Origin of the sequence: Flavobacterium sp. FlaQc-28 (assembly GCF_044007415.1) — a bacterium.
In the GTDB taxonomy this organism is placed as follows: Bacteria; Bacteroidota; Bacteroidia; order Flavobacteriales; family Flavobacteriaceae; genus Flavobacterium.
The window spans coordinates 115,344-173,014 of record NZ_JBIPCM010000005.1 but is presented as its reverse complement, the minus strand read 5'-3'; the positions used below and the strand labels follow the sequence as shown (position 1 = coordinate 173,014).

General features: G+C 32.0%; 56 protein-coding genes (1 of these 56 only partly in view). 21 read left to right on the top strand and 35 right to left on the bottom strand.

The window, feature by feature from the left end:
• The 5 genes from hisH to hisG all read right to left on the bottom strand — a co-directional run.
• Positions 1–98, bottom strand: the 5' end (the start) of a protein-coding gene (gene hisH, locus ACHRVL_RS14455) for an imidazole glycerol phosphate synthase subunit HisH (protein WP_395413924.1). 484 nt of this gene lie to the left of the window's left edge; the window shows 98 of its 582 coding nt (coding positions 1–98); it begins with the start codon at positions 96–98; the stop codon falls past the left edge of the window.
• Positions 99–167: 69 nt separating this feature from the next.
• Complete coding sequence (gene hisB / locus ACHRVL_RS14450) at positions 168–1,304, bottom strand: bifunctional histidinol-phosphatase/imidazoleglycerol-phosphate dehydratase HisB (protein WP_395413921.1); 1,137 nt, start codon at positions 1,302–1,304, stop codon at positions 168–170.
• Between the two features lie 168 nt (positions 1,305–1,472).
• Complete coding sequence (gene hisC / locus ACHRVL_RS14445) at positions 1,473–2,522, bottom strand: histidinol-phosphate transaminase (protein ID WP_395413918.1); 1,050 nt, start codon at positions 2,520–2,522, stop codon at positions 1,473–1,475.
• Positions 2,523–2,606: 84 nt separating this feature from the next.
• Complete coding sequence (hisD, locus tag ACHRVL_RS14440; protein WP_395413915.1) at positions 2,607–3,890, bottom strand: histidinol dehydrogenase; 1,284 nt, start codon at positions 3,888–3,890, stop codon at positions 2,607–2,609.
• Positions 3,891–4,008: 118 nt separating this feature from the next.
• Positions 4,009–4,866 carry an ATP phosphoribosyltransferase gene (gene hisG, locus ACHRVL_RS14435; RefSeq protein WP_089056003.1) on the bottom strand — a complete coding sequence of 286 codons (858 nt, stop codon included), beginning with the start codon at positions 4,864–4,866 and terminating at the stop codon, positions 4,009–4,011.
• An 88-nt stretch (positions 4,867–4,954) separates the two neighbouring features.
• On the opposite strand from hisG, the gene ACHRVL_RS14430 reads away from it, so the two are divergent.
• Entirely contained in the window at positions 4,955–5,080 is a 126-nt protein-coding gene (locus ACHRVL_RS14430) for a hypothetical protein (protein ID WP_256371701.1), read from the top strand.
• Between the two features lie 99 nt (positions 5,081–5,179).
• Here ACHRVL_RS14430 and ACHRVL_RS14425 read toward each other — a convergent pair whose 3' ends face one another.
• Positions 5,180–6,577 (bottom strand): sensor histidine kinase, encoded by a 1,398-nt coding sequence (locus tag ACHRVL_RS14425; protein ID WP_395413913.1) that lies wholly within the window; start codon positions 6,575–6,577, stop codon positions 5,180–5,182.
• Positions 6,578–7,243, bottom strand: coding sequence for a response regulator transcription factor (locus ACHRVL_RS14420; protein WP_395413911.1), 666 nt, complete (start codon positions 7,241–7,243; stop codon positions 6,578–6,580).
• Between the two features lie 192 nt (positions 7,244–7,435).
• Here ACHRVL_RS14420 and ACHRVL_RS14415 point away from each other — a divergent pair, with 192 nt between their 5' ends.
• Entirely contained in the window at positions 7,436–9,526 is a 2,091-nt protein-coding gene (locus ACHRVL_RS14415) for an LTA synthase family protein (RefSeq protein WP_395413909.1), read from the top strand.
• Positions 9,527–9,638: 112 nt separating this feature from the next.
• Here ACHRVL_RS14415 and ACHRVL_RS14410 read toward each other — a convergent pair whose 3' ends face one another.
• Positions 9,639–10,637, bottom strand: a complete 999-nt coding sequence (locus ACHRVL_RS14410; RefSeq protein ID WP_395413907.1) for a zinc dependent phospholipase C family protein — start codon at positions 10,635–10,637, stop codon at positions 9,639–9,641.
• Positions 10,638–10,779: 142 nt separating this feature from the next.
• Here ACHRVL_RS14410 and ACHRVL_RS14405 point away from each other — a divergent pair, with 142 nt between their 5' ends.
• Positions 10,780–11,763: a hypothetical protein gene (locus ACHRVL_RS14405; RefSeq protein ID WP_395413905.1), complete on the top strand. Its 984-nt coding sequence runs from the start codon at positions 10,780–10,782 to the stop codon at positions 11,761–11,763.
• Positions 11,764–11,768: 5 nt separating this feature from the next.
• On the opposite strand, the gene ACHRVL_RS14400 is transcribed toward ACHRVL_RS14405, so the two are convergent.
• The 21 genes from ACHRVL_RS14400 to ACHRVL_RS14300 all read right to left on the bottom strand — a co-directional run bounded on the left by ACHRVL_RS14400 (position 11,769) and on the right by ACHRVL_RS14300 (position 36,757).
• A complete protein-coding gene (locus ACHRVL_RS14400; RefSeq protein ID WP_395413903.1) occupies positions 11,769–12,734 on the bottom strand; it encodes a YeiH family protein in 966 nt (321 codons plus the stop codon).
• Positions 12,735–12,809: 75 nt separating this feature from the next.
• Positions 12,810–13,706 (bottom strand): LysR family transcriptional regulator, encoded by an 897-nt coding sequence (locus tag ACHRVL_RS14395; protein ID WP_395413900.1) that lies wholly within the window; start codon positions 13,704–13,706, stop codon positions 12,810–12,812.
• Between the two features lie 28 nt (positions 13,707–13,734).
• Positions 13,735–14,766 carry a hypothetical protein gene (locus ACHRVL_RS14390; RefSeq protein WP_395413897.1) on the bottom strand — a complete coding sequence of 344 codons (1,032 nt, stop codon included), beginning with the start codon at positions 14,764–14,766 and terminating at the stop codon, positions 13,735–13,737.
• 33 nt (positions 14,767–14,799) lie between these two features.
• Positions 14,800–16,827 carry a hypothetical protein gene (locus tag ACHRVL_RS14385; RefSeq protein ID WP_395413894.1) on the bottom strand — a complete coding sequence of 676 codons (2,028 nt, stop codon included), beginning with the start codon at positions 16,825–16,827 and terminating at the stop codon, positions 14,800–14,802.
• A gap of 79 nt (positions 16,828–16,906) precedes the next feature.
• Entirely contained in the window at positions 16,907–17,653 is a 747-nt protein-coding gene (gene fabG / locus ACHRVL_RS14380) for a 3-oxoacyl-[acyl-carrier-protein] reductase (protein ID WP_089055474.1), read from the bottom strand.
• A gap of 153 nt (positions 17,654–17,806) precedes the next feature.
• Entirely contained in the window at positions 17,807–18,013 is a 207-nt protein-coding gene (locus ACHRVL_RS14375) for a hypothetical protein (protein WP_395413892.1), read from the bottom strand.
• A 633-nt stretch (positions 18,014–18,646) separates the two neighbouring features.
• On the bottom strand, positions 18,647–19,999 hold the full coding sequence (locus ACHRVL_RS14370) for a DUF4302 domain-containing protein (RefSeq protein WP_395413890.1): 1,353 nt from the start codon (positions 19,997–19,999) through the stop codon (positions 18,647–18,649).
• A gap of 45 nt (positions 20,000–20,044) precedes the next feature.
• Positions 20,045–20,905, bottom strand: coding sequence for a putative zinc-binding metallopeptidase (locus ACHRVL_RS14365; RefSeq protein WP_395413888.1), 861 nt, complete (start codon positions 20,903–20,905; stop codon positions 20,045–20,047).
• Between the two features lie 19 nt (positions 20,906–20,924).
• Positions 20,925–22,409 (bottom strand): RagB/SusD family nutrient uptake outer membrane protein, encoded by a 1,485-nt coding sequence (locus ACHRVL_RS14360; RefSeq protein WP_395413886.1) that lies wholly within the window; start codon positions 22,407–22,409, stop codon positions 20,925–20,927.
• Between the two features lie 11 nt (positions 22,410–22,420).
• On the bottom strand, positions 22,421–26,137 hold the full coding sequence (locus ACHRVL_RS14355; RefSeq protein WP_395413884.1) for a SusC/RagA family TonB-linked outer membrane protein: 3,717 nt from the start codon (positions 26,135–26,137) through the stop codon (positions 22,421–22,423).
• Between the two features lie 307 nt (positions 26,138–26,444).
• The gene (locus tag ACHRVL_RS14350) at positions 26,445–27,557 is read right to left on the bottom strand and encodes a FecR family protein (protein WP_395413882.1); all 1,113 of its coding nucleotides are present in this window, start codon (positions 27,555–27,557) and stop codon (positions 26,445–26,447) included.
• An 89-nt stretch (positions 27,558–27,646) separates the two neighbouring features.
• Positions 27,647–28,258: an RNA polymerase sigma factor gene (locus tag ACHRVL_RS14345; RefSeq protein ID WP_129023047.1), complete on the bottom strand. Its 612-nt coding sequence runs from the start codon at positions 28,256–28,258 to the stop codon at positions 27,647–27,649.
• A gap of 326 nt (positions 28,259–28,584) precedes the next feature.
• Positions 28,585–29,013 (bottom strand): hypothetical protein, encoded by a 429-nt coding sequence (locus ACHRVL_RS14340; protein ID WP_129053861.1) that lies wholly within the window; start codon positions 29,011–29,013, stop codon positions 28,585–28,587.
• A gap of 144 nt (positions 29,014–29,157) precedes the next feature.
• Positions 29,158–30,030 (bottom strand): succinate--CoA ligase subunit alpha, encoded by an 873-nt coding sequence (gene sucD, locus ACHRVL_RS14335; RefSeq protein WP_089055483.1) that lies wholly within the window; start codon positions 30,028–30,030, stop codon positions 29,158–29,160.
• Positions 30,031–30,116: 86 nt separating this feature from the next.
• A complete protein-coding gene (locus ACHRVL_RS14330; protein ID WP_089055484.1) occupies positions 30,117–30,479 on the bottom strand; it encodes a nuclear transport factor 2 family protein in 363 nt (120 codons plus the stop codon).
• 1 nt (position 30,480) lies between these two features.
• Complete coding sequence (locus ACHRVL_RS14325) at positions 30,481–31,410, bottom strand: UDP-3-O-(3-hydroxymyristoyl)glucosamine N-acyltransferase (RefSeq protein ID WP_395413880.1); 930 nt, start codon at positions 31,408–31,410, stop codon at positions 30,481–30,483.
• Between the two features lie 136 nt (positions 31,411–31,546).
• Positions 31,547–32,113, bottom strand: a complete 567-nt coding sequence (gene efp / locus ACHRVL_RS14320) for an elongation factor P (protein WP_089055486.1) — start codon at positions 32,111–32,113, stop codon at positions 31,547–31,549.
• Between the two features lie 92 nt (positions 32,114–32,205).
• The gene (lpxA, locus tag ACHRVL_RS14315; protein ID WP_089055487.1) at positions 32,206–32,991 is read right to left on the bottom strand and encodes an acyl-ACP--UDP-N-acetylglucosamine O-acyltransferase; all 786 of its coding nucleotides are present in this window, start codon (positions 32,989–32,991) and stop codon (positions 32,206–32,208) included.
• Between the two features lie 72 nt (positions 32,992–33,063).
• Complete coding sequence (locus ACHRVL_RS14310; RefSeq protein ID WP_089055598.1) at positions 33,064–34,452, bottom strand: bifunctional UDP-3-O-[3-hydroxymyristoyl] N-acetylglucosamine deacetylase/3-hydroxyacyl-ACP dehydratase; 1,389 nt, start codon at positions 34,450–34,452, stop codon at positions 33,064–33,066.
• Positions 34,445–35,488, bottom strand: a complete 1,044-nt coding sequence (gene lpxD, locus ACHRVL_RS14305; RefSeq protein ID WP_370433111.1) for a UDP-3-O-(3-hydroxymyristoyl)glucosamine N-acyltransferase — start codon at positions 35,486–35,488, stop codon at positions 34,445–34,447. Before lpxD ends, ACHRVL_RS14310 begins: the two co-directional genes overlap by 8 nt.
• Positions 35,489–35,527: 39 nt before the next feature.
• Positions 35,528–36,757 carry an HD domain-containing protein gene (locus ACHRVL_RS14300; protein WP_089055489.1) on the bottom strand — a complete coding sequence of 410 codons (1,230 nt, stop codon included), beginning with the start codon at positions 36,755–36,757 and terminating at the stop codon, positions 35,528–35,530.
• 219 nt (positions 36,758–36,976) lie between these two features.
• On the opposite strand from ACHRVL_RS14300, the gene ACHRVL_RS14295 reads away from it, so the two are divergent.
• From ACHRVL_RS14295 to ACHRVL_RS14275, 5 genes are all read left to right on the top strand, one after another.
• Positions 36,977–38,530 (top strand): bifunctional response regulator/alkaline phosphatase family protein, encoded by a 1,554-nt coding sequence (locus ACHRVL_RS14295; protein WP_129053863.1) that lies wholly within the window; start codon positions 36,977–36,979, stop codon positions 38,528–38,530.
• A 103-nt stretch (positions 38,531–38,633) separates the two neighbouring features.
• Positions 38,634–39,041 (top strand): tRNA (adenosine(37)-N6)-threonylcarbamoyltransferase complex ATPase subunit type 1 TsaE, encoded by a 408-nt coding sequence (gene tsaE, locus ACHRVL_RS14290; RefSeq protein ID WP_395413878.1) that lies wholly within the window; start codon positions 38,634–38,636, stop codon positions 39,039–39,041.
• A gap of 106 nt (positions 39,042–39,147) precedes the next feature.
• Positions 39,148–39,615, top strand: a complete 468-nt coding sequence (locus ACHRVL_RS14285) for a GNAT family N-acetyltransferase (RefSeq protein WP_395413876.1) — start codon at positions 39,148–39,150, stop codon at positions 39,613–39,615.
• An 84-nt stretch (positions 39,616–39,699) separates the two neighbouring features.
• The gene (locus ACHRVL_RS14280) at positions 39,700–40,899 is read left to right on the top strand and encodes an alanine dehydrogenase (protein WP_395413875.1); all 1,200 of its coding nucleotides are present in this window, start codon (positions 39,700–39,702) and stop codon (positions 40,897–40,899) included.
• 36 nt (positions 40,900–40,935) lie between these two features.
• A complete protein-coding gene (locus tag ACHRVL_RS14275; RefSeq protein WP_395413873.1) occupies positions 40,936–41,322 on the top strand; it encodes a DUF4258 domain-containing protein in 387 nt (128 codons plus the stop codon).
• Positions 41,323–41,342: 20 nt separating this feature from the next.
• Here the strand turns inward: ACHRVL_RS14275 and ACHRVL_RS14270 are convergent, their stop codons facing one another.
• Together ACHRVL_RS14270 and ACHRVL_RS14265 are read right to left on the bottom strand one after the other, a co-directional pair.
• Positions 41,343–42,014 carry a uracil-DNA glycosylase gene (locus ACHRVL_RS14270; protein ID WP_395413871.1) on the bottom strand — a complete coding sequence of 224 codons (672 nt, stop codon included), beginning with the start codon at positions 42,012–42,014 and terminating at the stop codon, positions 41,343–41,345.
• Between the two features lie 9 nt (positions 42,015–42,023).
• On the bottom strand, positions 42,024–42,377 hold the full coding sequence (locus ACHRVL_RS14265; RefSeq protein WP_395413869.1) for a hypothetical protein: 354 nt from the start codon (positions 42,375–42,377) through the stop codon (positions 42,024–42,026).
• Positions 42,378–42,489: 112 nt separating this feature from the next.
• On the opposite strand from ACHRVL_RS14265, the gene ACHRVL_RS14260 reads away from it, so the two are divergent.
• Both ACHRVL_RS14260 and ACHRVL_RS14255 read left to right on the top strand, forming a co-directional pair.
• Positions 42,490–44,655 (top strand): DNA mismatch repair protein MutS, encoded by a 2,166-nt coding sequence (locus tag ACHRVL_RS14260; RefSeq protein ID WP_395413867.1) that lies wholly within the window; start codon positions 42,490–42,492, stop codon positions 44,653–44,655.
• A 106-nt stretch (positions 44,656–44,761) separates the two neighbouring features.
• Positions 44,762–45,205 (top strand): thiol-disulfide oxidoreductase DCC family protein, encoded by a 444-nt coding sequence (locus ACHRVL_RS14255; protein WP_395413865.1) that lies wholly within the window; start codon positions 44,762–44,764, stop codon positions 45,203–45,205.
• 29 nt (positions 45,206–45,234) lie between these two features.
• Here ACHRVL_RS14255 and ACHRVL_RS14250 read toward each other — a convergent pair whose 3' ends face one another.
• Together ACHRVL_RS14250 and ACHRVL_RS14245 are read right to left on the bottom strand one after the other, a co-directional pair.
• Positions 45,235–45,660, bottom strand: coding sequence for a hypothetical protein (locus ACHRVL_RS14250; protein WP_395413863.1), 426 nt, complete (start codon positions 45,658–45,660; stop codon positions 45,235–45,237).
• An 89-nt stretch (positions 45,661–45,749) separates the two neighbouring features.
• A complete protein-coding gene (locus ACHRVL_RS14245) occupies positions 45,750–46,133 on the bottom strand; it encodes an acyl-CoA thioesterase (protein ID WP_395413862.1) in 384 nt (127 codons plus the stop codon).
• A gap of 69 nt (positions 46,134–46,202) precedes the next feature.
• Between ACHRVL_RS14245 and ACHRVL_RS14240 the strand changes: the two genes are divergently transcribed.
• Positions 46,203–46,610 (top strand): glyoxalase, encoded by a 408-nt coding sequence (locus tag ACHRVL_RS14240; RefSeq protein ID WP_395413860.1) that lies wholly within the window; start codon positions 46,203–46,205, stop codon positions 46,608–46,610.
• 96 nt (positions 46,611–46,706) lie between these two features.
• Here ACHRVL_RS14240 and ACHRVL_RS14235 read toward each other — a convergent pair whose 3' ends face one another.
• Both ACHRVL_RS14235 and ACHRVL_RS14230 read right to left on the bottom strand, forming a co-directional pair.
• Positions 46,707–48,449 (bottom strand): DUF885 domain-containing protein, encoded by a 1,743-nt coding sequence (locus ACHRVL_RS14235; RefSeq protein ID WP_395413858.1) that lies wholly within the window; start codon positions 48,447–48,449, stop codon positions 46,707–46,709.
• 68 nt (positions 48,450–48,517) lie between these two features.
• Positions 48,518–50,494, bottom strand: coding sequence for a thiamine pyrophosphate-dependent enzyme (locus ACHRVL_RS14230; RefSeq protein ID WP_395413857.1), 1,977 nt, complete (start codon positions 50,492–50,494; stop codon positions 48,518–48,520).
• Between the two features lie 169 nt (positions 50,495–50,663).
• On the opposite strand from ACHRVL_RS14230, the gene ACHRVL_RS14225 reads away from it, so the two are divergent.
• The 10 genes from ACHRVL_RS14225 to ACHRVL_RS14180 all read left to right on the top strand — a co-directional run bounded on the left by ACHRVL_RS14225 (position 50,664) and on the right by ACHRVL_RS14180 (position 57,632).
• On the top strand, positions 50,664–51,614 hold the full coding sequence (locus tag ACHRVL_RS14225) for an isopenicillin N synthase family oxygenase (RefSeq protein ID WP_129023030.1): 951 nt from the start codon (positions 50,664–50,666) through the stop codon (positions 51,612–51,614).
• Between the two features lie 105 nt (positions 51,615–51,719).
• The gene (locus tag ACHRVL_RS14220) at positions 51,720–52,052 is read left to right on the top strand and encodes a translation initiation factor (RefSeq protein WP_089056753.1); all 333 of its coding nucleotides are present in this window, start codon (positions 51,720–51,722) and stop codon (positions 52,050–52,052) included.
• Positions 52,053–52,290: 238 nt separating this feature from the next.
• Complete coding sequence (locus ACHRVL_RS14215; RefSeq protein WP_395413856.1) at positions 52,291–53,160, top strand: nucleoside phosphorylase; 870 nt, start codon at positions 52,291–52,293, stop codon at positions 53,158–53,160.
• A gap of 44 nt (positions 53,161–53,204) precedes the next feature.
• On the top strand, positions 53,205–53,597 hold the full coding sequence (locus tag ACHRVL_RS14210; RefSeq protein WP_395413853.1) for a VOC family protein: 393 nt from the start codon (positions 53,205–53,207) through the stop codon (positions 53,595–53,597).
• Positions 53,597–54,070, top strand: a complete 474-nt coding sequence (locus ACHRVL_RS14205; RefSeq protein WP_089055508.1) for a DUF4265 domain-containing protein — start codon at positions 53,597–53,599, stop codon at positions 54,068–54,070. Before ACHRVL_RS14210 ends, ACHRVL_RS14205 begins: the two co-directional genes overlap by 1 nt.
• Before the next feature lie 56 nt (positions 54,071–54,126).
• Positions 54,127–54,978: a substrate-binding domain-containing protein gene (locus ACHRVL_RS14200; protein ID WP_395413850.1), complete on the top strand. Its 852-nt coding sequence runs from the start codon at positions 54,127–54,129 to the stop codon at positions 54,976–54,978.
• An 18-nt stretch (positions 54,979–54,996) separates the two neighbouring features.
• Entirely contained in the window at positions 54,997–55,929 is a 933-nt protein-coding gene (locus tag ACHRVL_RS14195) for a transglutaminase (RefSeq protein ID WP_395413847.1), read from the top strand.
• Between the two features lie 121 nt (positions 55,930–56,050).
• Positions 56,051–56,275 (top strand): DUF2798 domain-containing protein, encoded by a 225-nt coding sequence (locus ACHRVL_RS14190; RefSeq protein WP_395413844.1) that lies wholly within the window; start codon positions 56,051–56,053, stop codon positions 56,273–56,275.
• Positions 56,276–56,315: 40 nt separating this feature from the next.
• On the top strand, positions 56,316–56,885 hold the full coding sequence (locus ACHRVL_RS14185; protein ID WP_395413843.1) for a Crp/Fnr family transcriptional regulator: 570 nt from the start codon (positions 56,316–56,318) through the stop codon (positions 56,883–56,885).
• 63 nt (positions 56,886–56,948) lie between these two features.
• A complete protein-coding gene (locus tag ACHRVL_RS14180) occupies positions 56,949–57,632 on the top strand; it encodes a hypothetical protein (protein WP_395413840.1) in 684 nt (227 codons plus the stop codon).
• Positions 57,633–57,671: the final 39 nt, after the last annotated feature.

The window sequence follows — 57,671 nt, the reverse complement described above, 5'->3', positions numbered from 1 at the left end:
GGATTATCACTCAAAACAGCTTTAAAACCCAATCTTTCAATAGCAAACATGATGCTTTGAATATTTCCTGCTCCGTAATTTATAATTACTATTTTCATTTTATAAAGCTTTAGGCTTTAAGCTGTAGGCTGTAGGCTTATTGCCTATTGCTTATAGCTTAAAGCATTTTACAGCATTCCTTTCGTCGAAGGCAAAATCATTTTTTCTGTATCTCTTTTTACGGCTACTTTTATTGCTTTCGCGAAAGCTTTAAAGATCGCTTCAATTTTATGATGTTCGTTGATTCCTTCTGCTTTTATGTTTAAATTGGCTTTTGCTCCGTCTGTGAATGATTTGAAGAAATGATAAAACATTTCAGTTGGCATTTTACCTACCATTTCACGTTTAAATTCAGTTTCCCAAATCAGCCAGTTTCTCCCTCCAAAATCAATTGCAGCTTGTGCTAAACAATCATCCATTGGTAAGCAGAACCCATAGCGCTCAATTCCTAATTTATTTCCTAACGCTTTCGCAAAAACTTCTCCAAGTGCAATTGCTGTATCTTCTATTGTGTGATGTTCATCAACTTCAAGATCGCCTTTTACAAGGATTTCCAAATCCATTTGACCGTGACGTGAGATTTGATCTAACATATGATCAAAAAATGCGATTCCTGTGTCTATTTTACTTTTTCCAGTTCCGTCAAGATTTAAATTAATATAAATATCAGTTTCATTGGTTTTACGAGTAATAGACGCTGAGCGTGCTTCTAGTTTCAAAAACTCATAGATTTTCTTCCAATCCATCGTTTGCAAAATAATTGTCTCGTTTAGCTCTTCACGTTTTGAGGATATTTCATTGCTCCCTGCTCCATCTGTATCATTCATGAAAATTGCTTTTGCTCCTAGATTTTTCGCCAATTCAACATCAGTTAAACGATCACCTAAAACAAAAGAATTTTCTAAATCATATTCAGGATTGTTTAAATACTTAGTCAACATTCCCGTTCTAGGTTTGCGAGTTGGCGCATTTTCTTCAGGAAAAGATCTGTCAACAAAAATTTCATCAAACAAAACACCTTCGTTTTCAAAAGCTCTTAAAATGAAATTCTGCGTTGGCCAAAATGTATCTTCTGGAAAACTATCTGTTCCTAATCCGTCCTGATTGGTTACCATTGCCAATTCATAGTCCAATTCATTGGCAATTTTAGCCAAATATTGAAAGGCTTTCGGATAAAACTCTAGTTTATCCAAGCTGTCTAATTGTAAATTTTCTGGTTCTAAAACAATCGTTCCATCACGATCGATAAAAAGTACTTTTTTCATATTTTATTTTTTCTGCCACAGATTGCACGGATTAAAAATGATTTTTTTGTTTGCCACGAATTACACGAATTTTCACTAATTCAATTCGTGTTAATTTGTGAAATTCGTGGCGAAAAATCACGTACAGAAAGAAATCATTCTAATCCTTATAATCTGTGGCTATATTTTTTAGCTTAATAATTTCAATTCTTTAATTAAAACAGCATTTTCCTCTTCTGTTCCAATAGTAAAACGAAGACAATTTTCGCATAAAGGCTGTGTAGTTCTATTACGAATTACGATTCCTTTTTCTATTAATTGATCGTATCTTTTATTAGCATTATCTACTTTTACCAGAACAAAATTTGCTTCTGTAGGATATACTTTTTCAACAAAATTAACATCAAGTAAAACCTTAAGTAATTCCTCTCTTTGCTTTATAATAGAAGCTATTTCTTGTTTTATCTTTTCAGTATCTTTTAAACGCTCTTTAGCTCTTTGCTGTGTTAATTCGTTTACATTGTAAGGCGGTTTAATTTTGTTTAAAACTGAAACAACAGCTTCGGAACCATAACAGATTCCTAAACGAATTCCTGCCAAACCGTAAGCTTTTGAAAGTGTTTGTGTAATAACTAAATTTGGATATTCGTCAATTTCTGCAAGCCAGCTTTCTTTATCCGAAAAATCGATATAAGCTTCATCAATAACAACTAATCCATTAAAATTTTGCAGTAGTTTTACAACACTTTCATCTGAAAATGAATTTCCGGTTGGATTGTTTGGCGAACATAAAAAGATAATTTTTGTATTGTCGTCAACTGCTTCTAAAATCTTTTCAACTTGCGGCTGGAAATCAGTAGAAAGTAAAATCTCTCTATTTTCTACAGCATTGATATTTGCCAAAACACCATACATTCCGTATGTTGGCGGTAACGAAATAATATTGTCTTTTTTGGGTTCACAGAAAGCTCTAAAAAGTAAATCTAAAACTTCGTCACTTCCGTTTCCTAACAAAATCTGACTTTGTTTTACGTTATTGTTTTTTGCCAAAATTGCTTTAACTGAATTTTGCTGCGGATCTGGATAACGGTTTACACCATTTTGAAACGGATTTTCGTTAGCATCCAAAAAAATCATTTGGGCTGTATCAAAATCTTCAAACTCATCTCTCGCAGAAGAATATGGTTTTAAAGATTTTACGTTTTCACGTGTTATTGTATTTATATCGAAAGTACTCATTGTTTTGTCTTTTTAAGAAGTAAGAACTAAGATGAAAGACTTTGTAAAATCTTGCTTCTTTTCTCTTTCTTCTTCCTTTGTCTTTTATTTTAAACTCTTCAATCTCAAGGTAACAGCATTTTTATGCGCTTGTAAACCTTCGGCTTCAGCCATAGTTTCGATCGCTTTACCGATGTTTTGAATTCCTTTTTCAGATATTTTCTGAAATGTCATTGATTTTGTAAAACTATCTAGATTTACACCGCTGTAGTTTTTTGCATAACCATTGGTAGGAAGCGTGTGATTTGTTCCTGAAGCATAATCTCCAGCACTTTCTGGCGTATAATTTCCAATAAAAACAGATCCCGCATTTATAATTCCGTTACAATAAAAATCATCATACTGCGAGCAGATAATGAAGTGTTCTGGACCATACTCATTGATTAAATCTAAAGCAATTTGATCATTTTCGACATAAATCAATTTTGAATTTTCGATTGCTTTTATTGCAATGGCTTTTCTTGGAAGTACTTCTATCTGAGATTGAATTTCCTTTTCTACTGCGTCAATTAGTCTTTTAGAAGTTGAAACTAAAATTACCTGACTATCTGTTCCGTGTTCTGCCTGCGACAACAAATCTGAAGCTACAAATGCCGGAACTGCAGTATCATCGGCAACAATTAATAATTCTGATGGTCCGGCCGGCATATCGATTGCAACACCAAACTGGGTTGCTAATTGTTTTGCCACTGTCACAAACTGATTTCCTGGTCCGAAAATTTTATACACTTTAGGAATTGATTGTGTACCAAAAGTCATTCCTGCAATTGCCTGAATTCCGCCGACTTTCAAAATTTTAGTTACACCGCATAAATTTGCTGCATACAAAATCGCTGGGTTTATTTTTCCTGTTTTATCTGGCGGCGAACATAATACAATCTCTTTACAACCCGCAATTTCAGCAGGAACAGCAAGCATTAAAACGGTTGAGAACAAAGGAGCCGTTCCGCCTGGAATATACAATCCGATTTTTTGAATTGGTCTTTTCTCCTGCCAACAATTTACCCCTTCAATTGTTTCAATTTCAACTCGATCTGTTTTCTGAGCACTGTGAAATTTGTAAATATTGTCTTTTGCGAGCTGAATAGCTTCTTTTAATTCATTTGGAATTAAAGCAATTGCTTCTTTTATCTCTACTGTTGAAACTTCGTAATTATCTAAAGAAATCCCATCAAAAATTGAAGTGTATTTTGCAACGGCTTCATCACCTTTTTTCTGTACTTCTTTAAAAATTTCTTTTACTGTAACCTCAATATCATCAATAGTTTGAGTTGGTCTTTTTAATATTTCTGACCAAGTATCTTGTTTTGGATTGTCTATTTTATTCATTGTTTTTATGCTTTATGCTTATTTGCTATAGGCTTTAAGCTATAGGCTTTAAGCTTTCTTACTTTGTGTTTTTTTTCGGCATAAAGCTTAAAGCTTACTGCCTAAAGCGGGCAAAGCCCTACAGAACCATTTTTTCAATTGGGCAAACTAAAATTCCTTCGGCACCTGCATCTTTCAATTTATCAATTACATCCCAGAAAGTATCTTTATCAATTACAGAGTGTACACTGCTCCAGCCTTCCTGTGCTAACGGCAAAACGGTTAAACTTCTTAAAACTGGAAGAATTTTTCCTATTTCATCAATTTTTTCGTTTGGAACGTTCATCAAGATATATTTCGAATTTCTTGCTCTTAAAACAGATTGTATTCTGAATTTTAAGGTATCGATATGTTTTTGAATTTCTGGTGAAACTTTTGGTGAAACGGCCAAAACTGCTTCACTTTTCAAAATCACTTCTACTTCTTTTAAGTTGTTTTTGAATAAAGTACTTCCGCTTGAAACGATGTCAACAATAGCATCGGCAAGGCCAATGTTTGGGGCAATTTCTACAGAACCCGAAATTTGGTGAATATCTACTGTTAATCCAAAAGAATTGAAGTATTCGTTAACTGTGTTTGGATAAGAGGTTGCAACTCTTAAACCTGCCAAATCTTGAACCGAATTGTATTCGAAGGTTTTAGGAACTGCTACAGATACTTTACATTTTGAAAATCCCAGTCGCTGTACAACTTCAATTTCTTTGCCTTTTTCGACCAAAAGATTGTCGCCAACAATTGCTAAATCGACTACTCCATCAATTAAATATTGAGGAATATCTGAATTTCTAAGGTATAAAACTTCAAGAGGAAAATTAGAAGCTTCGGCTTTTAACTGGTCTATTCCGTTGTTGATTGAAATACCGCAGTCTTTTAGGATTTGAATGCTGTCTTCGTTTAAACGACCTGATTTTTGAATTGCAATTTTTAAAGTACTCATTTTTTAGTTTTTTTTTTGAATTAATAGTTTGAGTACAAAGAATTGGTATAAAAAAACCCGTTTGATGTACTCAAACGGGTTTTAAAATATGATGATTTACACACATACCATTAACACATCGCTTGAGAGCAATAATGAAAATGATGATGATGTAATTGATTTGAAATCATTGTTTGGTTTGTTTTATAATTCTTTGATTCGTTTGCAAATATAATAGTTAATTTCATAAAAAAGCAATTTTTAATATAACTTAACGATAGTTTATTGTTAAAAAAAAGCTCAAGCCTTGTTTTCATTGCATTCTTTCAATCTACTACAACGTTTTCACTTCTTCGTTAAAAACTAAAATAACTGATGTTCCTACATCAATTTTGCTGTCTATTTTAAATTTTATATCAAGTAAATCTGTAATTCTTTTTACGATAGATAATCCTAATCCAGTCCCTTTAATTTCGGGATGTTCTGTAGATTTAGATCTAAAAAACGGATTAAAAATGTTCTCCAGATCTTCTTTAGCAATACCAATTCCGTTATCAGAAATTTTACAGCTTGTTTTCCCATTTTGATTGAACAACAAAATGGAAACTTCTCCTTTACTTTCTGTATATTTAATCGCATTTGAAATAATATTTCTCAAAATCGTAATAACTAGAAAATTATCGGACTGAACATAATAATCTTTTTCGGCTTCAAATTTAATATTGATATGTTTGCTTTTAATTTTCTCAGAATTCAAAGTAAGAACATCTAAAATTATCGAATTTAGGTATACTAATTCTGTATTTACATCTTGCTTTTGATTTTCAAATCGAGCCATTAACAACAACTGATCTACTAGTAAATTTAAATGATCTACTTCTCGAATGCAATAATTAATTTTTTCTTCATATTCTTTATTATCACGAGGTTTACGTATAAGAACTTCAAGCGTACCTTTAATCACTGTAAGAGGTGTTCTTAATTCGTGAGAAGCATCTGAAGTAAATTGCTTTTCGCGTTCAATTGCATCTTCAATCCTATTTAATAAATTGTTTATGGTCTTTGAAAGCGTGTATAATTCGTCCCGCGTTTTGGGCAGCGGAATACGTGTTTTCAGATTATCTTTGGTAATGATCTTCGACGTATTTATAATTGCATTTATTGGTTTTATGCTTCGTCCTGCAAAAAAACGGGCAATAAAAAACAGCAGCAGCAGAATCCCTAAAAACGACAAACTCATAATTTCGAACAAATTATTAAGCACCATTTTTGAGTCGGCTAGTGACATTGCAACAATAATATATCCTATTTTCTTATTATTAACATGAAGTGAAACTTGAATTTGTCTAATTGCATGATCTCCCATCATAGTATCGAACAATTCATAATCTTCTACTGAATCTTTAAACTGAAGCGTTTCTGTTTTTAAATTGGGTGCTTTTTCAATAACTCTTTTTTTCAAATCTAAGAACTGTACAAAAACAGGATTCACATCTATTGTATTGTGCTCACGTTCTTTCCATTCCTCTGCATCAATTAGAATTACTTTGCCGTTTACGACTTTTATTTCTTCTAAATGATTTTGAATTTCAACTTTTATTTTTTCATCAATATGACTGTAAACGGTGTGTTTTACAATAGAATAAATAACCGAAAAAACAGCTGCAATCAATAAACCTGTAGTAATTATGTAATTTAATGCAATTCTGTTTTTAAAAGAAAGCTGTACCATTTATAAGTCGTTAGCGATGTAACCTATACCTCGAATTGTTTTTATATAATCTTCTTCTATTTTCAGCTTTAATTTTTTACGAATGGCGTTCATAAAAACATCAATTACACCTGTATCATATTCAAAATTAATTTCCCAAACATCTTTCAAAATCTGATTTCGAGTACAAACTTTTCCTTTATTTTTAATTAAATAAGTAAGCAATTCGAATTCTCTTTGTGTTAATGCAATTTCTTCGTCGCTTTTCAAAACTATATGTTTTGATAAATCAATTTTAATTGCACCTAATGAAAGAACTTCTGTACCTTTTCTATTTCTAAAATGAACTTTTATACGCTCCACTAATTCTTCAAAACTAAATGGCTTTTTGATATAATCATTTGCCCCAGCTTTTAAACCTTCAATAGTTTCTTGTACAGTATCTTTAGCAGTCAAAAAAATAATAGGCGTAATTTGATCTTTGATTCTAATTGCTTTGCATAAATCTAAACCATTAATTTTAGGAAGCATCCAGTCTAGTAAAATCAAGTCAAATTTTTGCTCCTGCGTTAATTCAAATCCTTTAGAACCATCGTTTGCAGTAGTAACCTTATAACCCTCTTCCTGCAATCCCTGCTGCAAAAACTGAACGATACCTAACTCATCTTCTACGATTAAAATATGCATATGTCTTTCTATTAAGATTAACGTTTAAATAGTCAAAGATAAATATTTTAAGTTTCTGAAAATACTAAAGCTCACTCGAATAAGCTATAATATTGATCTTAAGGAAACATTAAGTTAACACTAAGTAAGGTAAAAGGCGAACTTAATCTCGTATTAATGAATCAGAATTAATTTTGCAGAAAACAAATTACCATGACACTTTATAAAAAGCTTTCTCCTTTTTACAATCTTGCTGTATTTTATTTTATAGTAAGTTTTGTACTTCGTACTATTTTGTTTTTCCATCCTATAACTCAAACTTCTTTTACAACATTAGAAAGTCTGAAGATCTTCTGTTTAGGGTTAACATCGGATTTTTTCGTTTTTGTTGTTGCTGGATTCTTTTTATGGTTATACCTTATATTTATTTCAAATTCTAAATACAACAAACCTTCAGGGTATATTATTTTAGGCGTTTTAATAACTGCTTTTCTTTATGTTGCTTCTGGAAAAAGCATTTTTGATGAATATGGCGGTGCTTTACCCAAAATAGTTCTAATTTTTATAGGAATCAAAACGGCTCTTTTTGCGCTCTTACTTTTTCTTCCAAAATGGAGAGATAAAATTAGATTCTGGCTTTTTGCTTTTGTTATTTTTTTATACGTATTATTGATTCTTCAAAACGGATTAAGCGAGTACTTTTTCTGGAATGAATTTGGAGTAAAATACAACTTTATTGCTGTTAATTATTTGATTTACACCAATGAAGTTATTGGAAACATCATGCAGTCTTATCCCGTTATTCCGATATTTTCTGGTTTATTTTTAATTACAGGAGTCATAACATATTATATTTTAAAATCATCGAGAGCATATATTAATGAAATTCCGACTTTAAAAGAAAAAATACAAATTTCAGGTATTTATTGGTGTTTACTTTTAGTCTCTTTGGTTGCGATTCCATCTTTAGCAAAAACAGAAAATTCAAAAAATATTTTTGTTAACGAATTGCAATCAAACGGCTTATATAAATTCTATTTGGCTTTTCAGAACAACAAACTTGATTATTTTAAATTTTACAAAACAATTCCACACGACAAAGCTTTTGCAATTCTAAAAGAGCAATTTCCTACAATTTCCCCAGAAGACACAACACACCAAATAAAAAGTGACTCTGCTGAAAATCGCAAAAATGTTGTTTTAATTACAATAGAAAGCTTAAGTGCTGATTTCATGAAAGCTTATGGAAACTCGCAAAATATTACTCCTTTTCTAGATAGTTTGTCACAAAAAAGTCTGCAGTTTACCAATTTGTATGCTGCAGGAAATAGAACTGTTCGCGGTCTCGAAGCTGTAACTTTATGTCTGCCGCCAACTGCAGGAGAAAGTGTTGTAAAAAGAGAGGATAATAAAAATAAATTTTCGACTGGAGCCTTATTCAAACAAAAAGGATATAATGTGAAGTTTATGTACGGCGGAGATGCTTTCTTTGATAATATGAGGGATTTTTATTCTGGTAATGATTATCAAATTATAGATAAATCAAGTTTTGCACCAGAAGAAATCACTTTTTCTAATGTTTGGGGCGTATGTGATGAAGACATGTATAAAAAAGCGGTCAAAATAATGACGGCTGAAGCTAAAGAAAATAAACCCTTCTTTAATCATATTATGACGGTCAGCAACCACAGACCTTTTACATATCCTAATAATAAAATTGATATTCCAGGTGATATAAAATCTCGCGACGGCGGCGTAAAATATACGGATTATGCATTGCGTAAGTTTTTTGAAATGGCTCGCAAGCAACCTTGGTTTAACAATACAGTTTTTGTAATCGTAGCTGATCATTGTGCATCAAGCGCTGGAAAAACAGAACTGCCTTTGGATAAATACAGAATTCCGGCAATTATTTACACTCCGAATGGAAAACCTGAAAAATGTGAAAAATTGATGTCGCAGATTGATCTTATGCCGACTTTATTTGGATTACTGCATTTTGATTATCATAGTAAATTCTTTGGTCAAGACGTTTTAAAACCAACTTACAAACCAAGAGCTTTTATTGCAACTTATCAGGATTTGGGATTAATAAAAGATAATGTACTGACCATTTTATCTCCTAAACAGCAAGTTAAACAGTTCTCACTGAAAATAAATCCTAAAACAGGTGTTGCTCCTGAATTTCAACTTGATTATGACGAAATTCCATTAAAAACAGAGAAACTAAGTTTGGTAAATGAAACGATTTCTTATTATCAATCGGCTTCGTATATGTTGAAGGAAAAGAAATATCAGAAATAATTTCTTTTAAAATTTCAAATTCTATTATACACAAAAGCCTCAATTTCAAATGAAATTGAGGCTTTTCTTTAGTATTGTCATGTTTTCAAGTTGAAACTTCTAACTAAAAGATCTAGTCGTTTTGATTCTTCATTCCGAATAAATCTCCTTTTTGAAACAATTTCAAATCATCTTGTAAAGCTTGATGATTTCTTTGTGTAACAGCCGACGAATCTAAATCGCTTAAATCTGGTTTTCCAGCATTTACCCATGCTGTGTACCAAAAACTTGCTGTTGCAGTAATCGCTTTTTTCATTTGAGTTTCAACCATTCCATTTAAATCCTGGTGCAATTTTTTCGCATACTCATCAGAGAAAACTGGTGTATTGTATTTGCTTTTTAATACTTTTCCATCTGTATCCATTTTAAAAACCTGATTTTCTGGAGTTGCAGTTCTTAACTTTTTGTCAATATCTAATAACGGTTTCACTAAGCTGTGTGTATCGTTTATCATATCCCAAGTTGCCTTATGAACATCAGCATAATATTGAGCTTCAGGAATATTTAACTTGTAATTTTTAGCAAATAACTCAGGAAGTCTGCTTTCCCAAAGAGAATGAATCCCTTTTTGATCGCTCAATTGTCCGTCATGATTTGCCGAAGTATGTAATGGCATATGTGCATCACCAATATAATGACCTAAATCTGCAGCAAGAAATAAAATTTCTGCTCTATTTTTATCTTTAAAAGCTTTGGTTAACTTAACCATCATATCTTCAATATACCAAGGCAAGATTCCGTTATTATTTAGAAACTTACTATCGTATTTTTTCTTTGCTTCTTCTAAAGTTTTTGGAATACTATCAGCAGAACCAAAGTTTTCCATATCAAAATAATGCCTAGGATTCTCTTCTTTGTAATTTAAAGCATATTTACGAATATCTGGAACAGATGCTTCTTGTGTAATAAAATCAATGTGATTGTAAAAGAAAATCTGAAGTGGTTTTGGTAAAGCCATTACAGCGGCTTTATTAATTCTTTCATGGCCTACAATTCCCCATGATAAAGTAAAAAAACCTATGATTAATGCAAAAAACGCAATTAATTTTGGTCTCATTTTGAAGTTTTTCATTTTTGTTTTTATTTGAGAGACAAATTTACCTTATTTAAAGATAATTTAAAAGAATCGTTTTTAAGATTCTTTTAATTTAACCTCTAACCATTTTTAAACCATATAAATATGATAAATATAAAATCGTCAGAATTTTTCTTGTATGTTTGTTACGGTATTAAATCTTACAAATATGCGCCTCTTTATTCTTAATTTAACTCTCTTTTTTAGTTCAATTTGTTTAGCTCAAGAAACTGATATACAATTAAAAAATATCAGTGATACTATTCTAAACACAAAAAGAGTACTTAAAATATCTGGTTCTCTTGATCCTGTAAAGGCAATGCAGAAATTATTTCCAGGTAAATTATACAACTTATCAGATCATAATACATTTGTAAGCTGGAAATGCAGCAACTGTAAACCACAGCCTTTTATTGATGCAAATGGTGTTGAGGGAAATCAGCTTTTTCCATATAAAGAAGGTGTTGCGACAAGAGTTCTAAGCAATATCGATTATTCTGACTCAAAAGGAAATCAATTTAAATTATTGACTTTCAATCATTCTTATTATGATGCTGATGGTTTGCAAACGGGGCGTTTTTACGGCGGACTAATTGGTGTTGCTAAATTTGCTAAAAATGGAACCGTTTGGGAAATGAAATCTTTTCAACCCGCTATCGCCGCTTTTGGTGCGTTCTCAAGAGCGCCTTCACCAAAACTTGTCGAAATTGGCGAAGACCAATATGCGTTTACCATAGAACATGCAAACGGCGGTGCTGGCGCTCCTTATAATGGTTACTTATATCTTATTGCTGGTTTTGATGGTAAATACCAGCCTTTAATGGAATTAGGTTATTATTCTTTATTTAATAACGGTGGAAATTCTGAATGGTCTAGCTCATACAAAGTAATCAACGATGGTAAGAAAAAGTTTTTTAGAGATTTTTTAATTACTACAACTGGTTTTTATAAAAAACCAAAAGGCAGTGAAGATGATTATGAGGTAGATTTGCCAGCAGAAATTATTGAACTGGCAAAAACTAAAAAACAGTTTAATTTTGTAATTGAAAAAAGACTTAGTTTTTCTGGAAAATGGTATAAAATTACAGGAAAACCAGCTGTCAAATTCTCAAATATAAAATAATCGATTTAACCGAGATACAAAATTGATACTAAACCTAAAACTGCTATAAAAATCCATAAAAACACGCCTTGTAATAAAGGCTTCACTCCTACTGATTTTAGAGTATTTACATTTAATGTTGCTCCTATTAAAAACAAGGTTATTGTTAATCCAACTTTAGCAATATTTACAATATGCGGCGCAATTACTGCTGTTGCAGGAACATAACTATTTAAAAGCATAGCGACAATAAACAAACCTATGAAGTAAGGAATTTTAATCTTTGAATTTTTACTTTTAAAAATTGCAGCTGTTAAAATGGAAATTGGAATAATCCATAAAGCTCTTGCTAATTTTACAGTTGTAGCGATTTGCAAAGCTTCGACTCCATATTTATTTGCCGCACCGACTACAGAACTGGTATCATGAATAGCAATCGCACACCATAATCCGAAATCTTTTTGCGACAAATCGAGCTGGTGACCAATAAATGGAAAAACGAATAAGGCAATTGAATTCAAAATAAATATTACTCCTAAAGCAATTGAGGTTTCATTTTCGTTTGATTTTATTACTGGCGAAATCGCTGCTATAGCGCTTCCTCCACAAATTGCAGTTCCGCAAGATATTAAGTGAGATGTTTTTTTATCCGTTTTCAGCCATTTTCCTAAAAAAGTTCCTAAAATCAAAGTACTGAATATAGAGAATACAGTTAGTAAAAAACCTTCTTTTCCAGCCGAAATTGCACTTGATGCATTCATTCCAAATCCTAATCCAATAACGGAGAACTGCAATAAAAATGTGATTGCTTTACCATTGAATTCTACAAATGGATTACCAAATATGTTTACAATTACAACTCCAAACAATAAAGCAATTGGTGGTGAAATGATCGAAAATAAGCATAAAAAGATAACAGCTGCAAAAATGGCTTGTTGTAAGTAACGATTAACTTCGAATAATTGTGAGGCTGTATGTTCTTTTGTTTTCAAAATAGAATAATTAAAAATTTATTCTGCAAAGTTCTATTCTTTTACACAAAACTCCCAATCGCAAATTACAATCGACTATAACTTCAAGTTATAATGATTTGATATATTTTGGATAAAGAGCTCTGATAAGGAATCAGATTTACCTAACAATGTGATGATGTAAAAGTATCTTTCTACAGATAACTTCTCTACATCTAAGACCGTTAATTCTTTATTTTTCAATTCTTTACTAACCGCATGAATAGACATAAAGGCAAAGCAGTCTGAATTTAATAAATACGATTTAATACTTTCGGTACTTCCTAATTGCATTTCGATTTGCAAATCTGAGAATTTTAAACCTGCTTTTTTCAATGCATATTCTATAACTTCAAGTGTTCCAGATCCACGTTCACGTGTTATGAATTTCATTGATTTTAAATCACTTACCGAAATTTCATTTTGTTTTACAAACGGATTATTGCTATTGCAGACTAAAACCAATTCGTCTTTTAAAAATGGAATATACTTTATGGATTGATTTTTTGACTGTCCTTCGACAATTCCAATTTCAATTTCTTTGTTGATTAAAGCATTTTCGATTTGTTCTGTATTTCCGTTTAACAAATTGACTTTTATGTCTTTTTGTTTTTGATGAAAACGAGCCAAAACGGGAGAAATAATATATTGTGAAATTGTTGTACTTGCTCCCAATCGCAATAAACCTTGGCGTTCGTTTATAAAAGAACTCATTTTAAAATCGATCTCGCGATAAATTTCAAAGATCTCTTTGGCGTGTTTTAGTAGAATTTCTCCAGCTGGAGTTAAAGCAATTTTAGAACCGTTTCGCTCAAAAAGCTTTGTTTTATAGGTTTCTTCGAGTTCTTGAATATGCTTAGAAACAGCTGGCTGCGTAATGTATAGCTCTGTTGCCGCTTTAGTAAAATTAAGGCGGAGCGCAACGGTATAGAATACTTTTAGCCTGAAGTCCATGTTTTGTTTCTAAAATTTATTGATTCATTCAGTCAAAATACACTTTTGCTGTTTTTGATTCAGAATCATATCCAATATAAAGTTTTTTTTGTTTAAATTCTTTAATATCCTGATAAGAAAAATTTTCTCCTATTTTCTTTGATTCACAAACACAAAAATTTTGATCTTTATCAACTCCAAATTGTATTAAAGTTCCTTTTCCATTATTTGTAATTTCGTATTGTGACTTAGATAATGGTTTAATTTTGTCACAATCTCCAATATTATTTACACTTGGAATTCCAATTTTTACTAAACCACCTTCTTTTTTATCAAATTTCAAATAATAAAAAGATTCTAAATTAATGGCGTTATTTCTTATTTCAGGTGTAACGAATATATAATTAATGGATGGAAAAAAGCTGCTATTGTACCGAAACTTACTATACTCTGTAAAATCATTCACATAGTTAGGCAGCTCTTTGAAAGCATAAGTTTTTTTATATGAGCTTTTAGAATCTACTTTTGAAAAAGAAATATTTTTCGTTTTATATGACGATTTAAAAGTATAGACACTTTTATCCTCTAAAGAGAAATACGCAAAAGAGCCTTCTTCTATTTGTTTTCCATCAAAATAGATTTTCTCATAGTTAAAATCATTAAAAAAAGGAATTCCCTGAGAATTTACATAATCAGCAATATTTGTTTTTTTAAAACCTCTTTGAGTTTTCAAATCAGAATCAAAAACAAAATAACTTGCAAAATAATTGAAAGTAGACTTATTTAATAAATATATTGAATCATTAATATCTTTAAAATAAGGATCTTTATAGATTTCTCCGTCTTCTATTCTTATTTTATTTAAAATTTTTCTTCTATCTAAATCAATTTTATAAAACATATAAAACATCTTACTATTTAAATTTAGCTTCTCAGAATTTAATACATATAAGTTGTTCTCCTTTAAATATGTTCCTATAATTTTAGACTCAACTTTTTCATCAGATCTTAATTCGATTACATTTTGTGAGTACAATTGCAGTGCAAAAGCCCAAAAGAATATGACAAATATTTTTTTCATAAATAGCAGGCTGTCAAAATAAAAATTCTAAAATTACAACAATCCGTTATATTTCCTAACAAACCATTCCGTCGTTAACAAAGCCGCAATTAAAATCAATAACCAAACCCAGTCAATTATTGGAGTTTTTGTTGAAACATTTTTTTCAATCGATTTGTACTCTTTACTTTCTAAAAGCTCTTGAATCAAATCATCGGCTTGATCTTCAAAGAACGCTTTTCCGTTGGTTTGCAGTGCTAATTGTTTCAGTTTTGCTATATCAGGATTTACAAACTGTTTCTCAATGTCAAAATCTAAAATTTCAAAATGACTTGAATACGATGTATTTGAGTTTAGTTCTTTTACTGTAAAATTATACTTTCCTGCGGTTAATCCCTCTAAGTTTACGGAGAAAGCATTATTTCCTTTTAATAAATCGTAGTTTTTTACTTGTTTGGTTTCGGCATTTGTAACGGTAATTGTTAGTCTTGCTTTTTCATCAAACTCATAGTTTTTATTAAAATATTGTGCATTGATTATAATTTCTTCTCCTGAGTTATAGAAACTTTCGTGTGCTACAACAAGAGATTTCTTTGATGTTGATGTTGCTAAATACTGAATTATTTTATCTATAAATACATCATACTTTTCAAATGACTGATTGTCGATATGACTTTGCAAACGCCATTTCCAACTGTTTTCGCCTAAAAGAAAGGCTGTTCTTTTTCCTTGATTTTCGGCGAAAGCCAACAAAGGAGCATTTGTAGAAACGTTTCTAATTTTTGAAGAAAGTAAAACAGATACATTTCCGTTTGTGGAAATTGTTCCGAATAAATTTTGCAATGGCGGGAAATTTTCGAAACCAATATTATCAACCGCAAATAAATTAAACTGTGATTGAAATTCAGATAAATAATCTTCGATTTGTCCGCTCATTTTAAAAACCAGATTATTCTGCTGTTGGTTTAAAAAACTAAAATCGGTGTTGTTTCCTGTAATAATAAATGTGTTTCTTCCGGCTTGTTTGTTATTGTCAAAAACTGCTTTAAATGCCGATGTCGGCTGATATAAAACTAAAACAGATGCTTCTTGCAGCTGGCTGATATCATTTGGCTTAACCAATATTACTTTGCGTTGTGCATTAACTTCGATTGAGCGTTTTAAAGCAGCTACATCTGGATGATTTATGGCTGAAACAATTGCTATGGTAGATTTTTGATCAATTATTTCTACCGCAAAGTTCTTAATATTATTATAGCTGTTCTTTTCTTTTGCAGTTGATGAAATACTGGCTTTAAATATTTGCAATCCTACTTTATCAGCTGGTAATAGTAAATTTAAAGCTGCTGTTTTTTTAGATGGTGAGAAAGAAACTTTCTCTTTTGCAACAACGGTATTTCCCTGCGAAATTGTAAAATCGACAGTTGTAGATTTATCGCCTGCATATTGAAGAAAAACTTCCACAGGAAATTTGTTCTTATGAAAGGCGTATTTATTTACGTTTAACTGATTTATTTTTAAATCAAGAAAAGTGGTTGTATCTCCTACAACCAAAGGATAAACTTTATTAACAGGATCAAATCGATATACGTAATCGTTTCCTGTAGTTTGATTTCCGTCAGTAATAATTACAGTTGGGAAAATCAGATTTTTGTTGATGCTTTTTAAATTCTTTGCAACTTCGTCTAAATTGGTTTGTTTGCCCTTGAAGTCAAATTTATCTGAAGCCTTAAAATCGGCATCGAATTGATAGGATTGAATATCAAATTTTTCTTTTAATGCTGGATTTGAAATTAGCTTTTGATATAATTCAGCTGTTTTTTTGTCTGCTTTTAATGCGGTTATTGAACTTGAATTATCGACAGCAATTGCCAAAGGTGTTTTGGTAATCTCCAACGAACTTTTTGAAATTACAGGGTTTATAAGCAACACCAATAATCCAAAAATGGCTAGAAAACGTAAAAAAGCCAAAAACCAAATCAGATTTGATTTGTTTTTGGCTTTAAAAAAATATTGAAAATACGATAACCCACCCGCTATTACTAAAGAAAGCAATAATAATAAAATCGTGTTTGTAGTCATATTTTATTTTGGTTTATAGTTTTTAGTTTATCGTTTTTGGTTCTGAACAATAAACAACAAACCATAATCAATTAACATATTAAGTAAGCATTCCTCCGCAAACATTAAGCACTTGTCCTGTAACGTATGCACTCATATCTGATGCTAAGAAAAGACAAGCGTTTGCAACATCTTCAGTAGTTCCTCCGCGTTTCAACGGAATTCCGTCTCTCCATCCTTTTACTACATCTTCTGGTAATTTTGCAGTCATTTCTGTTTCAATAAAACCTGGAGCGATTGCATTACAACGAATGTTACGTGATCCCAATTCTAAAGCTACTGATTTTGTAAAACCAATTGCACCTGCTTTTGACGCTGCATAATTTGTTTGTCCTGCATTTCCAGAAACTCCTACAACAGAGCTAATATTAATGATAGAACCTGCACGCTGCTTTAAAAACGTTTTTTGAATTGCTTTTGTCATATTAAAAACTGATTTCAAGTTTACATCAATTACTTGATCAAAATCAGCTTCTGACATACGCATTAACAAGTTATCTTTTGTAATTCCTGCGTTGTTAATCAAAATATCTACTGTACCAAAATCAGCCAAAACTGCATCAACAAAAGTTTGTGCTTCATTAAAATCGGCTGCGTTAGACTTGTAACCTTTTGCTTTAACTCCTAAACCATTTAACTCCGCTTCTAAAGCTTGAGCAGATTCTACAGATGAGCTGTATGTAAATGCTACGTTTGCTCCGTGTTTAGCAAAAACTTCTGCAATTCCTTTTCCAATTCCTCGGCTCGCGCCAGTAATGATTGCTACTTTTCCTTCTAGTAATTTCATATTGAAGTATTCGTTTTTATTTTTTGAAATACAAATATAGATTATTTGGGCGTTTAATAAAATTTGTGATGAAAAATTTGGGATGGAATGGGCTTTAACTTAAAAACAAAAAAACCGTTTCAATAGTTTATGAAACCGTTTGAAAAATATTTTTTATTCGCACTCTATACCATCAATTGTAGCTCTGCAAATTGGCTCTCTTGGTTCTGCTGGTTCTATAGGCGGAAGCATAATACATGGACCATTATAAGGATATGGCGACCAAGATACTATACATCTCTCAAGTCCGCCAACTGTGTGTTTTAATTCATTTACATTTAATACTTCAACTCCTTTAAAATTCAAAATTGTTTTTAACATAATAATTAGGTTGTTTGATGTTTTTGTTCTCAATCTTTTTAAGTCTGTTGAGTTTCAGACCAAGAAAAAGACATATCTATCTCATTCTCAAGTATAAATATAAGAATATTTTTCTTTTTAAATTCAAAAATATAATCTTATTCTTAAAATAATATTAAAAAAGCAGTTCGAAAAAATGAACTGCTTTTTATCCAAAATACAAAAAAGTAAAACTAAAATTAAAACTGTGAAGGATAGTTTGAGTTAATGAGAAAAAACAAAACTACCATCATTGCTGCTGCAATGAAAATATTGTAAACTGATATTTTAAAGTATTCTGTACCATCTATTTTATCCTCTTTTCTTTTTCTTATAAGATCAAAAATTATAAAAGGAATCATTATCACTATTGCCCCATAATAAGAATACCTTACGTATTCAGGAAAAACTAGTGATACTATCAAAACCATTACAATCAGAAATAATGAAATAATACTTGGTAATGTTAGATACTGTTTCAACATATTCGGAATTTTTAAATGATTAGATTTTAATTCTAAAAATTAAACCTTTATATCTCTTTACATGAATTTGTTTAAAAGAGCAGCTCAAAAGATGAGCTGCCTTTTATTCAAAATATAAAAAAGTTAAAAATTATTGAAATGCATAAGTAGTTAATCTAAATCCGCTTGAAGCTCCTGAGAAAGTGTAAATTGCATTTGATGCATTGTACTTGAAGCTTTCTTTTTTAACATACAATCCTTTAGGATCAAGTAATTTATCATCTAGATTTTTCAAGAATGCAGGCGCTGGTGTAATTGCTGAACCATTATGCCAGAATGTATTTTTTAGAATTATCGTTTTATTCGCAGCATCTGCCGTAATACTTACTCTATGGTAAATAATAGGTTTTCCACCTGTAAAAAGATAAATAATCTCTCCTACTCCTCCTGGAGAAAAACTAAATTGAATACGTGAAACTTTCTGGTTTGCAGGAAGTGATGCGTTAACTTCAGCTAAAAGTGCCTTGAAAAGTTCCGAATTCGTAGGTGCTTCGGTTAAATTTGGTGCTATATAACCAAATGCATTTGCCGGGCTTCCTGCAGCTGGGAAAGCAACTTTGTAATCATCTGTTAAGATTGGAGGAACTGTTGTAAATTTAATTGTTGCAGATACTCCACCTGTTCCAGTTGCAATAAAAGTATTACTTACGCTGTCGTATACAAAATTTGTTAAACTTTGACCTTTAACTACTAATGCCGGTTTTACTGTAGCGCCTGTTGGTGTAAATGCTAATGCTAAATTTAGAACATCATTAGAACCAGTCGCTAAAGATGCTGCGGTACCAAAACGAGCATCAGAGTTATAATCAAACTGATAGTTTTGTATAGCAGAACCATCATTTACTACCAATAATCTGTATAAAGGACTTGTTATGTTTCCTGTTATTGCTTCGATTATTGGTGTGTTTTTTGGTAAATCAGTCCAATCTTGTGGTTTGGCTTTTACAAATCTTAATTCATGAAAATTTCTATTGGTTCTAAAAATAATTTCTCCATTTTTTTGACCGTAATAGAAAAACTGAAAGTCTCCTAAATATCCTTTACCAAAAAGCGCTGCTGTTGGAAAATTATTAGACTCAGATAAAAGATGTATTCTATTGCCTGTTGTAAATACTAAACTTACTGTACTTCCTAACTGAATTTCGTACTGGCTTTTATAAACCGATGTATCGTCATCAAAATCTGATGCCATGTCTACTTTTCCATCAGGAGTAAACTTAAACAAATGTGTCCAGCCTCCTAATTGTGTACTATCTGTATAATAAACGGCTTTCCATCCTTCTGCAGATGAAAGCAATAAATCATTTAGTTCTTTTTTCTGAATATTTAAACGTTCAGTAGGTGTCTGCTCAAATTTCTCGTCAGCTTCCGTGCTTGTACACGCACCTAATAGTATTGCCGCAAAAGCAACTATCAAATACTTATATATATATTTTAATTTCATAATATCAATTTTTAATACATTAATTAATGCTCCTTATTAATACTCTTAGTTTGCGATTACAGCATCTGTATTTTTTTGCGCTTCGTCTCTTAGAGCATAAAAATCCATATTAAAAGCATCTTTATAATATTGTACAACAATTGCCTCTTTCTTTTGAATATTAGCTTTACCAACAGGATCAGTAATACTTGCCAGAATTGCAGCATACTCAGCCTTAGAACTTGTTAAAATTACAGAAGCTGTTTCTGCAAAATCTTCATAAATATTTAATCTTGCATAGCTTGTTATAAAACCTAACTCTCTAGAATCTTCAATTTCTTCAACATACCAGCTAGTTGTATAACCGCTTGGTGTTAATTTTGCCCAAGCCTGTTCGTCAAAAGGTTTAGTTTGATTTAAAATGTGTACATACTCATGTTGAATAGTATGAATAAACTCAGTCACATCTGGTCTGCTTTTTTTGTTTAGATAATCTACTTGAAAAAGAGTCACTCTCTGACCGCCTTCAGCCAATCCTAATGTTCTTGTACCATTTGTGTTTAAGTTCATCCCTCCTACCAGAACAAACTCTCTTGGAGCAATTTTCTTTACGAAATTTGCACCTCCAATAGTTGTGTAACTGTCAATCCAGATTTTTTTAACTACTTCAAGAGCTGGTTTCACTTTATCAATAGTTGGCGGAAATAAATAACGAGTATTATCCACAAGGTTTTGGTTCCATTCATAATACACTTTGATATTGTAAGGATCTAAAAAACCAGTATCAATCCACTTGTCTAATTCTGTTTTATTTTTCTGCGAAAAATCTAATTGACTTTCTGTTGGCTGATCTTCATGTGCGCAGGCAGTAAACAACAATGATGTTGTAATTAATGCAATCGCTTTATATCTTTTTAATATTTTCATAATAGTTAAAATTAAATTTTTATCTAGGATTTTTTTCTATTCCATTGTCAGATGCTCTAGCTGGAATTTGTAATGCTCTTCTTTTATCGTCTTTTTCCAAAACGTTATGTCTCACTACTTTTCCAAACTCAAACGTATCATGTGTTACCACAAGATTAAAACGTTTGATATCAAACCATCTCAAACCTTCATGTAAAAATTCTCTTCTTCTAGCTTCCGCAATTGCTTTTATATAAGATGCCTGCACTGGCGTTAAAGTATAAAAAGGAGTAAACTCATTAGCAATCACAGGGTATTTTGCTACTACTTTGGCTTCTGTTAGTTTATCCGCAGCTGGATTATATCCTGCTGTTTTGGTTCCAAGGAAATATTCTAATTCAGCGTTAGCTTCTGCAATTTGATTATTCATAACATGAGCTTCGATTCTGTTCAAGAAAAACTCATCATTACTAAAAAGCACTGTACTTGTAAAAGGCTCTCCAACTCCTGTAGTTAGATTAGTTACTTTGAAATATTCATAAAGTTTAGGCACTAAAACTGTTTGTCCTCCTTTATATTGACCTGCCGCACGAATTAACCAAGGTTTAGCATAAATATTAGTTGCTGTTCCTAAAATTTCATCTGATCTGTTTCCGGCAAGAGTAAATCTATAAGAGTAACTTCTTCTCCAAGTTGAATTTGGATAGGCTACTAACAAATTAGCTACTTGTTCCGCTCTAGAATATTCTATAGGCATTTCCTCATAAGGAACTGCATTAAAAGCAGCATAATCTCTAAGTCCAGCTGGTCTCGTACCTAAGTCTTTTGTATATTCCAATACTTTGCTCCAATCTCCTTTAACTAAATAAAAACGGCTGGCAAAAGCTTTTGCTGCAGTAACATTAAAGTGATATTTTACTTCTTTGTAATCACTAGTAACGTATTTCATTCCTTCATTAATATCATTTTCGATAAGATCAAAAACTTCTTTTACAGAATTACGTTTGTACTGTGCTAATAAGGCTCCTTCTGGTTTTGTAACATATGGAATACCTAAATCTGTAGCTGCGGTTGCAGGATTATATCTATTTGACCATAATGAAACTAACATAAAGTGAGAATAAGCTCTTGCAATTAATGCTTCTCCTTTCTGAGGATTTAAACTAGCTGGACTGCCTAATTCTTCAATTGCCGCTAATGCTTGATTTGCTGATGCAATTGCACTATAAGAAGCGCTCCAAAAAGACTCTTCGGTATCAAGTCCTAATTGCGTTTGCATTTCCCAGTTGTAACTTTGTTTATTATCTAAGTCAGAATTCGGTAACGCACTGTCAAATACATTATCAGACATTGTTTCTGCTATCCCCATATATGTTGCATTAGGATAAGCAGTTACTAATATTTCTGAAATTTTTTCAGGTGTATTTATTTGCGTTCTATTATCTGGTACTTCTGAAAGAAAATCATCGCAGCTACTAATACTAATTACTAATAGTAATGAAAATGCTATTTTTATATTTTTCATAATTAATCTTATTATAATGAAACATTTAAAGTAAATGTATACTGAGAAGTGATTGGGAAAGCAACTCCTCCTGTATTACGAAACTCAGGATCTTGTCCGTGTAATCTTTTATCAGAATAAATCAACCATGGATTTACCGCTGATCCTTTTAAAGTAAAAGTGCTAAGTCCAAGTTTTCTTTTAAAATCTTTAGGAAACTCCCAGCTAAGCGAAATATTTTTCAATCTCACAAAATCACCGTCAGCAACCCTTACATCAGAAAAATTATAAGTATTGTACGCAATTTGTAAATCGCTTTCTCCGTAATTTCTATTTAATATTCTATCTGCGATGACAGGAACATTTGTAACATTCTCGTCTCCAGGATTAATCCATCTATTAGTAAACTCTTTAGTAAAGACGGTTAAGTCGTTATATTCATTACTATAAACTGGATTTAAACGTACTTTATTTCCTCCTGATCCTACGATGAAAACATATAATGACCAGTTTTTATAAGTAAATGTATTTGCAAAACCAATAGATTTATTTGGCTCAATAGATCCTTCATACTTAAGATATTTCATAACATCGTTAGTATCCTGAAAGTTTGCTTTTGTAATATTATTCTCTGCTCCGTCTTGCAAAATAAAAGTTGGCAATCCTTGATTATTCAACCCTGTAAATTGGTAAGAATAGATTGAGTTTCTAGGGTGTCCTACTGTATTTCCTCCATTAGAATCAACCAAATCAAATGCTGATGGTTTGTTTGCTAATTTTGTAATATTTTGATCATAAACTGAAAAATTCAATGTTGTTGACCATTTAAAGTTGTCAGTTATAATGTTTTGCGTCGTAAATCCAAGCTCAATACCTTTTGTTTCCATATCGGCATTATTACCTTGTTTAACAGATTGTCCGCCAACACCAGAAGTAATTACATAATCTATTAAGTCAAACGCTTTACGTCTGTAGATATCTGTTGTCAATTGTATTCTATTATTGAACATACCTAAATCTACTCCAATATTAGTTTCATACTGTTTTTCCCATGTCAAATCTTTATTCTGTAAATCTTCAATTCGTATAGCATTTTCTCTATCCGAAAGATTAAAACGGTCTGTGATAAAACTTTTGTAGATTGCTAATGAGTTTGTAGCTGGACCAGCTGTTGCTGTAAGTCCATAAGAAGCTCTTAATGCCAAAGTATTGATAGACTCAACATTTTTCATGAATTTTTCTTCAGCAACATTCCATTTTCCACTTACTGTGTAAGTTGGTAACCATCTTGACGATCCTGTATCACCTTGTCTGTTAGATCCATCGTAACGACCTGTTAACGAAGCTGTATAACGACGATCATAAGTATATCCAACTTTTCCAAAGAAACCAACAGTTCTCTCTCTTTCAGCACCAAAATCGTAGTATGAGTCTCCTCCATTTACAATTTTCTCAATTATTTTAGGATCAATAAATGAAGTTAATCCTTTGTCAAATTGAATACCAACAGCTGTAAAATTGTCATTGTTTCTATCTACAGATCTAAGCTCTGTACCAAAAAAACCTTCTACTTCATGTTTTTCATTAAATGTATTTCTGTAAGTAACACTATTTCTAATATTATAAGAAGTCATGTCGTTTGTGAATTTTCTTAAAAATCCTCCACTTGGTAAAACAGAAATTTTTGGCGCCGTTAAATCGTTTGGATTTTGATATAAAAACACGTTGTCTTTTTGTATTTGTGTATTTACATTATCCCCAACACCTGCATTGTATGCCGCAACTACGTTTGAATTTTCGTAAATTTTATGCTCTCTTGAAGTATTTGCATAACGAGCAGAACCTGTTAAATTATACGTCAAATGTTTATTGATTTTATAATCTAAATCAGCTTGAAAACGAATGTCGTTTACTTTTATATCCAATGTATTATTAGCCAATTCATTTACAATATTCATTGGTGCCCAGTTATTTTGGTAGTATTCATAATTACCATTATCATCATAAGGTCTTAAAGTTCTGCTTGTACTTAAAACATAGTTGAATGGATTTATATCAAAATCTCTGTTTACTTTACCAAAAACAACATCTTTTTGACTCTCATAAGATCCTGGTGCCTGCTGATCACGCACAGAACCCATTGTAGATAACGTAATATTTAATCTGTCGTTTATAAAAAAAGTTCCTTTTATGTTTGATGTTAATTGTTTTACATTGTCTGCAATAGTCCATCCTGGATCTGTATAATATCCTAATGAGGCATAGAACGTATTATTTTTTCCACCGCCAGAAAAACTTAATGAGTGGTTTTGGGTAATAGATGGTCTAAATAAAACACCAAACCAATCTGTATTTGCTAATTCATATTTCTTTAAGAATTGGTTAATATTTGGCTGGTCGTTTTTAACTCCAAATTGACCATTTGAATCATTATAGCGATTAATCTCTTTTGCAAGAATATTATAAGCACCACCAAATCTACCTGTATATGAAGAACTTAAATCAAGATATCCTTTTTGTTTCATTTCCTGAAAAACACTCATTGACTCCTGAGAGTTTAAGATATCGTATTGTGTATAACTAGGTACAGTTCTTACCGTATTTTCAACAGAATAAGTTACTTTTAACGGAGAATCTCTACGTCCTTGTTTAGTTGTAACAACTACAACTCCATTTAACGATCTAGAACCATAGATTGAAGTTGCAGATGCATCTTTAAGAATTTCAATACTTTGAATATCGTTTGCATTTAAACCCGCAACAGATGAGCTTAATAATGTTGATGAATTTCCTGAAGCCAAATCAGCAAATGAAACATTAATGATGTCTTCCTGAACAACACCATCAATTACCCATAATGGCTTTGTATCTCCAAAAATAGAAGATGATCCACGTACCGTAATTTTAGGAGTAGTACCAAAAGATCCTGTAACATTTTGTACGGTAACCCCTGCAGCTTTTCCTTCGATCATTCTGCTTACGTCAACAACACCATCAACTTTCAATTCAGCACCAGAAATTTTGCTGATCGCCCCTGTAAAGGTTCTTTTTGATGTTTTCTCATAACCTGTAGTTACGACAACTTCTTTTAAGTTTTGTCCTACTTCACTAAGAACTACCGTTGGAGTAGTATTAGATATACCTATTTCTCTAGTTTCCATACCAACGTAAGAAATAACAAGCTTATCAGAGTTTGAAGGCATCTCGATAGAGAAATTACCATCAAAATCTGTTAATACAGCAGTTTTTGTACCTTTTACCATTACTGTTGCTCCAGGAAGAGGGCTTCCGCTTGCATCAGTTACTTTTCCTTTGATAATTGGTCCTGCCGTTAATACTTCAAAAAGTGAATCATGATTATCTGCACTTGCAAACGGATCTTCGCTTGTTGTTTTTTGCAAGATAATTTGATTGCTTACTTCTGAAAATGCAATATTAAAAGGCACTAATATTCGACTAAGAATACTAGATAAAGTCTCTTGATTTGCCTCAATACTAACCTTTCGGCTCAATTGAGGAAGTCTTGAATTATACGAAAATTTTACATGTGCAGACTTTTCGATTTTAGACAAAGCACTATCAAGAGTCAAATTCTCAACTGTAATTGTAACTTTTGTATCTAATTTCTTTTGCCCATTTACATTATTTGCCATAGCAAAGCTTGAAAACACAAGTGCTAAGACAAACTGAAATAGTGTTATTTTCATGATTCTATAGAGTAATCGTTGTTTAACAACTGGTTTTTTCATAATTTTGATTTGTTTTGATTAATACTTATTCGAGTGTATTCTAAGAAACGAATGAATTACTCTTTACAGAGAGAAAATTCAATTTAATAAGTGTCGTGGTGTTACAGCATCACGGCACTTTTTTTTACAACATTCTTTTTCACATAGGCAGTTTCATTTTTTTTGGTTGGTTTAGTTTTTGTTTTTTTGGTTCATATTTTTAAATATGAAATAAACTACAATTAATTTCCTAACTGAAAGGTTTTACATCGAAAAATTTACGATTAGTGACAAAATATTTAAATGCAATTACAGTTGCATTCAAAGATTAATTACAGCCTTGGGATGTTATAATTATCTGATTTCCGTTCATTTCAAAACTTGTACTATTCCCGATACTTTTACAAACAATTTTTAATTTTTCGGTTAAAGGCTGATCGCTTAATGAAGTGGTTAAATGACAATCTTTTAATTTATCTTTTGGATAATCAATATCAACTAAATAAGCTTGCTCGATTGTTTCAAAAATTTGAGAAACTGGAATATCGTTAAATTCGAAGCTTAACTGTTCAATATTACCAACACTTTTTGCAAGTACTACATCTTGAGTAATATCTGTTATTTTATTAAATTTCAAATCATTTCGTAAAAACCGTAAAGCTTGATTTGGAAGTAAAACAATCTCTTGCTGATCTGATTTAGAAATCATATCGTTTGATTTTACCTTAACTTTACCGGTACGAACAAGAATTTCAACATCAGGCTGATCAGAATAAGCTTTAACTCTAAAACTAGTTCCTACAACTTTTGTGATAATCTCGTTCGCATAAACGTAAAAAGGTTTAAGAGGATTTTTACTAATTTCAAAGAAACCTTCGCCGGATAAATACACCTTTCTTTCGTTTCCGGTAAAGATTTTAGGGTAACTTAATTTACTATTTGGCTGCAGCAAAACAGAACTTCCGTCTGATAATGTGATAATCTGAGGTTTATTAGAATTATTAGTCTGTTCTACTAAACCTTCATTATTATCATCGATAAGTTCTTTGTAAGTAACTATTTTGCTTTCGGATTTAAAATATTGATTGTAACACCAAACTGACATCAAGCATAAAAGAAAAGATGCTGCAATTCCAGAAAGAAGATATCTTCTAAAAAAAGTAGTTTTTGAATCTTGTTGTGCGTTTTGAGATTCTTTCTCACGAATCTTTATCCAAGTATCTTGTAACGCTCTGTGAATATCAGATTTTGTAAGTTCACTTTCGCGAACTTTCATAGAAAGAAGCATTAACCTAGCGTCTTCTACTAGTTTTGCTCTCTGTTGACTTTCTAAGGTCCATTCCTCCCATCCATCTTGATCTATTTTAAATAGAATCCAGGATTGAAATGATTCATCAGATAAAAAATCTTCTATTTCGGTATATGTGTTACGTTTTTGCATCTAAAAATAAGGTTACAAAAACATAGAGGACAGCTTTCTTATTATATACTCACTAAATTGTGATTTTTTTTTATTTTTTTTTACTTTATTTAAAAAGTGCTTGAAAACAGTATTGTAATAATAGTTAAACTGCCTTTCCATTCTTTACGAAGAGTAAGTAAAGCGCGATGCAGCAAGTTATTTGCAGATTGGTAATTAATATCCAGCATTTCGGCGATTTGTTCAACACTAAGTCCTTGATGATAACGCAGATAAAGCGCTTCTTTTTGTCTTGGAGGTAATTCGTTAAGTAATTTATTCAAATGAACCACTTTTTCTTTTGTAACGTAATCATCATCCAAAAGTTCATTATCAACAGCAAATTCTAATAAAAATTCGACAGCATCTGTACTTGCCGTTTTTCTAAAAATATGATCACGTTCGTACAATCGAGCAATTCTCTTTCTTACGCTTGATAACAAATAGGCTTTTACGACAACTGAGCCCTGCAATGAATTTCTATAAAGCCAAATATCTGTAAATACATCTTGAACGCAATCCTGAACTTTTTCTGCGTATGGAGAAAGCGAGTTCCCGTAACTCACCAAATCGCTGTAGTGTCTTTCAAACAGCAGTGAAAATGATTTTTCATCTCCTATTTTTAAATCATTCCAAAGTGTATTGTCATCAATAGAATTGACTGGTAAGATTCGGGTTTTCATAATTGATAATTATTATCTAAACAAGAAGACATTTTTTATTAATGCAGAGAACACATTATTTTAACATTAAATTTTTATTTTGTTCGCTAAATATATAAAAGCAAATATTTAAAACCAATTATTTTACAAAAACTAAGCGGTTTCTTAATACAGAAACCATCCTTAACTTAGACTGCGTCAGCGTTCTTAAATAAATGTTAAAAAAAAATTCATTCTTTTAAAATAGCAAAAAGAAAGATTTTTACTACATTAAAAATTTTATATAACCTCAATAAAAAAGCCTTACTAAAAGTAAGGCTTTGCTAATTTACATTAAGAAATTGCTTTTAGAAAGCTACATTCCATCTTGGTAATTTTCCATTTTCATCTAGAAAATTTTGCAAAACCTGCCCTTCAACAGCAGTTGGAATTGCTTTTACATCTGCATTAAAAGTTTCATACCAAACTACTTCAAGAACAGAAATGTTCTCTAATTTCATTTGTGCCGGCCAAGAGTATTTTCTTCCTGTTTTTGCAAACTGATGTCCATTTACAATTTTATCGTATAATCCTCCGCTTTTGCTTTTAAGAGTTCCATCGTTTTGCACAGTTCCCGTAGAACCTACCATGATTAGCTCTTTTGAATCTCCGTCAATTTCATAAACTACAAAAATCCCAGCACTTCCTTCAGGAGCATTACAAACTTCTTCTAAACTATCATTTACAGTAAAAGTAAAACTATTACTTGATTTAAACTTTTCTAATTCTTTACTCATCATTTTTTATTTTTAAGCTTCTAAGGTACTGACACACAAAGTTGCTAAATTTTTAATTTATATTCCAACATTTTAAAAATGTAAAAAAGTCTCAACAAAATATTGAGACTTTTTTGGAATTTGTTATTTTAAATAACTTGAAGATTATCCAAGTACTTCTTTTACTTTTTTACCAATTTCAGCTGGTGAATCAACAACATAAATACCGTTGTCTTTCATAATTTGTTTTTTAGCAGCAGCTGTATCATCAGAACCACCAACAATTGCACCTGCGTGACCCATTGTTCTACCAGCAGGAGCAGTTTCTCCAGCGATAAAACCAATAACTGGCTTACGGTTACCATCAGCTTTTACCCATCTTGCAGCATCAGCTTCAAGTTGACCTCCAATTTCACCAATCATAATGATTACTTCAGTTTCAGGATCGTTCATTAACAATTCAACAGCTTCTTTAGTTGTAGTTCCAATAATTGGATCTCCACCAATTCCGATAGCTGTAGTAATTCCTAAACCTTGTTTTACAACTTGGTCAGCAGCTTCGTAAGTTAAAGTTCCTGATTTAGAAACAATTCCAACTGTACCTTTTTTGAAAACGAAACCTGGCATAATACCAACTTTAGCTTCACCTGGAGTAATAACTCCTGGGCAGTTTGGTCCAATTAATCTAGAATTTCTTTCTTTAACATAATTATTTGCTTTAATCATATCTGCTACAGGAATTCCTTCTGTAATAGCAATAATTACTTTAATTCCAGCGTCAGCAGCTTCCATAATTGCATCTGCAGCAAAAGCAGGCGGTACAAAAATGATAGATGTATCAGCACCAGCTTGGTCAACAGCGTCTTTTACTGTATTAAAAACTGGACGATCTAAATGGCTCGTTCCTCCTTTTCCTGGAGTAACACCACCAACAACATTAGTACCGTACTCAATCATTTGAGAAGCGTGGAAAGTTCCTTCGCTCCCTGTAAATCCTTGAACAATTATTTTGGAATCTTTATTAACTAAAACACTCATGATATATATTTTATGTAGTTTTTAAAATTGTGTTGCAAAAATAAGGTTTTGTAATGTATTTTGCCTCTTTTATTGTCAAAAAAATATTAAGAAAATTGACTCATCTGATAACCCCTATAAAGTTTGTCATCTTTTATCTGCCAAAATGCAGAAAAATGCGCCAACAGCATCTCTTCACGAGGATTCTCAATTGTTTTTACATAGTGAGAATAACGTACTGAAACTAGATCTTCTTCAGCAATAATGTGGCTGATTCGCACTTTCGAACGAACATACGCCCGACTTAGCTCATTGGCCATTTCCAGCATTGAGTCATGATTCATCTCAATATATCCTTTACTGCTATTCCATTCCAATATAACTTCAGGATGGAGATACGTTTTAAGAATTTCACTATCAATTAAGGCATCCGACTTATAAAATTTTTGAACAAACTCTTTTATAGACATATTACTTCAATTTAGTTAGAATTTCAGGGATCTTTTTGATATTGGCTAATTGTTTTAACTTTTCTCTTGATTCTTCAATTGGTGTTCCAAAATAAGACTTACCTCCTTCTACCGACTTCGTAACACCTGTCTGCCCCATTACAACCGCTTTTGCTCCAATTGTGATTCCGCTTGTTGTTCCTACTTGTCCCCAAATAGTTACTTCATCTTCAATAATTACACAACCAGCAATACCAGTTTGAGAAGCAATTAAACATTTTTTGCCAATAACTGTGTCATGTCCAACATGTACTTGGTTATCCAGTTTTGTTCCCTCTCCAATAGTTGTATCTCCAGTTACGCCTTTGTCAATTGTACAAAGCGCCCCTATTCCAACATTGTTTTCAATCACCACTCTGCCGCCAGAAATTAACTGATCAAATCCATCAGGGCGTTTTTTATAATAAAAAGCATCTGCTCCTAGTATAGTTCCTGCATGAATCATAACATTATCTCCAATTACGGTATGATCGTAAATAGTAACGTTTGGATGTATTAAACAGTTTTTACCAATAGTTACATTATTTCCAATAAAACAGTTGGGCTGAATAACAGTTCCTTCTCCAATAGTTGCAGAAAGTGCTATTGATACAGTTGTTGCTTGAAAAGGTCTAAAATGTTTGGTTAAGGTATTGAAATCTCTGAAAGGATCATCAGAAATTAAAAGAGCTTTACCTTCTGGACATTCGACTTCTTTATTAATTAAAACAATAGTCGCAGCAGATTGTAAAGCTTTGTCATAATACTTCGGGTGGTCAACAAAAACTATATCTCCAGGTTCTACGACATGAATTTCGTTCATACCTAAAACGGGAAAGTTTTTATCACCAACAAATTTGCAGTTAAGCAAATTTGCAATTTCTTCTAAAGAGTGAACTTTTGGAAATTTCATATTTTATAATTAGAAAATTTGTCAATTAGAGAATGTGTCAATTAGAAAATGAGTCAAATAGAAAATGAATATTCAAAATTATGTTTATTCATAAATTATCTAATTGACTCATTGACAAATTATCTTAATTAATAATTTACTCTTTTACACGCTCCATGTAAGAACCTGAAGCTGTATCAATTTTAATTTTATCTCCTTCGTTGATAAACAACGGAACGTTTACTGACGCACCAGTTTCTACCGTAGCAGATTTAGTTGCATTTGTAGCTGTATTTCCTTTTACTCCCGGCTCAGCGTAAGTAACTTCAAGAATAACAGATCCTGGCATATCTACTGATAAAGGCAAATCTGTTTCAGTATTAATCTGAACCATTACATTTGTTCCTTCTTTCAATAATCCTGGAGCATCTAAGATATTCTTGTTTAAAGAAATTTGCTCAAAAGTTTCAGCATTCATGAAGTGAAACTCATCACCTTCAGCATATAAAAACTGAAAAGTATGTGTTTCAACACGAACATCTTCGATTTTATGTCCAGCAGAAAATGTATTATCTAATACTTTCCCTGTTGTTAAACTTTTTAATTTAGTTCTTACGAAAGCTGGACCTTTTCCAGGTTTTACGTGAAGAAATTCGATGATTTTATAGATATCGTGATTAAATTTAATACACAATCCGTTTCTAATATCTGATGTAGATGCCATTTGTTTTTGTTTTATTTAATTTCTGTTCAATCGTTTAATCGTTTATTTGTTTCGACTAAACGATTATACAAATAAACAATTAAATTTTATTTTTAATAGTTTCCTGAATAACCTTTCATAATTCCTCGTGATGAATTTCTAATAAAATCTAGAATTTCATCTCTCTCAGGAGTAGCTTCCATTTCAGCTTCAATAATACTTAAAGCTTGTGTTGTATTGTAATTTTTTTGATATAGAATTCTGTAAATTTCTTGAATTTCTCTGATCTTATCTGTACTGAAACCTCTTCTTCTTAAACCTACAGAATTGATTCCAACATAAGACAATGGCTCTTTTGCCGCTTTTGTATAAGGCGGCACATCTTTTCTAACCAATGATCCACCAGAAATCATAGCATGATCTCCAATGTGAATAAATTGATGAATAGCTGCCAAACCTCCAATTACAGCATGGTTACCCACTACTACGTGACCTGCCAACGCTACACCATTTACAATAATGGCATTGTTGCCAATTTCACAATCGTGTGCAATGTGCGCATAAGCCATAACTAAACAATTGTTACCTAGTATAGTTTGCCCAGAAGCAACTGTACCTCTATTAATAGTAACACACTCTCTAATGGTACAATTATCTCCAATAATAGCAAGAGAATCTTCGCCTCCAAACTTCAAATCCTGCGGCACAGCAGAAATTACAGCACCAGGAAAAATATTGCAATTTTTACCAATACGGGCACCTTCCATGATGGTTACATTTGAACCAATCCAAGTACCATCACCAATAACAACATTATTGTGAATTGTTGTAAAAGGCTCAATTACAACGTTTTTAGCGATTTTAGCGCCAGGATGAACATATGCTAATGGTTGATTCATCTATGTTTTATATTTTAAATTAAAATAATCTAATTTGGGGCAGTAAACCTAAACAATAAAATTGATTATTTATTATTGTTTTCTTGCGATTTGTGCCATTAATTCTGCTTCGGTAACTAATTTTCCGTTTGCGTAAGCATTTGCCTGCATATGGCAGATTCCTCTTCTAATAGGAGAAATAAGCTCACATTTGAAAATTAATGTATCACCTGGCAATACTTTGTGTTTGAACTTAACATTGTCAATTTTCATGAAATATGTTAAGTAGTTTTCAGGATCTGGAACTGTACTTAATACTAAAATTCCTCCTGTTTGTGCCATTGCTTCAACAATTAAAACACCCGGCATTACTGGAGCTTCAGGAAAATGTCCTACGAAGAAATTTTCATTCATAGTAACATTCTTCAAACCAACAACGTGACGATCAGACATTTCGATAATTCTGTCGATCAACAAGAATGGAGGTCTATGAGGAAGCATTGCCATAATTTTATGGATATCCATTAATGGCTCTTGGTTTAAATCATAAACTGGAACATGATTTCTTTGTTCGATTTTAATAATTTTTGCCAATTTTTTAGCAAACTGAGTATTCACATAGTGACCTGGTTTATTTGCAATGATTTTTCCTTGAATACGAACTCCAATAAGCGATAAATCACCAATAACATCAAGTAGTTTGTGTCTAGCCGCTTCGTTTGGATAATGCAGAGTCAAGTTATCTAAAACACCATTTGGTTTAACCGAAATTTCGTCTTTACCAAAAGCTTTCTTTAAATTAGCCATTGTAGTTTCAGAAATTTCTTTATCTACATATACAATTGCATTATTTAAATCACCACCTTTAATTAATCCGTGCTCCAATAATGACTCTAATTCATGTAAAAAACTAAAAGTTCTTGAATTAGCAATTTCATTTTTAAAGTCAGCTATACTTTTAAGTGTCGCATTTTGTGTACCTAATACTTTTGTACCAAAATCAACCATTGTTGTTACTTGATAATCATCACTTGGCATTACCAGAATTTCGCTTCCGGTTGCTTCGTCAGTAAATGAGATAACTTCTTTTACAACATAAACATTACGGCTGGCATCTTGTTCTTCGATTCCAGCTTTTTCAATTGCTTCAACAAAATATATTGATGAACCATCCATGATAGGAAGTTCAGAGGCATTTAATTCAATAATAATATTGTCCAAATCGCAGCCAACTAATGCAGCTAAAACGTGTTCTGGAGTCTGTATCTTAACACCTAATTTTTCTAAGTTAGTACCTCTTTGTGTATTAACAACATAATTAGCATCAGCCTCAATGACTGGCTGACCTTGCAAATCAACTCTGACAAAAGTGAAACCGTTATTAATTGGAGCTGGTTTAAAAGTCATTGTAACTTCTTTTCCAGTGTGTAATCCAACTCCTGTTAGTGAAATTTCATTTTTGATGGTCTTCTGTTTAACCATTATTTCCATTTTTTGGGTTTATTATTTGTTTTTTTAATTCTTCCAGTTCGGCAACAATCTTAGGAAAGTTTTTAAAATGAACATACGATTTATTAAAATCTGTATATCCAAGTGACGGTGTTCCTTGCAGAATTTCATCGTCTTTAATGTTTCTCGCAACTCCAGACTGCGCCTGAAGCCTAACATTGTTTCCTATTATTAAGTGGCCTGCTATACCAACCTGCCCGCCAATCATACAGTTTTCGCCAATTTTTGTAGAGCCTGCAACACCGCTCTGAGCAGCAATTACAGTATTTTTACCAATCTCTACATTATGAGCAATCTGAATTTGATTGTCTAATTTAACTCCTTGTCTAATAATTGTAGAACCAAGAGTTGCTCTGTCGATCGTAGTATTAGCACCAATGTCAACATTATCTTCAATAATAACATTACCAATTTGCGGCACCTTACTATAAACTCCCTCTTCATTTGGTACAAAACCAAAACCATCTGCACCTATTATAGTACCTGAATGAATTGTACAATTGTTTCCAATTACCGTTTCTGAATATATTTTTGCGCCTGCAAAAATACATACATTGTCACCAATAACTACATTGTCGCCAATAAAACTGTTTGGGTAAATTTTTACATTATTACCTAAAACAACATTTTGTCCTATATAACTAAAACTGCCCAAATATAGATTTTCACCATATTTAGTTCCTTCTGACATAAAAGAGTTCGCTTCAATTCCGCTCTTATTCAATTTTACTTGATTGTAAAAGTGTAAAAGTTTAGAAAAAGAAGCATAAGCATCTTCTACTTTTATTAAAGTTGTAGTAATTTCCTGCTCAGGTATAAAGCTGTCGTTAACAATTGTAACACTTGCTTTTGTAGTATATATGTAATTGATATATTTGGGATTAGCCAAAAAAGTAAGCGATCCTTCCTCGCCCTCCTCTATCTTAGAAAGCCTAGAAACTTCTGCATTGGGATTCCCAACAACTTCTCCTTCTAAAATTCCCGCTATTTGTTCTGCTGTAAATTTCATCGCGACAAAAATATAAAAAATAGATTTTAAATGTTAATTTTAGATAAGTTGTTTTGGAAAACAGATGTAATATTTTGTCACCAATTTAGATAACGATTTCAAATTCAACTGATCAGAGGCTTCTACAACATCTTCAATTGTTTTATCTTTTTTCAAAATTCGAATCGGTTCCGCTTCTTTACTGTAAGCCTGATTCTTAATTTTTCCTCTAAATATAAAGTAACCTGCTTCTAACTGTGAAATATGATGTTCCTCAGCAAATTCTTCTTTTAAAGATTGTGATTCTTCCATCGGAATTTTCTCTGCACTCAGCTTAATTTTCAATAAATCTCTATTGATAAGCATTTTACTTAAAGTAGAAAGAATAAAATCATCCTGTTTCTGCCATGCTTTTAGCGCACTGATAATATCAAAATCATCTAATTGAGAAAACAGATCCAATTTCTCAGCATCAAAATCTTCAATTGTAATTTTGTTTTGCATGAAATACAAAAGCGGTTCACTGCAAGGTAGTTTAACCCCTTTTAAAGTCAATTCTTTTGCTCTTTTCAAAACCTTCATCAAAATCAACTCAGCCACCAAACTTGTTTTATGCAAGTAAGCCTGCCAATACATCAATCTTCTTGAAAGCAAAAATTTCTCTACCGAGTAAATTCCCTTTTCCTCAATAACCAAAACACCGTCAACCACGTTCATCATCTGAATTAAACGTTCAGAATTCACATTTCCTTCAGCCACTCCAGTATAAAAACTGTCACGTTTTAAATAATCCATTCTATCCATATCCAACTGACTTGAAATCAATTGAAGCATAAACTTGCGATGATAATCTCCTTTAAAAACTTGAATAGCTAAACTTAATTTCCCATCAAACTCATCGTTTAACTGATTCATGAATAATAACGAAATCGCTTCATGATTTACATCCTCCACAATACTTTTTTCCATAGCATGCGAAAATGGCCCATGTCCTATATCATGCAGTAAAATTGCGATGTATAATGCACTTTCTTCTTCTCCAGAAATCGCAACTCCTTTAAATCTAAGCGTATCAACGGCTTTCTGCATTAAATGCATACAGCCAAGAGCATGATGAAAACGTGTGTGATTCGCTCCTGGATAAACCAAATATGACATTCCCATTTGCGAAATACGACGCAAACGTTGAAAATACGGATGCTGAATTAAATCATAAATAAGTTCGTTCGGGATAGAGATAAACCCGTAAATAGGGTCGTTGAATATTTTAAGTTTGTTATAATGAGTCACTAGTTGGCTATTTTTTGGTCAACAAATATAAGTAATTAACTATAAACAGGTTTTAGTTTTTAATTTAAAATATCGACATTTAACATCAGTTTTTTCTTAACATTCAAAGAAAGACAAAAATTGCAGTTGAATTAATTTATATTTAACATCCCTAATTTTATACTATTTTTAATACTTTTTAAGTTCTATACTTCTAAATTGCATTAAAATTAATCGTTTATGGACAAAATAAAAATACTTTGGGTCGATGATGAAATCGATCTTTTAAAGCCACATATATTATTTCTCGAAAAAAAGAACTACGCTGTAACAACTTGTAACAACGGTCTTGACGCAATTGCTTTATTTGAGGAAGACAATTTTGATATTGTTTTTTTGGATGAAAATATGCCTGGAATGAGCGGCTTAGAAACGCTTTCAGAAATGAAAGAAAAAAAGTCGGCTATTCCTATGATTATGATTACCAAAAGTGAGGAAGAATACATAATGGAAGAAGCAATCGGATCTAAAATTGCCGATTATTTAATTAAACCAGTAAATCCAAATCAGATTTTATTGAGCTTAAAGAAAAATCTAGATGATTCAAGATTAATTTCAGAGAAAACGACTTTAGATTATCAAAAAGAATTCAGAAAAATTTCGATGGAATTAGCCATGGTTAATTCTTATGAAGACTGGGTTGAGCTATACAAAAAACTGCTTTTTTGGGAATTAAAACTAGAGAATATCAACGATCAGGCAATGATCGAAATTCTAGAATCTCAAAAAGTAGAAGCCAATTCACAATTTGGAAAATTCATTGAACGAAATTACGAAGATTGGTTCGCTCCAAAAGCCGACAAACCCATTCAGTCTCACAATTTATTCAAAGAATTAGTTGTCCCAGAACTTAAAAAGAAAGACAAACCTATTTTATTTGTTGTAATCGACAACCTTCGATATGATCAATGGAAATCATTTGAAACTGTGATTTCTAACTATTACAAATTAGAAAAAGAAGTTCCGTATTTTTCAATTCTGCCAACTGCAACTCAATATGCAAGAAATGCTATTTTCTCAGGTTTAATGCCTTTGGATATGGAAAAACAATTTCCGCAATATTGGAAAAACGATGTCGAAGACGGTGGAAAAAACCTGTATGAAGCAGAATTTTTATCCGCACAATTAAAACGTTTGGGTTTAAATATTAAAGAAGACTATTTTAAAATCACCAATTATGCCGGCGGTAAAAAACTAGCAGAAAACTTCAAAGCCCTAAAAACAAATGATTTAGTCACTGTGGTTTACAACTTTGTAGATATGCTTTCGCATGCAAAAACAGAAATGGAAGTTGTAAAAGAGCTTGCATCAGATGATAAAGCGTATCGCTCCTTAACATTAAGCTGGTTCAAGAATTCTCCATTATTAGAAATTATTCAACAAGCACAGCTTTTAGGCTTTAAACTAATTCTAACAACAGATCACGGAACAATTAATGTAAAAAATCCATCGAAAGTTGTGGGAGATAAAAACACAAGTCTAAATTTGCGTTATAAAACTGGTCGTAGTTTAACCTATGAACAAAAAGATGTTTATGTAGTAAAGGAGCCGAAAACAATTGGTTTACCTGCCATAAACATGAGTAGTTCGTTTATTTTTGCCAAAAATGATTTTTTTCTGGCTTATGTAAATAACTACAATCATTATGTAAGTTATTATAAAAACACCTATCAACACGGCGGTATTTCGTTAGAAGAAATGATTATTCCGTTTTTGGTATTTAATCCGAAATAAAATATAGCGCCACGAATTACACGAATCTACCGAATTAATTTATTCCAAAAAGTAAGCTTTAATTCGTGAAAATTTGTGAAATTCGTGGCAAAAAAATATAACAATGAACATCGTTTTTTCTTTAGATCAAATTCAAGAAGCAGCAGCACAAATTTTAGCTTCAAACCCTAAAAAAATCATTCTTTTTAATGGTGAAATGGGCGTTGGAAAAACTACTTTAATCAAGCAGTTGTGCAAAAATTTAGGGGTTAAAGATGCCACGAGCAGTCCAACTTTTTCATTGGTTAACGAATATTATACTTCTGACAATCAAATTGTTTATCATTTTGACTTTTATCGTTTAAATAAAGAAACTGAAGCGCTCGATATGGGTGTTGATGATTATTTATATTCCGGAAACTGGTGTTTTATAGAATGGTCTGAAAAAATTGCTAATCTTCTTCCCGAAGATACTTCAACCATAAATATTGAATTGCTTTCTGATGGAAAACGCAAACTAGAGCTAAACTAAAACTCTGCGAACCTTTATATAATTCCTAAAATGAATCTTTGCAGTAAACTTCAACTCAAAAATTCTCCACAGAATTATAATTTACAAGTCAAAAACAAAAGAAGCAATGAAAAATGTTGTAGAAATAATCCCTTTTTCAGAAGATTTGAAAGAGCATATCAAAATTTTAAATATCGCTTGGCTGACCAAATATTTTAAAGTAGAAGAAAAAGACAAAATAACACTTGCAAATCCGAAAGAAGAAATTATCGATAAAGGCGGAATGATTTTCTACGCAAAATACAACGACGAAATCATCGGAACAGTTTCTTTACTAAAAGTTGACGATTCAACATTCGAATTAAGCAAAATGGCTGTTTCTGATACTGCACAAGGATTAGGAATTGGCAATAAACTACTTGAACATTGTATCGATATTGCGAAAGAAAATGATATAAAAAAACTCTTTTTGTACTCTAATACAACTTTACTTCCTGCAATTCATTTGTACAAAAAATTTGGCTTCGCAGAAATCCCTTTAGAAGCAGGGGTTTACAAAAGAGCCGACATTAAAATGGAGAAAATAATATCTTAACATTTGGCTAGAGTATTAGCAGAATTTTTACACTAATTTTAAAACTTTTTACGTAATTTGTACTCTTAATTTTTTGCACAACTCATGTCAATTACTTTAACTCCGTTTACAAAGCAGCAATTACTTCCACAAGAAGAAAAACTTGAGGTTGGTCGTTTTAAAAGAGAACTTTTTATAGGAATTCCAAAAGAAACCAGCTATCAGGAAAGGCGTATCTGCCTGACTCCAGATGCAGTAAATTCTTTAACCTACGAAGGTCATCGCGTAATGATAGAATCTGGAGCTGGAGAAAGTTCAAGTTATACAGACAAAGAATATTCTGATGCTGGTGCAGAAATCACTAAAGATACTAAAAGAGTTTTCGGTTGTCCGCTTTTATTAAAAGTAGAACCGCCTACTTTAGCCGAAATCGAAATGATAAATCCAGAAACTATTATCATTTCGGCAATTCAATTAAAAACAAAAAAAAGATCTTATTTTGAAGCTTTGGCGCAAAAAAAGATTACAGCATTAGCTTTTGAATATATAAAAGACGAAGACGGCACTTATCCTGCTGTAAAATCTTTAAGCGAGATTGCTGGAACCGCTTCAATACTTATAGCAGCCGAATTAATGATTACAACTGAATTTGGTAAAGGGCTGTTATTTGGAAACATTACCGGCGTTCCTCCAACCGAAGTCGTTATTTTAGGAGCGGGAACCGTTGGCGAATTTGCAGCAAAAACCGCAATAGGATTAGGTGCAAATGTAAAAGTATTTGATAATTCGATTACTAAATTACGCCGACTGCAGAATAATTTAAGTCAGCGCATTTTTACATCTACCATTCAGCAAAAAGCATTATTAAAAGCATTACGACGTTGTGATGTTGCCATTGGCGCCATGCGAGGCAAAGAACGCTGCCCAATTATTGTTACTGAAACTATGGTCGAACACATGAAAAAAGGCGCTGTTATTGTTGACGTAAGTATTGATACTGGCGGCTGCTTTGAAAGCTCTGAAGTAACAACACACGAAAAACCAACTTTTATTAAAAACAATGTTTTGCATTATTGTGTACCAAACATTCCTTCCCGTTATTCAAAAACGGCTTCATTATCAATAAGCAATATACTTTCACCGTATCTTCATCAAATTGCTGAAGACGGCGGATTAGAGAGTGCCATCAGATGCAATAAAGGGCTTAAAAACGGAATTTATTTATATCATGGAATTCTAACAAATAAAGCAATTGGCGACTGGTTTGATCTGCCAGACAACGATATTAATTTACTTGTATTTTAAAGGAACTTTAATGTACCTTTGCAAAAATTTTATTTCATGAAGTTCGTACACCGTTTTGCATATTATTTGATTGGTTTAGTAATGGGTTGTTTTGTTGTAGCCCTTATTTTTAGTGGTAAAGATACTCGCTGCAACTATTTTCCAAATGCCAGAGTTTTAAATGATTTAAGAACAAAACCTTTTCAATATTCTGATAAAGCCGTTCAGACTTTAAATGAAAAATGGGTTGATACTGCCGATGTAAAAAACACATTGACGTATGGCGATGTAGATTTTGACCAAAGTAATGTTCCGTTCAAAAACGGGAAAGTATACATTATTGAAGGAAAAACAGCTAAAAATCAAGAGATTATTCTAAAAGTAGTAAACTATGAAAAGAAAGCTGTATTAGAAGAAATTACTAAAAAAGAAACTGAAAAATAGGTCTTTTTAAAAGTGCTATTTTAAAACCATTCTATTTCTTTAATCCCTTTTGATTTTAGAAAAGCATTTGTCTGGCTGAAATGCTTATTTCCAAACCATTTTCCTTGATTGGCACTCATAGGAGACGGATGGCCTGATTCTAAAATATAATGTTTAGAGCGATCTATTTTTAATCCTTTTTTCTGAGCAAAACTTCCCCATAACAGAAAAACAACATTTTCTTTATGGTCAGAAACAGCCTGAATTACAGCATCTGTAAAGAGATTCCATTTTAAATGTTTGTGACTATTTGGACTATCCTTACGAACCGTCAGCGAAGCGTTTAAAAGTAAAATTCCCTGTTGTGCCCATTTTTCAAGATTTCCAGATGACGGCATAAAAATCGAATCAAGATCGGTATTTATTTCTCTGAAAATATTACGAAGTGACGGCGGAATTTTAACCGTATCATTTACTGAAAAACTCAAACCATTGGCTTCTCCTTCTCCATGATAAGGATCTTGACCAATGATTACGATTTTCAAATCGGCAAAACTGCAATTATTAAAAGCTGAAAAAATCAACTCAGCCGGAGGATAACAAGTATGCGTTTTATACTCAGCATCCAAAGCCTCCATTAATGTAGAAAAATAAGGCTTTTGTATTTCATCTTTTAAAACATCCTGCCAATCTTGAGATAAATTAATTGTCATTCCAATAAATTATAAGTTAAATTCAAAAATAGTGTAAAATAAAAAGTGCGATATATTAATTTCCAACCAGCTCTCCTCTTTGCACCATGCAGAAGATATAGAAGCAGAAAAACTAAAACCATCTCCTTCAATAAAGGAACTTTTTGACATTTTAACAACTGCTTCCTTTATTAACTCTTCGTCGAAACCAGCAACATCTACTTTTATTATATATGGATCTGTATTGATCTCTTTCTTAAAATCTATTTCGGAGCCAATTACAAGAACTTTTGCTTTTTTATATTCTAATTTTCCATTCAAGATATTATTTCTAATAATTCCAAAAACTAAATTATCTTCATAATCAACTAATTTCTTTTTCATCAATTAAAATTTTATCACAAATTACGCAAAGTTTTTTTCAAACTACTAATCAATAGTACTATTTAGTTTTTAAAACTTTGTAACTTTGAAACCTTACAATTTACGATATATAATGATATCTATTACCGAAAAAACATTACAAGATTTACAATTTCCAACAGTGCTCGAAACTATTTCGGCTGGCTGTAACACAGATATTGGAAAAGAAAAAGCTTTACAAATAACACCTTTTAGAGATAAAGAAACATTGATGCAGGCTTTAATGCAAACTTCAGAGTATGTTTCTTCTTTTCAAAACAATAATGCGCTCCCAAATCACGGATTTGATGCGATAACCCACGAAATTAAATTTCTGGCAATCGAAGACAGTTTTCTAGAAGTAGGAAGTTTTAGAAAAATTGCCACACTTTCGTCAACAACAAATGCCTTACTTACTTTTCTAAAAAAGTTTGATGATTATTATCCCAATATTAATGCAAGAGCTTCAAGAGTTGAATATACAAAAGAGATTGTTTCTTTAATTGATGCAATTGTAGACAAATACGGCGAAATAAAAGACAATGCCTCTCCTGCTCTTTTGAGCATTCGTCAGAGCATGAATTTGGTTCGTGGAAAAGTGAATCAAAGTTTTGGTGTTGCATTAACACAATACAACAGCTTAGGATATCTTGATGATATTAAAGAAAGTTTTGTTCAAAATCGCCGCGTTTTAGCTGTTCTTGCTATGTATCGTCGTAAAGTAAAAGGTTCTATTTTAGGAAGTTCTAAAACGGGAAGTATTGCTTACATCGAACCAGAAGCGACTTTAAAATACTCGCGTGAATTAAGCAATTTAGAATACGAAGAAAAAGAAGAGATTACTCGAATTTTAAAACAGTTATCAAATTCAATTCGTCCGTTTTTACCGCTTTTAATTGAATATCAAGAATTCCTGAGTGATATTGATGTTGTTGCTGGAAAAGCAAAATACGCTAACCGAATCAACGGAATTTTACCAACGATTACGGAAGAAAGAAGATTGTTTTTTAGAGAAGCTTATCACCCGATTTTGTATCTCAATAATAAACAAAAAAACGAAGTTACGCATCCGCAGACTATCGAACTAAAACAAGAAAATAGAATTATTGTAATTTCTGGCCCAAATGCCGGAGGTAAAACGATCTCTTTAAAAACAGTTGGTTTACTGCAATTGATGCTGCAATCTGGAATGCTGATTCCTGTTCACGAACGAAGCGAAACCTTTTTGTTTGACCGAATTTTAACAGATATCGGAGATAATCAATCTATCGAAAATCATCTAAGTACATACAGCTACAGATTAAAAAACATGAATTATTTCTTGAAGAAGTGTAACAAGAAAACCATGTTTTTAATTGACGAATTTGGTACAGGTTCTGATCCTGAATTGGGAGGCGCTTTAGCCGAAATTTTCTTAGAGGAATTTTACCATCGTGAAGCATTCGGAATTATTACAACGCATTATTCTAATTTGAAAATTTTGGCAAACGAATTGCCATTTGCTACAAATGCAAATATGATGTTTGATGAAAAATCGCTTGAACCAATGTATAAATTAGCTTTAGGACAAGCAGGAAGTTCGTTTACGTTTGAGGTTGCTCAGAAAAACGGAATCCCATTTGGATTAATTAACCGTGCAAAGAAAAAAATCGAAGTTGGAAAAGTTCGCTTTGACAAGACCATTGCAACACTCCAAAAAGAAAGATCGAAGCTTGAAAAAACTTCTTTAAATTTAAAAGAAGAAGAAACTCGAGCACGTGAGGAAAGTAAAAAGATGGAAAACATCAATGTAAAAATCAAACAAAAATTAGAAAGCTATCAGGAATTATACGACAGCAATCAGAAAACAATTTACATTGGTCAAAAAATAGAAGATATCGCGGAGAAGTACTTTAACAATAAAAACAAGAAAGAACTTATTGGTGAGTTTTTAAAAATTGTTGAAATCGAAAACTCTAAACGTAAAAAAGCAACTCCAAAAGAAAGCAAAGCAATTATTGAAAAGAAAAAAGAAGTAATTGCAGAAGTTTCTGTGAAAGTCGAAGAGATTAGAAAAGAGAAAAAGGAAAAGAAACTCAAACCGGTTATCGAAAAACCAAAACCTATTTTAAAAGTCGGCGACAGAGTTCGAATGCTCGACGGAAGATCTGTAGGAAGCATAGATTCTATCGAAAAAAATAAAGCAACCGTAAACTACGGTATCTTTACCTCGAAAGTAAGTTTAGACGAATTAGAGCTTGTTGAGGCTGTTAAAAAATAGTTGATGGTTTGTGGCTGATGGCTGTTTGTTATACCTGATCTTCGATGGATTTTTAGACAAATAAGAGCTTTATTCGGAAAACGACGAAGTGAAGCGTATATATAAAATGGAAAAACAGAGTGAGATTGTTTCGCTGCTTCAAAAAACTGCAGAAAACAAAAAAATAATTCTATTTGACGGCGTTTGCAATTTATGCAGCAGCGCCGTTCAATTTATTATAAAACACGATAAAAAAGATACTTTTCGTTTTGTGGCTTTACAATCTGATTTAGGAAAAGAAATTTGTACTTATATTGGTGTCGATCAAGCTAAAATTGACAGCATAATTATGTATCATCCTGCTGTGGCTTATTATTATAAATCTAACGCTGTAATTGAAATTGCCGAAGATTTGGGCGGTTTATACAGTATAATGACAATTTTTAAAATTCTTCCAGAAAAGCTTCGAAATTATATTTACGACTATATTGCAGCAAATCGCTACAAATGGTACGGCCAAAAAGAAAGCTGCATGATTCCTACGCCAGAACTAAAAGCAAAGTTTTTGTAAAAACATCTTGAAATCAAAAACTAAATTTATTATTTCACCTCTTCAAAAGTAAATTTTGGGTCTTTATAATTTAAAGTTCCAGGCAAAAAGCAAGGAAGATTCATATATGTCCCCACTACACCATTCCCTAAAACTAGTTTATTTTCTTTTCGCAAAAAAGCCAAAGGAACTCTTTTCCAGCTTCCTCCATTAGATATAAAATGAAAATCGCCTCTAAACGTATCTCCCTTTATATCGCCTCTCACATCTCCAGAATCTTTACCAATCCTATTATACAATATTTCATACCGTCCAAAAAAACGTTTATCACTGATGTTTAGAACCAAAATTGCAGTATCATTATTAGTTACAGCACGGTAAAAAACTTGTTTGTAACCTGTTTTTTCTTCTTTAGAATTACAAGAAGCGATAATTGCAAAAACCGAAAAAAGAAACAAAAGTGATTTTAAATTCATAGTATACATTTGTTTTGACATAAGTTAACATTACTCATAACTCATTTGTTAAGCAGTTTACTTATATCATTTATAGTTATTTAAGTAATTTATAAACGATCTTTTACAAACTCAATTTGAGTTTTTCCGTGAGCTTTGGGTTTACCATTTTCATCGAGATTCACCATTGTAGTTTCATCGATTGTAATAATGGTTTCCCTCGTCATCATATTTCTAACTGCACATTTTAAAACTACCGAAGTATTTCCAAATTTAACCACATCAATCCCAATCTCGACAATATCTCCTTGTCTTGCAGAACTTCTAAAATTGATTTCGGACATATGTTTGGTTACAACTCTCGGATTTTCTAATTGAATTATAGTATAAAGCGCCAGCTCTTCGTCTATCCACGCTAATAATTTTCCTCCAAATAAAGTTCCGTTAGGATTTAAATCTTCGGGCTTAACCCACTTTCTAGTATGAAATCGCATAATTTTAATTTATAAAAGTAAAAATAGAGTTTTTTGTATTTGAAATTTTTATAAATTTAAAGAAAAAACATGGCAGATAGAGACACTTTTTTAAAAGAATTCAGAGGCGAAACTTTAGGAACTGTAAGTGCTCAATCTTCGGCAGATGAGTTATTTCAAAATCAAACAATTAGACCTATTTTAAAGCTTCAAAATGATTTATTCATAGCCGTTTTTATTAATTATGTAAATAAAAACAAAGCCGATTTTTATTCCTACACCATCGAGAAGAAACTCCAGACTATAGAAAATTCGATTCAAAAAGATATTAAGTTTCGAAATTCTCTAAAAGGAATTGTTATGGCGCTTTTTACGATTGAAGAATACGATACATACATTCAAAATTCATCAAGTTTAAACAAGCGCATGATGAATTTATTGATTGACAGACTAAAAAGTCAAGTGCAGTTGTTTGAATTTGATAAAAAAGAAAATTAAACTATTATTTTCAGAAATTATTTAGCATAAAAAAACAGGTTTGACAAGATTATTAATCTTACCAAACCTGTTTCTAAAACTATACTTTTCAGAAATTTATTCCTCAGAAAGCATTAGCTCTTTAATGTATTTAACTGGAGCACTTCCAAAACTTAAAAACTTCTCATGGAATTTTTTCAAATTAAATTTATCTCCTTCTTTCTTTTTAAGTTCTTCTCTTAAATTATAAATTTCAGTATAACCTGTAAAATAAGAGCATAATTGTACTTGTGATAAAGTCACGCGTTTCCATTTACCATCAGCTTCAGCTTGCTGCTGAAAAGCCTCTTTAGTCAATAAATCGATAGCTGCTTCTTTAGACATGTTTTTAGTATGAACACTAATATCTAAAATTGTATTACAAGTCGCTCTTAAATTCCATTTATAGTACATCAACCACATTTCATCTGAGTTTTTGTAACCGCTTTCCAACATCATTTTTTCTGCATAAACAGCCCAGCCTTCGATCATTGCGCCATTTCCTAAAATAGATTTAATGATACTTGGAGATTGATTACTGTAAACCAATTGCGTATAATGTCCAGGAACTGCTTCGTGAATATTTAAAATTTGAAGAATGTAATCGTTGTATTCTCTCAAATAACTTTCAGCATTTTCAGCCGTCCATCCTGTCATACTTCCTACATTGTAATACGTATTCGCATTTTTATCATATGGTCCCGGAGCCGAAATTGATGCTCCTGCCACTCCCGCCATATAAGCAGGCTCTTTACGAACTACAAGTGGTTTTGATGGATCGATGTATAACAAATCTTTAGCCTTTACATAAGCTGTTAGTTCTGGGATTTGTTTCTCAATTTCAGACTGGAATTTTTCTGGAGTAGTATGCTGCAATGATATTTTATCAATAACCTGCTTGATTAAATCTAATTTATCAGTTGGTTTTGGATCTTTTCCTTTGTATTTCGTCCAAAGTTTATCAGCCAGAACAAACATTTTCTCGTGCAAATCTTTTTTGTGGTCAATTGCAATTTTATAAATCTCATCGGCAGTATAGCTTGATTGGATATCAAAATTGAATTTTTTAGCATACAATGCAGAACCAAGTCTAAAAGATCTAGGTGTTTTGTTCGGTAAAGCTTTTAACCAAGCAGCATAATCTGTGATCGCTTTTTTAGCCAATTTAGCTTTATCCTGCATTTCTTTTTTCTCAGAATCGCTCAATTTACTTTTTCCCAAAGCTTCATTAAGATCAACATCAAAAACTGTCGAACCTCCTAAGTTTTGTGCGATTGCAAGTTCTGTGTGTTCTATTGTAGGATTTTTAATATTGGCTTTTGCCGCTTCGTAATAAGCAGGAACATTGTCCATTTTAGCACCAAAAGAACGAAGACGAGTTTCTAATGAGTCGTATTTTCCATTTAATATTTCAGCGAAAGCACCGCAAACATTATAATCCGCTGGATTCCATTGCGATGATTTTACTTCTTTAATGCTGAAAATTGTACTTTCAAGCTGATTTTTTATCATTTGAAAATCAGTCTTATTATTATCTGACAGATCTTCAAGCTTGAACTGCTTTAATGAATCTAATTGTGCATTTGCAAAATCAAGTTGTTTTTTTTCTTCAGCTGCATTTGGAACAACTAAGAGATTATCAAACTTGTGATACCCTACACCAGAAGCCCAGCCAGGATTAATTTCCCACAAAGCCGTTACAAAGCCGTCTTTGTATTTATCAAATTTTTCATCTAAAGCTTTGTCAGCATTAGACTTAGCACCTTTATTACAAGAAAAAAGCAATGCAATAGCAAAAATTGAAACAAACAGTTTTTTCATAAGTCATTTTTTTTATGGTTTAAAGATAAAAAAAATGTTCATTATGCAAAACAATGTGATTTTTATAATCAATATTTCAATAATTCTAATAAAACTTCTTCGAAACGATTTTTAGGTAAAAATTGATCTTCTAAGGCTTTTGTAAACGGAATTGGCGAATCGAGACTTGCCACTCTTTTTACGGGAGCGTCTAAATACTCAAAGCATTCCTCCATAATTAAAGCCGAAATATCACTTGCAATCCCTCCGAATAGGGTATCTTCTTGATAAATAATTACTTTTCCTGTCTTTTTTACTGAGGTAAAAATAGTTTCAGTATCAAGTGGCTGCAACGTTCTTAAATCGATTAAATCAGCCTTTATTTCAGGATATTTCGCTAACGTTTCCAATGCCCAATGCACTGGAGCACCAAAAGCAATAATAGTTATCGAAGTTCCTTCTTTTAACAATGCTGCTTTTCCAAAAGGAATAGTATAATAATCGGTAGGAACATCTTGATGTATACTTCTGTACAATTGCTTATGCTCAAAAAACAAAACTGGATTTGGATCGTTAATTGCAGTATTCAATAAACCTTTTGCATCATAAGGAAAAGCAGGATAAACCACTTTTAAACCTGGAGTTTTGGTAAACCAAGCCTCATTTGTCTGAGAATGAAATGGTCCCGCTTGAGTACCGCCGCCGCAAGGCATACGAACCACAACATCGGCTTTTTCGCCCCAGCGGTAATGTGATTTTGCCAATAAATTGACAATCGGATTAAATCCTGTTGAAACAAAATCAGCAAACTGCATTTCGACAATTGCTTTATAATTATTTATAGACAATCCCATCGCAGTCGAAACAACTGCACTTTCGCAAATAGGAGTATTTCTAACACGATCTTTACCAAAAAACTCTACAAATCCGTCAGTAATTTTAAAAGCACCACCATATTCAGCAATATCTTGTCCCATCATGACAAGGTTTTTATGACGCTGCATAGATTGTTCTAAACTATTTCGAATAGCATCTATAAAACGAATATTCTTATTTTCAGCTGTCGAAATAACTTCTTCATATTCGTATGGCTTATAAACATCTTCTAATTCACCGCTGTAAGAAGGTATTATTTCGGGCTCGGCATTGGCAATGGCAAGATTTTCGTCAATTTCCTGTTTTATTTCGTTGTGAAACTCTTCATCAAGTTCAGTTGTAAGAACGCCAATTTCAGTTAAATAATTTCTATAATTTACAACAGGATCCTTAGTTTCCCATTCTTCCATTAATTCTTTCGGAACATATTTGGTACCGCTTGCTTCCTCGTGACCGCGCATTCTAAAAGTTTTAAACTCGAGCAAAACAGGATGCGGATCGTTTTGCATATCTTCTTTTAACTTCGACAGCTTATTATAAACCTCCAAAATATTATTGCCGTCTATAATATAACTTTCAATACCATAACCAATTCCTTTATCGGCTAAATTCTCGCAAGAATATTGTTCTTTTGTCGGCGTAGACAATCCGTAGCCATTATTTTCAATAACAAACATTACAGGAAGTTTCCAAACAGCAGCAATATTCAACGCTTCATGAAAATCGCCTTCGCTTGTACCGCCTTCACCAGTAAAAACAGCGGTAACTTTTTTATTATCTTGAAGTTTATTCGCTAACGCAATTCCGTCAGCAATTCCTAACTGAGGCCCCAAATGCGAAATCATTCCAATAATATTATATTCCTGAGTTCCAAAATGAAAACTTCTGTCACGTCCTTTTGTAAAACCATTTGCTTTTCCCAGCCATTGCGAAAATAATCGATGCAAAGGAATATTTCGTGTAGTAAAAACTCCGAGATTTCTATGCATTGGCAAAACATATTCAGACTCGTCTAAAACAGAAGTTACACCAACAGAAATTGCTTCCTGCCCTATTCCCGAAAACCACTTAGATACTTTACCCTGCCGAATCAAAATGAGCATTTTTTCTTCGATTAAACGCGGCTTAAGCAGTTTTTTGTATAAGTCTAACAACTGCTCATCTGTAAGGTTTTCTCTATAAAAGATCATAGTTCTTGGTTTTTGTATATCAAATATAAAAAAATATAACAATTTCACTCATTTATGTTATAAAATTTTAATTTTATTATAACTTTTAAAATTCAATTCTAAAATATTCTCTACCTTTGTTATATAAAGGCTTTAAAAGGCCTTTTTTTCTTAAATAAAAATGTAAAGTATGCAAAACATTCCTAGTGTAGACTTACGTGATTTCCTTTCGGACGACCCGAAACGTAAACAAAAATTTGTAAATGAAATCGGCAGTGCATTTGAAAACATTGGCTTCGTAGCCCTAAAAGGTCATTTTCTTGACGACCAATTGGTAGACGAACTTTATGGTGAAATTAGAAAATTTTTCGCCTTGCCAGTAGAAACTAAGCATAATTATGAAATTCCTGGAATTGGCGGACAAAGAGGTTATGTTTCTTTTGGTAAAGAACATGCTAAAGGACGCAAAGAGGGAGATTTGAAAGAATTTTGGCATTTTGGCCAATACGTTGACGAAAACTCAAAATACGCATCAGAATACCCTGAAAATGTAGAAGTTACTGAGTTACCTCGTTTTAATGCTGTAGGAAAAGAAGCATACCAGATGCTTGAAAAAACTGGTGTTTATGTATTAAGAGCATTGGCTTTGCACCTTGGTTTAGATGAATTTTATTTTGATCAATATGCAAAAGACGGAAACTCTATTTTAAGACCAATTCACTATCCGCCAATTACTTCTGAGCCAGAAAATGCAATTCGTGCAGCGGCTCACGGCGATATTAACTTGATTACCTTATTAATGGGTGCTCAAGGCAAAGGACTTCAAGTTCAAAACCACAATGGCGACTGGATTGACGCTATTGCAGCTGATGACGAATTGGTTATTAATGTTGGAGATATGTTGTCTAGACATACTAATAACAAACTTAAATCAACCATTCACCAAGTAGTGAATCCTCCTAGAGAATTATGGGGAACTTCACGTTTTTCTGTGCCGTTTTTTATGCATCCTGTAAGTGATATGCGTTTAGATTGTTTAGAAAATTGTATTGATGAAGAAAACCCAAAAAAATTCGAAGATATTACCGCTGGTGATTATTTATACGAACGTTTGGTAGATCTAGGTTTAATCAAAAAATAAAACTTATTTAAGTTTCAATTTTAAAAATTCCAAATTCCAAACTTTCATTGGAATTTGGAATTTAATTTTTAAATTGGAGCTTATTTTTTTAGAAGAAGAAAACATATGGATTTTAAAGATCAATTAAAAAATTTATTCCCCGATCATATCGAATCAAACGAACCAGAAGAGGTTCAAGAGCAGGATCATGTTCTTTACATTCAAAAAGAACCCATGATCTGCAAGTTTGAAAAACGAAAAGGAAAAGCAACCACCATAATCGAAGGTTATGAAGGAAGTGATGAAGATTTTAAGCTATTGGCTAAAGAAATAAAAACCAAATTAAGCGTTGGCGGTACTTTTAAAGATGATTCTATAATTATTCAAGGTGATTACCGCGATAAAATTATGGCTATTTTAAAAGAAAAAGGATTTAAAACGAAACGTGTTGGCGGGTAATAATTTTAGATTGCTTATTTTAGAATTTAAATTGTTCCAAATAATTATAAATATTTAACCGCAATTCCGATAGCTATCGGGAGCAAAGAATTATAACGATAGGTTTTATAAAAAACGCAAAGATCACAAAGCTTTGTATAAATTTGAGTAATTGGAATTTAAAAAAAAGGCACTACAGTGCTCCTCTACAAAAAACCTTAGCATCTTAGTACCTCAGAACCTTAGCACCTAGAAAAAAATGATACAAAATTCAGAATTAATACTTAATCCAGACGGAAGTGTTTACCACTTAAACCTTCGTCCTGAACATATTGCCAATGATATAATTTTTGTTGGCGACCAAAATAGAGTTGAAAAAATCACTCAGTTTTTTGATTCAATTGAATTCTCGACACAAAAAAGAGAATTTAAAACTCAAACCGGAATTTACAAAGGCAAAAGAATTTCTGTAATGTCAACTGGAATTGGCCCTGATAATATTGACATTGTTGTAAATGAACTGGATGCTTTGGTAAACATCGATTTAAAAACCCGCGAGCCAAAAGAAAACTTAACTTCATTAAATATTATAAGAATTGGAACTTCTGGTTCTTTACAAGAGGATATTCCTGTAGATAGTTTTGTAATGTCGAAATTTGGACTTGGTTTAGATAATATGCTTCGCTCCTACTTAATCGACGAAGTTTCAAATGCAGCTCTTGAAGATGCTTTTATCAAACATACTAATTGGGACAGCCGTAAAGGAAGGCCTTATGTAATTCCGTGTTCAGAAAAACTGGAACAACTTATAGAATCTGATAAAATTTTTAAAGGAATTACTGCAACTGCAGGAGGTTTTTATGGTCCGCAAGGCAGGGTTTTACGTTTGAATATTCAGGATGAGGAATTAAACAGTAAAATGGATAATTTTAAATTTGAGGATGACAGAATCACCAATTTAGAAATGGAAACAGCTGCAATTTATGGACTTTCGGCGCTTTTAGGTCATAATGCTTTATCTTTAAATGCCATTATTGCCAACCGTGCATCAGGAACATTCAGCGAGGATCCTTATAGAGCAGTTGATGAACTTATTACTTATACATTGAATAAGTTGGCTGGGAATTAATAATCTGCCAATTAAAAAATAAGATAATTTAAAAATCTAAAATTATGTTTTTAAGAGTTGCAAGACACACGGATAACTTAGAAATAATTGAAAATTTTTATATCAATATTCTTGGTTTTGAGCGATTAGGTGATTTTCAGAATCATAAAGATTATGACGGCGTTTTTATTGGAAAAATAGGTTTAGACTGGCATTTTGAGTTTACGCAATCTAAAGTAAAAGCCAATCATTCTTTTGATGAAGATGATGTAATTATCCTTTATCCAAAAACAATTTTAGATTACAACGAATTAATAGATAAGCTTGAGCATCATAATATTTCAACTATAACTGCCGTAAATCCTTTTTGGAATGAAAACGGAAAAATGTTTCAGGATCCTGATGGTTATAGAATTGTTATATCTCCATTGAAAGCAATAATAAGTGAAATTAACTAATGAAAGAAACACATAAAAAAATACTATTTAAATATTACAGCGATTATCTAGAAGAAACCGTTTCAGAAACTATGTGGGCTGAAATTGTAGACTTAGAAAAGGGACTTTTTAAATTAGATAATATTCCTTTTTTTGGAGCATTAATTGCAACAGACGATTTATTTTATGCTGAATTAGATGAAAAAGAAGAACGTTTGGTCTATCAAAAAACGATTGAAAGTTCAGGAAATTCGATAGTTCAGATCTTAATTTTAGAAAAAGATTTTGATAAGGAAATTATAATCGAAAAACTGAAAGCAATTAATTGTTTGTCTGAAAGTTTAAATGATACTTTTCTAGCTGTCGAAATTGCAAGAGAAACAGATTATTCGATTGTACGAAGTGTTTTAAATGAATATGAAACGCTTTCTGTTTTTGAATTTGCAGAACCTTGTCTTTCTGAAAAACATCGAGCTGATTTATTAAAAAACTAAACAAACTTAAATACGCATACCAAACTTAACTTAAACTTAACTTAAACTTAACTACAATGAAAACGGTAAAAATTGCAGGTGTTCCGGAACACTTCAATCTGCCATGGCATTTATGCATTGAAAATGGCGAATTTGAAGCAGAAAATATTGATTTGCAATGGAAAGACATTCCAGAAGGAACTGGTAAAATGTGTCAAATGCTGCGTGATGGAGAAACGGATATGGCGGTTATTTTGACCGAAGGAATTGTAAAAGATATTGTTGCGGGAAACCCAAGTAAAATTGTTCAGATTTATGTGCAATCGCCATTAATATGGGGAATTCACGTCGCGGCAAAATCTGACTTTAAGAATATCACGGATTTAAAAAATAAAAAGGCCGCAATTTCTAGAATTGGATCAGGTTCACAATTGATGGCTTACGTTAATGCAAACGAACAAGGCTGGAACAGTGATAACTTGCAATTTGAGATTATAAATACAATTGATGGTGCTGTTGAAGCTTTAACAAACGGAACTGCAGATTATTTTATGTGGGAACGTTTTATGACAAAACCTCTTGTAGATAAAGGTGTTTTTAGACGCATTGGCGACTGTCCTACTCCATGGCCGTCTTTTGTAATAACGGTTCGTGACGAGTTTTTGAAGAAAAACCCAAAAGTTGTTGAAAAAGTCTTAGAAATTATAAACAAAACTACCGTTGATTTTGCTCAAATTCCGAGTATTGACAAAACATTGGCCGAATTATTCAATCAAAAAGTAGAAGACATTCAAGAATGGCTTAAACTAACACAATGGTCTCAAAAACATTTAAATGAGAAAGCTTTTATCAAAATCCAAAATCAATTATTTGATCTGGGAATTATTGATAAAAAAAGTACTTTTGTTGAAACGGTAAAAGCGCTGTAAAAACTGCTTTCGATTCTTATGATAAATTTTCCTAAAATTGACTTTCCGCAATTAAAATCCAAATTACAGGTGAAATCACCTTGGGATAGGGTGATTATTATGCTGTTGAGTCTTTTGATAACGATACCTATTTTTATCATACTGCATCAAAACTTACGCGATTTAAATTGGGCATTCAATTTAGATCGTGTGTTTATTTTTATATTCGTTTTTGCGGCGATTTTCTTTCTCTTAATGTTGTTGCGAACTATAATAATTTTATGTGTTGCTGTTTATTTATTGATTCTAATTTATGGAACGGTCATTGGAAATTATGGTTTCAGCGAAATATCTGAAGATTACAATTCGATGATTTACACCATGTCAGACAATCCTTTTCCTCAGGATATTATTGTGGCAAAATTGCTGCCTTTTCCAAACAAGTCGAAAATTATAAATGCCATCGAATATCAAAATCCAAAAGTCAGGAATTTTGCAATCATGGCAACAACCAAGAATTTTAGAGGCATAAAAGGATATTCAGATTATAGAACAATAATTCAATGTTTTGCTGTATTTAAAGAAATAAACAGCCGTTGGAATTATGTAAATGATCCAAAAGAAGGCGATTATATTGCAACTGCCAGCGAATCATTAGAGTATTTTTCTGGAGACTGTGACGATCATTCTATTCTAATGGCGGCCGCAATTCGTTCTATTGGCGGCACTCCGCGATTAATTCATACAAAAGGACATATATATCCTGAAATATTAATTGGTTCCTTAATCGATTTGGAAAAAGTCAATTATCTAATCAAAAATGTACTTTTCCCAAAGGAAAGCTATAAAAAGAAAATTCACTATCACATTGATGAACGTGGTCAAGTATGGATGAATCTCGATTATACGGCTAAGTATCCGGGAGGACCATTTATGTACGAAGAAATTTTAGGGGCTTTGACTCTAAACTAAATTTACATTCAAAAACTCAGAATACTCCATTATCAAATAAGTTCTTTTTTGACTTATGTCAATTTTGAATAAAGACTCTTGCAACATCTTTGCATTACTATTAATTCAAAATTATTTTAAAATGAAAAAGAAACACTTTAAGTACGTTAACACCTTATTTGTGGTAATACCAATGACATTAATAATGGCATTTGTGGGTTTGATTCGCAATTACGGATTTGGACAAGATTGGTTTTTTAAATTTCTAAAAGCTTGGACGGTGATGCTTCCTGTTGCTTATGCAGCAGCTTTTTTAATTATCCCAAATGCAAGAAAACTTTCGGAAAAATTAACAAGAAACAGTTAAAACATTCCGTTTTTAATTGTTGATACAGCCTGATAACATAATGTACAAACAAATTGAAGATTATATAAAAAGAGAAATAGTTGTTGATGAATCTGAACTAAAAACAATCTTATCCTTTTTTAAACCTTTACAACCAAAAAAGAATGAAATTTTGGTTACGCATGGACAAACCAGCCAACGGATGTTTTTCGTTGGCAAAGGCTGTTTGCGAATATTCTTTATTAACGAAGAAGGACTTGATTCTACACGTTATTTAGCCTTTGAAGACAGTTTTGCAACCGCTTTAGTCAGTTTTATAACAGAAGAACCTTCTTTTGAATTTATTCAAGCACTTGAAGAAACAGAACTATTATACATCAATCAAAAAGATTTTTATCACTTAACAGCTATAATTCCTGCCTGGGAAAAATTCTACAGACATTATCTTGAGATGGCCTACATTACAAATACAAAGCGATTAATGTCGTTTATAACTATGGATGCAAAGGAACGCTATAAACTGTTGTTAAACCAAAATCCGGCATATGTACAGCGGCTGCCAAACAAAATGGTAGCTTCCTATCTTAATATTTCTCAGGAAACTTTAAGTCGTTTAAAATCAAAAATTTGATTTTGACATAAGTCAATATTCCTTCTCTTTTTGATTTTCATCTTTGCATAAAATTTTAAAATTATGCAGACAAATTACGATATTCAAAAAGGACAATTAATTGATATTAAACAAATTAACAAACACATATTTCATCTAAAAATACAAAGTTCTGATTTTGAAAAAATGGAATATATTCCCGGATTTACCTTAAACATTTTTCTTGGCGATTATACCATTTTTCCAGACTTAGAAACTCGAAAATATTCGATTTGGAACTACGAACCTATCCATCAAATTATAGATGTTGCAATATGTACATTTTCAAAAGGAAAGGGAGCAAATTGGGTAAGAACTCTTAAAAACGATGATATCATATATTTTGAACCACCAAAAGGAAAACTACTTGCAGATGACTCTGCAGATTATTATTATTTGATTGGTGATGTAACATCGCTTTCTCATTTATATGAAATTAATCGAAATCTTTCTCTGCACAAAAAGGTTTTCAGCTTCATATATGCCTATAATCAAAGAGATATTTTTCCTGATTTAGACGGAAGTTTTCCGTTTGATCATTACATCATTAACCCTTTAGTTCCCGAAGTGGTAAAACAAAAAATAAGTGTTTTAGAACCTCAAATTGACGGAAACGGAATTGCTTATATATTGGGAGAACCCAAAACTGTTGTAGTGTTATATGATTACTTTAAAAATGAAAAAAATTGGGATACTAAAAAATTAAAGGCAAAACCATTTTGGAAATAAATATACTATGGAAATACAATAGTAATTTCAATAAAATAT

Bases quoted from the DNA above. Each gene is read 5' to 3' on its own strand.
- ACHRVL_RS14215 (WP_395413856.1), top strand. From the start codon at position 52,291: ATGATACAAAATTCAGAATTAATACTTAATCCAGACGGAAGTGTTTAC.
- tsaE (WP_395413878.1), top strand. From the start codon at position 38,634: ATGAACATCGTTTTTTCTTTAGATCAAATTCAAGAAGCAGCAGCACAA.
- ACHRVL_RS14410 (WP_395413907.1), bottom strand. From the start codon at position 10,637: ATGAAAAACTTCAAAATGAGACCAAAATTAATTGCGTTTTTTGCATTA.
- ACHRVL_RS14205 (WP_089055508.1), top strand. From the start codon at position 53,597: ATGAAAGAAACACATAAAAAAATACTATTTAAATATTACAGCGATTAT.
- fabG (WP_089055474.1), bottom strand. From the start codon at position 17,653: ATGAAATTACTAGAAGGAAAAGTAGCAATCATTACTGGCGCGAGCCGA.
- hisD (WP_395413915.1), bottom strand. From the start codon at position 3,890: ATGAATAAAATAGACAATCCAAAACAAGATACTTGGTCAGAAATATTA.
- ACHRVL_RS14425 (WP_395413913.1), bottom strand. From the start codon at position 6,577: ATGGTACAGCTTTCTTTTAAAAACAGAATTGCATTAAATTACATAATT.
- ACHRVL_RS14390 (WP_395413897.1), bottom strand. From the start codon at position 14,766: ATGAAAAAAATATTTGTCATATTCTTTTGGGCTTTTGCACTGCAATTG.
- ACHRVL_RS14225 (WP_129023030.1), top strand. From the start codon at position 50,664: ATGCAAAACATTCCTAGTGTAGACTTACGTGATTTCCTTTCGGACGAC.
- ACHRVL_RS14260 (WP_395413867.1), top strand. From the start codon at position 42,490: ATGATATCTATTACCGAAAAAACATTACAAGATTTACAATTTCCAACA.
- lpxD (WP_370433111.1), bottom strand. From the start codon at position 35,488: ATGAAATTTACAGCAGAACAAATAGCGGGAATTTTAGAAGGAGAAGTT.
- ACHRVL_RS14200 (WP_395413850.1), top strand. From the start codon at position 54,127: ATGAAAACGGTAAAAATTGCAGGTGTTCCGGAACACTTCAATCTGCCA.
- ACHRVL_RS14190 (WP_395413844.1), top strand. From the start codon at position 56,051: ATGAAAAAGAAACACTTTAAGTACGTTAACACCTTATTTGTGGTAATA.
- ACHRVL_RS14230 (WP_395413857.1), bottom strand. From the start codon at position 50,494: ATGATCTTTTATAGAGAAAACCTTACAGATGAGCAGTTGTTAGACTTA.
- ACHRVL_RS14195 (WP_395413847.1), top strand. From the start codon at position 54,997: ATGATAAATTTTCCTAAAATTGACTTTCCGCAATTAAAATCCAAATTA.
- ACHRVL_RS14270 (WP_395413871.1), bottom strand. From the start codon at position 42,014: ATGACAATTAATTTATCTCAAGATTGGCAGGATGTTTTAAAAGATGAA.
- ACHRVL_RS14370 (WP_395413890.1), bottom strand. From the start codon at position 19,999: ATGAAATTAAAATATATATATAAGTATTTGATAGTTGCTTTTGCGGCA.
- ACHRVL_RS14355 (WP_395413884.1), bottom strand. From the start codon at position 26,137: ATGAAAAAACCAGTTGTTAAACAACGATTACTCTATAGAATCATGAAA.
- ACHRVL_RS14245 (WP_395413862.1), bottom strand. From the start codon at position 46,133: ATGCGATTTCATACTAGAAAGTGGGTTAAGCCCGAAGATTTAAATCCT.
- ACHRVL_RS14415 (WP_395413909.1), top strand. From the start codon at position 7,436: ATGACACTTTATAAAAAGCTTTCTCCTTTTTACAATCTTGCTGTATTT.
- ACHRVL_RS14220 (WP_089056753.1), top strand. From the start codon at position 51,720: ATGGATTTTAAAGATCAATTAAAAAATTTATTCCCCGATCATATCGAA.
- ACHRVL_RS14365 (WP_395413888.1), bottom strand. From the start codon at position 20,905: ATGAAAATATTAAAAAGATATAAAGCGATTGCATTAATTACAACATCA.
- ACHRVL_RS14180 (WP_395413840.1), top strand. From the start codon at position 56,949: ATGCAGACAAATTACGATATTCAAAAAGGACAATTAATTGATATTAAA.
- ACHRVL_RS14405 (WP_395413905.1), top strand. From the start codon at position 10,780: ATGTTTGTTACGGTATTAAATCTTACAAATATGCGCCTCTTTATTCTT.
- ACHRVL_RS14210 (WP_395413853.1), top strand. From the start codon at position 53,205: ATGTTTTTAAGAGTTGCAAGACACACGGATAACTTAGAAATAATTGAA.
- ACHRVL_RS14420 (WP_395413911.1), bottom strand. From the start codon at position 7,243: ATGCATATTTTAATCGTAGAAGATGAGTTAGGTATCGTTCAGTTTTTG.
- efp (WP_089055486.1), bottom strand. From the start codon at position 32,113: ATGGCATCTACATCAGATATTAGAAACGGATTGTGTATTAAATTTAAT.
- ACHRVL_RS14295 (WP_129053863.1), top strand. From the start codon at position 36,977: ATGGACAAAATAAAAATACTTTGGGTCGATGATGAAATCGATCTTTTA.
- hisG (WP_089056003.1), bottom strand. From the start codon at position 4,866: ATGAGTACTTTAAAAATTGCAATTCAAAAATCAGGTCGTTTAAACGAA.
- lpxA (WP_089055487.1), bottom strand. From the start codon at position 32,991: ATGAATCAACCATTAGCATATGTTCATCCTGGCGCTAAAATCGCTAAA.
- ACHRVL_RS14275 (WP_395413873.1), top strand. From the start codon at position 40,936: ATGAAGTTCGTACACCGTTTTGCATATTATTTGATTGGTTTAGTAATG.
- hisC (WP_395413918.1), bottom strand. From the start codon at position 2,522: ATGAGTACTTTCGATATAAATACAATAACACGTGAAAACGTAAAATCT.
- ACHRVL_RS14285 (WP_395413876.1), top strand. From the start codon at position 39,148: ATGAAAAATGTTGTAGAAATAATCCCTTTTTCAGAAGATTTGAAAGAG.
- ACHRVL_RS14250 (WP_395413863.1), bottom strand. From the start codon at position 45,660: ATGAATTTAAAATCACTTTTGTTTCTTTTTTCGGTTTTTGCAATTATC.
- ACHRVL_RS14430 (WP_256371701.1), top strand. From the start codon at position 4,955: ATGATGATTTACACACATACCATTAACACATCGCTTGAGAGCAATAAT.
- ACHRVL_RS14265 (WP_395413869.1), bottom strand. From the start codon at position 42,377: ATGAAAAAGAAATTAGTTGATTATGAAGATAATTTAGTTTTTGGAATT.
- ACHRVL_RS14240 (WP_395413860.1), top strand. From the start codon at position 46,203: ATGGCAGATAGAGACACTTTTTTAAAAGAATTCAGAGGCGAAACTTTA.
- ACHRVL_RS14345 (WP_129023047.1), bottom strand. From the start codon at position 28,258: ATGAAAACCCGAATCTTACCAGTCAATTCTATTGATGACAATACACTT.
- hisB (WP_395413921.1), bottom strand. From the start codon at position 1,304: ATGAAAAAAGTACTTTTTATCGATCGTGATGGAACGATTGTTTTAGAA.
- ACHRVL_RS14255 (WP_395413865.1), top strand. From the start codon at position 44,762: ATGGAAAAACAGAGTGAGATTGTTTCGCTGCTTCAAAAAACTGCAGAA.
- ACHRVL_RS14395 (WP_395413900.1), bottom strand. From the start codon at position 13,706: ATGGACTTCAGGCTAAAAGTATTCTATACCGTTGCGCTCCGCCTTAAT.
- ACHRVL_RS14185 (WP_395413843.1), top strand. From the start codon at position 56,316: ATGTACAAACAAATTGAAGATTATATAAAAAGAGAAATAGTTGTTGAT.
- ACHRVL_RS14350 (WP_395413882.1), bottom strand. From the start codon at position 27,557: ATGCAAAAACGTAACACATATACCGAAATAGAAGATTTTTTATCTGAT.
- ACHRVL_RS14385 (WP_395413894.1), bottom strand. From the start codon at position 16,827: ATGACTACAAACACGATTTTATTATTATTGCTTTCTTTAGTAATAGCG.
- ACHRVL_RS14235 (WP_395413858.1), bottom strand. From the start codon at position 48,449: ATGAAAAAACTGTTTGTTTCAATTTTTGCTATTGCATTGCTTTTTTCT.
- ACHRVL_RS14280 (WP_395413875.1), top strand. From the start codon at position 39,700: ATGTCAATTACTTTAACTCCGTTTACAAAGCAGCAATTACTTCCACAA.
- sucD (WP_089055483.1), bottom strand. From the start codon at position 30,030: ATGAGTGTTTTAGTTAATAAAGATTCCAAAATAATTGTTCAAGGATTT.
- ACHRVL_RS14330 (WP_089055484.1), bottom strand. From the start codon at position 30,479: ATGTCTATAAAAGAGTTTGTTCAAAAATTTTATAAGTCGGATGCCTTA.
- ACHRVL_RS14375 (WP_395413892.1), bottom strand. From the start codon at position 18,013: ATGTTAAAAACAATTTTGAATTTTAAAGGAGTTGAAGTATTAAATGTA.
- ACHRVL_RS14340 (WP_129053861.1), bottom strand. From the start codon at position 29,013: ATGAGTAAAGAATTAGAAAAGTTTAAATCAAGTAATAGTTTTACTTTT.
- ACHRVL_RS14360 (WP_395413886.1), bottom strand. From the start codon at position 22,409: ATGAAAAATATAAAAATAGCATTTTCATTACTATTAGTAATTAGTATT.
- ACHRVL_RS14310 (WP_089055598.1), bottom strand. From the start codon at position 34,452: ATGGTTAAACAGAAGACCATCAAAAATGAAATTTCACTAACAGGAGTT.
- ACHRVL_RS14325 (WP_395413880.1), bottom strand. From the start codon at position 31,410: ATGAAATTTCCAAAAGTTCACTCTTTAGAAGAAATTGCAAATTTGCTT.